Source organism: Actinomyces acetigenes (assembly GCF_031296635.1).
GTDB lineage: Bacteria > Actinomycetota > Actinomycetes > Actinomycetales > Actinomycetaceae > Actinomyces > Actinomyces acetigenes.
Genome location: NZ_JASPFC010000021.1, coordinates 1 through 53,542, shown reverse-complemented (window position 1 = coordinate 53,542; position 53,542 = coordinate 1). Strand labels below are relative to the sequence as shown.

Sequence of the window (53,542 nt, the reverse complement as noted above, 5' to 3'; positions counted from 1 at the left end):
CCGCGCTCCCTCGGGAGCTGCAGCCCGACGCGCCCTCGGGGCCGTCCACCGCCTCACTGGCCGAGGCCCTGTCACAGGCCGCCGGCGCCCAGCCGGCACCGCCCCGGGAGATCTCGGCACGTGAGGGCCAGTCCCAGCAGTCCCCGGCGGGCCCGACGAGTCACCGGGCCCCCCAGGCGAGCAGGGGAGTCTTCGAGGATCCGACCCCCAGCCGCATCTCCCGGCGTCGACGCGCCCAGGCCGCCCTGACCGGTTCATCCATGCAGGCGGCCGCGGCTCCCGATGCGGTGACGGTCTCGGGGACAGTGACGACATCGCCTCTGTCCGCCTCCATGGTTCCGACCTCGGGTGCATCGACGGCCTCGGCCAACACCGTGGAGACCGAACCGGTCCTCGCCTCGATCCCCTCCGAGACGCCGGCCGGGCGCCACGCCACCGAGGCGCCCGCGTCACTGGTCGCAGCGGCTGCGTCCACCAGCGCTGCACCGGCCAGGCCCCAGCCGACCCAGCCGCACCCCGAGCACACCCTCGCCCAGGCGGGCCCGCCGCCCGCACGCCAGGACGTGTCACCTGGGAGGGCCGCGGCGGTGTCCGTGCAGACCGTCGCGGTGGCCACAGGCCCCCAGCCGTCCCCGGTGGTGCCCGCCACTGCGGGCCCGGCCACAGCCGCAGGCCCGACGGGGGCGTCCGGCTACGGACTCCTCCCGCCTCAGGGCGCGCCCCAGGCACCCGCGGAAGCGCCGGGAGGCGCCGGCCGCCCCGTACCCGACCCGTCCGGCCCGCCCATCCTCACTGCGTCCCAGCATGCTGACCAGTCCTCCGCAGTGGCTGCCGCCGAAGCCGTGCCCGCCGACGCCGTCGGAGCTCACCGGGCGGCAGCGGTCATGGCTAGCAGCACTGACAGCGCTGCCGGCACTGCCGGCACTGCCGGCACTGCCGGCACTGTCAGCACTGCGGGCACAGCCGCCCCGGCCGACTCTGATCAAGAGGTCGATCCGGCCATGCAGGAGACCATGACCATTCCCACCAACCCCTCTGCTGCGACGGCCATCCCGACGGCGACGTCCTGGTCCTCGACTGCGCCGTCCCTGCAGGACTCCGGTCGGCTGCCGCAAGCCCGCGGCGCCTGAGTCCAACCGGATTGTTCTTCCCACCCAAACACGGCTTCACCTCCCGGCCCGCGTGGCAGAATCCAGGTGTCGCAGGCCGAGGGGCCTGCGCGGAAGGGAGCTGGTGTGGGCATCTTCGCCTGGTGCGCGATCATCGGCTGCACCGTCCTGGTGTCCGGCATCCTGTTCGACGGACTGCTGGACGCCTTCCTCCCCGACGGGCTCGTGCCGATCCTCGCGCTGCCGGTGGCCGTGTTCGGCGCCATCGGCATGGGGGTGACGGCGGCGACGGGCTCGACCGCCACACAGGTGCCGGCGGCGGTGCTGTGGGGCGTTCCCGCCGCGGCGGCCGTCGCGTCCGGCGCGCTCATGCGCTGGCTGTGGAACCGGCTCCGGCGCTCCATGCCGTTGGACACGGCTCCGCCCACCGCCGCGGAGCTGGTCGGCGAGAAGGTCACCGTCCTGTGGTGGAAGGACGGCAGCGGCGAGGTTCGTGCCATCACGCGCGGCAACCAGCTCACCTTGCCGGCGCGCTCCGAGCAGCCGCTGCACTCAGGGCAGAGCGCCTGGGTGCTCGACGCCGTCGACTCCACCCTGGACATCGCCCCCTGGGAGCAGATCAGCAGCTGAGCCCACCAGGGGCCGCTGACGGACCGTACGCCCCGCCCGTTGCTCGTGCCGCCTGCCCGCCGTCCTCCTTCATCCCATCTCCCCGCACAGAAAGGAACCCCGCATGGACGTATCAGTCATCGGCCTGATCGTCGTCGCCGTCATCATCGTACTGGCGGCGGTCGCCTACCTGTTCAGCCGCATCGTCGTCGTCCCCTCCAACCTCACCGGCCTGATCTCCGGGTCGAACCGGGGCACGGTCAAGATCATTCACCCCGGTGGGCGCGACTTCGTCCTGCCGGTCATCCAGTCCATCCAGTACCTGCCCTTCACCCAGACCACGATCGGTTTCAAGGTCACCGCCGAGGACGAGAACAAGATCAACGTCAACGTCGCCGCCGTGGCCGCCGTCAAGGTGGGCGACTCCGACGAGCAGGTGCGCGCCGCGGCCAAGCGCTTCCTGGGCAAGCCCAACACGGACCAGGCCATCGCCGACTCCGCCCGCGAGGCGCTCATCGGCTCCCTGCGCTCGATCATCGGCCACATGACGGTCACCGACCTCATCTCCGACCGCGACGCCCTTCAGCGCAACGTCTTCGACGACGCCAAGAGCATCATGGCCAACATGGGACTGGAGATCGACATGCTCCAGGTCTCCGAGATCACCGACGCCGGCGGCTACATCGAGTCCCTGGGCGTGCCCGAGCAGCAGCGCGTCGAGAAGGACGCCCGCATCGCGCGGGCCAACGCCGAGCGCGAGGCCCGCGACGCCGAGGTCACCTCCCGCCAGCAGATCGCCGAGCGCGAGCGCGACCTGTCGCTGCGTCAGGCCCAGCTCAAGGCCGAGACGGACAAGGCCCAGGCCGACGCCGACTCCGCCGGCCCGATCGCCCGCGCCGCCAAGGAACGCGAGATCGCCATCATCGGGCAGGAGGCCGCAGAGGCCAAGGCCGCCCTGACCGAGCGCGAGCTGGACTCCACGGTGCGCAAGCCCGCCGACGCCGCCCGCTACCAGCGCGAGCAGGAGGCTCAGGCCTCCAAGACCGAGGCGCTGCTGCGGGCCCAGGCCGAGGCCGAGCGCACCCGTCTGGACGCCGAGGCCCAGGCCCAGGCCACCGTGGCCCGGGCCGAGGCCGAGGCCAAGGCGACCGCCGCCCGGGCCCGCGCCGAGGCCGAGGCCATCGCGTCCCGGGGTCAGGCCGAGGCCGACACGATCCGCGCCGCCGGTGAGGCCGAGGCCAAGGCCATGAGCGACAAGGCGGACGCCCTGGCCAAGTACGGCGAGGCCGCCACCCGCCAGATGCTGCTGGACAAGGCCCCCGAGATCGCCAGGGCCCTGAGCGAGCCGCTGGCCAGCGTGCGAGACCTGTCGATCATCTCCACCGAGGGCGCCTCCGCCCTGCCCAAGGCGGTGGCCAACAACGTCGAACAGCTCGACCTCATCCTGCGCAGCCTCGTGGGCACCGGACTGACCGACATGGTAGGCGGCCACCTGCCGGGCTCGGACGCCCCCGCCGACGACACCGACCACGCCGAGCACGACAGCCGTGACGGCGGTACCCCGGTCGACGTCGTCGAGCAGCCGGCGCACTGACGCTGAAGCGCCACAGACCGAGAAGGCATCCACGTGGCCAGGTGCGGGACGTCTCCACCGCCCGCACCCGGCCACGTAGCACGCCCCCGTTGCTCCGAGTCGGCAGCGGACAGGTCACCAGCACCGGCACGTGCGGCGGCGGGCTCGCCCGCCTCGGCCCGCGGCCGCTGATGGCCTTGAAGCGCCGGGGCGCTCAGATGTCCTCGAGGGTCTCCCCCTTGGTCTCACGGGCCAGCAGGTAGACCAGGCCGCCCAGGACCAGCATGGCCGCGAAGAAGAGAAAGGCCGGGAAGACGGCCGCCAACGGATGCGCCAGCCCCTGGAGGCTGCCGGAGCCGATCATCGCCCCCATGAGCAGGGGCCCGAGGATCTTGGCGCTCGCACCGATGCCGTAGCCAAGGCCCAGGCCGGTCCCCCGGGCGTCGTTGGGGAACTGCTCGCCGCCGAAGGCGTTGAGGATCCCGAAGGCACCGTCGCCGAAGCCCATCGTGATGCAGATGCCGGTGAAGAAGACGACCCACGAGGTCTCCCAGTGGGCGGAGAAGGCCACGATGACCGCCCCGAGCGCCCCGAGGATCCCGAAGGAGAACAACGTCCAGCGCCGCCCGATCCGGTCGGCGAGCCAGGCCGAGGCCAGGCGCCCGAGCAGATCCACCAGGGAGACCCCCATGAAGAGCGTCCCCACGGCGTCGGCGCCGATGTCGGTGAAGCCGACCTCCAGGAGCGTCTGCCCCCAGGACTGCACGGTGAAGGAGCCCAGGATGAAGCAGAAGGAGCCGGCCGAGACGATGAGCAGGGCCCGCAGGTGCTCGCGCAGCAGCTCTCGGTAGGCGACGCGCGGCCCGGTCCGCACCGGCGGCAGGGCTCCGACGGCGTCGGGACTCAGCTCCAGGGCCCAGGCGATGGACTCGCGGGCCTCGCGCTCGCGGCCCTGGGAGATCAGGAAGCGGGGCGACTCCGGGACGAGCCGGATCCAGGCCAGCAGGAGAATCGGGACGACCCCCAGCGCGATGAGGCCGCGCCAGCTGTCATGCAGGACCCGCTGCGCCAGGGAACCCAGGAAGAGCCCCAGCGGGATGAACACCGAGCCCAGCCCGGCCAGCAGGCCCCGCTGCCTGGTGGGCACGAACTCCTGGACGTAGGGGATGGAGACGATGTTGAGGCCCCCGACGCCCACACCGACCAGCACCCGCAGGAGGGCCAGCATCATCCACCAGCCGGTGGGGGTGAACACCGAGGCCAGGGTGAAGACGGTGAACAGCAGGACGCACCAGAAGAAGGTGCGTCGTCGGCCCATCCGGTCGGCGGCCCGGCCCCACAGGACCGAGCCGAGCACCGTCCCGAGCCCGGAGCACGCCAGGATGACACCGGTCTCGAATCCGCCCAGGCTCCACTCCTTCTGGAGCTGGACGACGGCGAAGCCGATGAGGAACATGTCGAAGAACTCAGAGACGTTGGCGACAATCGCCAGAGCGATGATGCTTCGCTGATGGCCCGTCAGGGGCCGGGAGTCGATCTGCTCCAAAGCGCTGCCGTGCTCCACCGACGGCGCCACGCGTCCTCTTGCTGTGCCCATATGCGACCCAATCTACGGGCAAGGACGGCCGCGTCCGGGGACAGGCCCCGAGTGTGAGAGACACACGCGCTCACGCCTGTACTTGCCCGCCCCCACGGAAGCGGGAAGGATCACCCTTGATGCCCGCCCATGGTTGCACCGTGATGCACCACCGTCACGGCGCCCGTGGCCACGGGCAAGACGCACCCTCATGCACAAGGAGTCCTCCGTTATGAGCGCTGAGCCGCTGCTCACCGACCTCGACCGTCAGACCATCGCGGTGTCCAAGGCCCTGGCCGCCGACGCCGTGGAGAAGGCCGGGTCCGGGCACCCCGGTACGCCGATCTCCCTGGCGGGAGTGGCGTGGCTGCTCTACCAGCGTGAGATGGTCCACGACCCGCTCGACCCGGGCTGGCTGGGACGCGACCGGTTCGTCCTGTCCATCGGGCACGCCTCGCTGATGCAGTACATCCAGCTGTTCCTGGCCGGCTACGACATCGACCTGGAGGGCTTCACGGCCTTCCGCACCCCGGCCGGCCTGCCGGGTCACCCCGAGTTCGGTGAGATTGCCGGGGTGGAGACCACCACGGGCCCGCTGGGGGCGGGTTTCGCCAACGCGGTGGGCCTGGCGATGGCGGCGCGCCGCGAGCACGGGCTGCTCGACGCCGGCACCGCGCTGGGCGAGTCGGTCTTCGACCACTTCGTCTACACGGTCCTGGGCGACGGCTGCATGCAGGAGGGCGTGACCTCGGAGGCCGCCTCCCTGGCCGGCACCCAGCAGCTGGGCAACCTCATCGCCATCTACGACGACAACGACATCTCCATCGAGGGCAACACGGACATCGCCTTCACCGAGGACGTCTCGGCCCGCTTCGAGGCCTACGGCTGGCAGGTGCTCGACGTCGACTGGCGCACCGGCCCCGACGGCTACGCGGAGGACCTCCAGGCGCTGCACGAGGCCATCGTGGCGGCCCGCGCCGAGAGCACGCGCCCGTCGCTGATCCGCCTGCACACGCTCATCGCCTGGCCCGCCCCGACCAAGCAGGGCCAGGCCTCCTCCCACGGCTCCAAGCTCGGGGCCGAGGAGATCGCCGGGCTCAAGCGGGCCCTGGGCCTGGACCCCGAGCAGAGCTTCATCCTTCCCGAGGACGTCGTCTCCCACGCCCGCACGCGGGCCGCCGACAACGCCCGGGCCGCCCGAGCGGGCTGGGAGGAGCGCTTCGCGGCCTGGCAGCGGGCCAACCCCGCCGGTGCCGCGCTGCTGGAGCGTCTTGAGGCCCACCGCCTGCCCGAGGGCCTTGAGGCGGCTCTGCCGACCTGGGAGGTGGGTGAGTCCCTGGCGACCCGTGCGGCGTCGGGCAAGGTGCTCTCCGCCCTGGCCGGCGTGGTGCCCGAGCTGTGGGGCGGGTCGGCGGACCTGGCCGGCTCGAACAACACGACCATGTCCGGCGAGCCCTCCTTCCTGCCCGCCGCTCTGGCGCAGTCCGAGGGCGATGGGCCCTTCGGGCGCACCCTCCACTTCGGTGTGCGCGAGCACGCCATGGGCTCGATCCTCAACGGGATCGCCCTGGACGGACTCACCCGCCCCTACGGGGGCACCTTCATGGTGTTCTCCGACTACATGCGCCCGGCCGTGCGCCTAGCGGCGCTCATGGGGATCGGTCCGGTCTTCGTGTGGTCCCACGACTCCATCGGGGTCGGTGAGGACGGCCCCACCCACCAGCCGATCGAGCACCTGGCGGCGCTGCGAGCGATCCCCGGCCTGGCCGTGGTGCGCCCCGGGGACGCCAACGAGACCGCCGCGGCCTGGGCGGAGATCCTGCGCCGTCACGATGAGCCGGCCGGCATCGCCCTGTCGCGTCAGAACCTCACCGTGAGCGCCTCCGCTGCCGCTGCCGCCGAGGGCGTGCGCCGCGGCGCCTACGTCCTGGCCGAGGCCACCGACGCCGATGGGCGCCAGACGGCCCCCGAGGTCGTCCTGATCGCCACCGGCTCCGAGGTCGGGGTGGCCGTGGCCGCCCGGGACATCCTTCAGGAGGAGGGCACCCCCACCCGGGTGGTCTCCGCCCCCTGCCTGGAGTGGTTCGCCCAGCAGGACGCCGCCTACCGGAAGCAGGTGCTGCCGGCCGGCACCGCCAGGGTCGCCATCGAGGCGGGCATCGCCCTGGGCTGGCGCGAGATCGTTGGCGACGCCGGTGAGATCGTCTCCATCGACCACTACGGTTCCTCCGCCCCCGGCACCGCCCTGTTCGAGGAGCACGGCTTCACCGGACGCGACGTCGCCCAGCGGGCCCGCCAGGCGCTGGCCCGCACCCGCGGCTGACGCCCAGCCCGCCCGCCGCCCCACCAGCACCGAGCCGGGCATTTTTCGCGTAGCCCTACAGAAAAACCGTAGGGCTACGCGAAAAATGCCCGGCTCGACGTGTGGGGAATAGATGTCGGTGGACCCCGATACTCTCCGGTCATGCCCGCATCGAAGAGTCCCAAGGCCCCCAAGGTCTCCTACTGCTGCACCGAGTGCGGCTGGTCCAGCCCCAAGTGGATGGGCCAGTGCCGCGAGTGCCGCGAGTGGGGAACCCTGGAGGAGACTCAGGTCTCCGGCTCCCCGAGCGGGGGTACCGGTGGCGCCCTGAGCGCCGGCGCCGTGCGGCCGACGGTGGCCGCCCGCCCCATCGGGGAGGTCAGCGCCACGGAGGCCCGGGCCCGCCCCACCGGGGTGGGCGAGCTGGACCGGGTTCTGGGCGGCGGGATCGTGCCGGGCGCCGTCGTGCTGCTGGCCGGCGAGCCCGGGGTCGGCAAGTCCACACTGCTGCTCGACGTCGCCGCGAAGGCCGCCGCCGTGGCGCGCAAGCGCGGGGACGGGCCGGTCCTCTACGTCACCGGGGAGGAGTCAGCCTCGCAGGTGCGGCTGCGGGCCGAGCGCATCGACGCCCTGGATCCCGGGCTGCTCCTGGCCGCGGAGACCGAGCTGGGGGCCCTGCTGGGGCACGTGGAGGCGACCGGTCCCTCCCTGCTGGTGGTGGACTCGGTCCAGACCATCGCCTCGGCCCAGGTCGAGGGCAGTGCCGGGGGCGTCACCCAGGTGCGGGCCGTGGCCGGCGCACTCATCGCGGTGGCCAAGGAGCGCAACATCCCGGTGCTGCTCGTGGGTCACGTCACCAAGGACGGCGGGATCGCCGGGCCCCGGGTCCTGGAGCACCTGGTCGACGTCGTCACCCAGTTCGAGGGGGACCGCCACGCCCGCCTGCGGCTGCTGCGGGCCGTCAAGAACCGCTACGGCCCCACCGATGAGGTCGGCTGCTTTGACCTGGGTGAGCGGGGCATCGTGGGGCTGGCGGACCCCTCGGGCCTGTTCCTGTCCGCCGCCCGCTCCGAGGTGCCGGGCACCTGCGCCACCGTGACCCTGGAGGGGCGCCGCCCCATGCCGGTGGAGATCCAAGCGCTCGTGGCCCCCACCAACGCCGGCTCCCCGCGGCGCACCACCTCCGGGGTGGACCACTCGCGCACGGCCATGGCGCTGGCCGTCCTCAGCGCCCGACTGCGGGTGGACACCTCCAGCGCGGACGTCTACGTCTCCACCGTGGGCGGGGCGCGCGCCGTCGAGCCGGCCACGGACCTGGCCGTGGCCATCTCCGTGGTCTCGGCCGCGCGCAACCTGCCCACGCCCGCCGGCCTGGTGGCCTTCGGCGAGGTGGGGCTCACCGGTGAGGTGCGGGCCACGGTCGGCATCCAGCGGCGCCTGGCGGAGGCCTCGCGTCTCGGCTTCGATCGGGCGATCGTGCCGCTGGCGGGCTCGGCCGAGCTGCGCGAGGTCGCCGGGATGCAGGTGCTGCCGGTGGCGCACGTGGGTGAGGCCATGGGGGCGGCGCTCCCGCGCGGCTGACAGGACAGCACGCCAACATGGGCAGCACGGCCAACGCAGGCAATGCAGGCAACGCAGGCAATGCAGGCAAACCCCGGGGTGAGGGGCGGACAGGGTGCCGAGCAGCCGACGTGTCCGCCATGGACTCGCCGGGCGGCGTCAACAGACCGACTGGTCCAGTGTGGGAAGGCCCTCTCCGAAGGTCGGCCCGCCTGCCGATACCATGGGGGCGTGAGCACCGGGGTGTGCGCTCACCTGGATGCTGTGAGACCCGAAGGCCTCAGCACGGTCCGCGCCCCGGCAGGCTCACTGTGCGATCCCTCCCCCAGGACACCGCGAGATCAGGAGAGATGATGATCGAGGCCGCTGGCCAGCTGCACGAGACGCTTGCGCTCGTCGCTCCCGGCACCGTCCTTCGTGACGGCCTGGAGCGGATCCTGCGCGGACGTACCGGGGCGATCATCGTGCTGGGCTTCGACCCGGTGGTGGAGGCCATCTCCTCGGGCGGCTTCCACCTCGACGTCGAGCTCTCCGCGGCCCGCCTGCGTGAGCTGGCCAAGATGGACGGCGGCGTCGTCGTTGACATGGACACCGCCCGAATCCGGCGTGCCAACGTCCAGCTGCTGCCCAACGCCTCGATCCAGACCTCGGAGACGGGCATGCGTCACCGCACCGCCGAGCGCGTGGCCCGCCAGACCGGGTACCCGGTCATCTCCGTGAGCCAGTCCATGCGGATCATCTCCCTGTACGTCGACGGCAAGCGCCATGTCCTGGAGCCCAGCGAGTCGATCCTGGCCAGCGCCAACCAGGCCCTGTCCGCCCTGGAGCGATACAAGGCCCGCCTCGACCAGACCTCCGCCGGCCTGGACTCCCTGGAGATCGAGGACCTCGTCACCGTCCGTGACGTCACCTCGGTGCTTCAGCTCATGGAGATGGTTCGCCGCATCTCCGCCGACATCGACTCCTACGTCCTGGAGCTGGGCACCGACGGGCGCCTCCTGGCCCTCCAGGTCGAGGAGCTCACCCGGGGCCTGCTCGCCGAGCACGGCTTCCTCTTGGAGGACTACCTGCCCGAGGGGCTGGACACGGCCACCGTCGATGCGCGCCTGAAGTGGGTGGGCTCCCCCGCCCTCCTGGACCTGGCGATGGTGGCGCGCTCCATGGGCCTGGGCGGCATCGACGGCCAGGACCTGGACGCTCAGGTCTCCCCGCGCGGCCTGCGGATCCTCTCCAAGATCCCGCGTCTGCCCGTGGTGACGGCGCGCGCCGTCGTCGAGCAGTGGGGGTCCCTGCAGGGGGTCCTTGGCGCCACCATCGAGGAGCTCGAGGCCGTCGATGGCGTGGGCGCGCAGCGGGCCCGGACCCTGCGCGACGGGCTGTCACGGCTGGCGGAGATCTCCGTCGTCGAGCGCTACTCCTGAGCTGCCCGGTCGCGAGGCCTTGACGCCCCGCCCGGTTCCACCCGGCCGCAGAAGACCCTCAACTGACGACGAAGACCCGGTCCTCAGTGAGGTCCTTGCCCCCCATGACGAAGCGGAAACGGTAGGTCCCTGCCCCCGCGGCGCTGCCCGGGGCGGTCTGCGCCTGGCCCGCTGAAGGGCTCGCAGGGGAGGAGGCAGTGGCACTCGGACTCGACGTCGGGGAGGCCGATGCACCGGCCGAAGCAGCCGGGGAGGCCGGTGCAGCGGTGGCCGCCGCGCAGTCGGAGGTGGCCGCGTTGCCGTTCCAGGTCACGGTGACCTCGGCGCCCTTGCCCACCGGCAGGAGGAGGGCCCGCTCGGTCTGGCCCACGGGACACGTCAGGGAGTCCCACACCTGCTGAGAGCCCGAGGAGACCCTCACCCCCAGGGTCTGGCTGCCGACGTCGATCAGGCAGGGCGCCTGGCCGCTGTTGACCAGGGAGATGGAGAAGGTCGCCCCGGCGCCGACACCGACGGACTCGGGCCCCTGCACCGTGCTCGACAGGGCCGAGGGGTCACACTTACCCGGCGTGGGGTAGACGGTGTGCACCTGAGCTGCGGCGCGCTCCTCATCCTGGGTGCGGATGGTGTTGCGGGCCCAGAGGTAGCCGACAACGATGGTCACGATGAGCAGCAGGAGGATCAGCAGGACTCCGCCCAGTACCAGGGCACGGCGCAGACCGTAGCGGGGCTGTGGCGGGACCGGCTTGCGCAGGCGCCCGCTGCGGGGCTGGTCCGGCCTCTGCGGGATCGAGTCGGGAGCGCCGGTGAGTCGCCCGCCGCCGATGCGGGCCCACTGGAGGCCCGCACCCCAGCCGTTTTTTCGGCGACGATCGGAGCGGGCGGCCTGAGTCGAGCTCGTCCGGGCGGAGCGGGCGGTTCCCGGAGCGGCCTGCCGTGAGCGGGATGTCGAGGTTCCCTGGCCGCCCTGGGGGGACCTGCGGTTCTTGCCGGCCTGGGCCGGCGTGCCCGAGTGCCCGCCGGTGGGTCTGCCCGTCTGCCCCGAGTGCAGGGGGTGTCCGGTGGACTTGGCGCCTGAAGCGCGGCCGCCCCGTCCCTTGGCCTGGGAGGATCTGGGCGCCCCGCCGGAGCGGGCTGAGGCCGGCTGCCCGGCGCCCGACCGCGGCCCGCCGCCGGAACCACCCTGCCGGTGGGGCCGGGACTGGGAGCCCGAGGACGAACGCCCCGATGAGGAGCCTGCGCCACGACGGGCTGAGCCTCGTCGTCCTGCGCTTTCCCCATGGTTGCGTCCGCGTCCTTTGGCCATGGTCACGACTCTACCGGCGCCACGACTCCAGGCCCGTGAGCGCCCCGCCCCGGCGATGCGCAGGCCCGTGAGACCTTCGTCGTTGTCCGCGCGGGGCCGACGCCGGCTGCCCGGCGCCGCACGGGTTCCGAGGGCCGGTCCCCCACCGCCCTGTGCGTCCCCGGCCGTCCGGCGGGGCGGTACGCGGATCGGTGGGCGGTTAGGGGAGGCGGTAGGTGGCGCCGTCGTCGTCGGTGGCGATGAGCCCGTCGGTCAGGAGGGTGGCCAGGGCGCGCACCGGCTGCTGGGGATCGGGGGCTCCGCCGGAGGCTCGCGCCCCCGCCCTGGCGGCGCAGGCCATGAGCTCACCGGCCTCGACGCACCGCCCGTCGGGGGCCTTGCGCAGGCGGGCCATGACCAGCCCGCGGGCCTGGCGGTCGGTGCCGTGCCAGGCCTGAGTGCGACGTCGGCCCGCGTGGATGTCCGCGGGACGGCCGGCAGCCAGCCAGGCACAGCTCGCCCGCCACGGGCAGGCCCCGCAGTCCGGCTCGCGGGCGGTGCACACCAGGGCGCCGAGCTCCATGACGGCCACCGACCAGTGAGCGGCGGTGGCGTCGTCGTCGGGCAGCAGGCTCAGTGCCCGCTCACGCTCGGCCCGGTTGAGGCTGGGGGCAGGAAGGGCCTGACCTGCGACAGCGCGGGCCAGGACCCGCCTGACATTCGTGTCCAGCACGAGGGCGCGCCGGCCGTGGGCGAAGGCCAGGACCGCGCCGGCCGTGTACTCCCCCACCCCGGGCAGAGCCAGAAGGGCGTCCAGGTCATCGGGTAGGACGCCGCCGTGCTGCTCGACGACGCTGCGGGCGCACTCGATGAGCCGCAGGGCCCGGCGCGGGTAGCCCAGGCGCCCCCAGACCCGCAGCACCTCAGCGGTGGGGGCCTGGGCGAGCTCGGTGGGGCCGGGCCAGCGCCGCATCCACTCCTGCCAGGCGGGGACGACACGGGTCACCGGGGTCTGCTGGCTCATGACCTCCGAGACGAGGACCTCCCACGGGGTCGTACCAGAACGGCGCCACGGCAGATCACGGGCGTGGGCGTCATACCAGGCCATGACGTCCTGCGCCGAGGGCTCGGCCGGATCGGCAGGCGGCGCCGGCTTGGCCGAGGTCGCAGCAGTGAGCGTGTCGTCAAGGGCGGGGCGGGCGGGCACGGGGGACACCGTAGCGGCAAGACCTTGGGCGGGGCCGGATACCTTCGTCACCAGCCGGCGAGAATCGTCGCACTCCCGCGCGTTCGTACGGTAGGCCTCCGGTTCGTACCCTTACCCTACGAACCCGAGGCTTAACCTACGAACGCACGGGCGTCCCCGGTGATGAGCATGGTGAAGCCGAGCGTGGAATCGTTCCCGCTGCCAACGATCGTCTTGAGCCCGGACGCCAGGAGCAGCAGCCCGACGGCGCCACACAGGACGAGCACGATCCAGCCGGACCCGGTTGTGGCGGTACGGCGGACCAACCTGTCGGTCACCGGCACAGCGGGTGCTCGCCCGGGACGACGCACCGGAGGCATGGACGTCTGAGCCTCGGGGACTCCCTGGAGCGCAGCGACGGGAACGGGGACCGGAGGGGCCGATGGCTGCTGGCTGCTCGGTCGGCCGTCGTTCGATCGACCGCCGCCACCCCGGCCGTACCCGGCCGAGTCGTACTGACCGGGTGCCCTCTGAGGAGTGGCCCCACCGTAGGGGGCGGGCCGGCTCCCGGGTTGGCGACAGGGAGCGGGCCGGCCGTAGGAAGAGCCTGTCGGTGGTTGCGTCATGGGAACCTCTTCATCAAGGTGGTCCGCACCAGATCGCGGGCGGTGGGGTGCCGTGAGCGTATTCCACACCGACCGCGACCGCACCGCCTCCAAGGGGCCAGTCCTCCCCATGGACCGAGAATGCTGGAGGAGGCTGCGCGTCCTCGACGTCCACCGTGTGCGCCCCGACTCAGGGGCGGTTCAGGCCCTGACGGCGCTCCTGCCTCGCTCGCAGTCCCTGCTGCACACCGAGCACGCCGTTGAGCTCGACGTACTCGCCCGTCTCCTGGGTGTATCCGCGCGCGACCGCCCACTCCCAGATGCGGTCCAGCTCGGCGGTGCCCTTTGCCTCCAGCGCCTGGCTGCTGACACCGGACCAGGTTAGACCGGCCAGCACGAATGCCTTGCCGTCGGGGTCGACGACGTGACCCTCGGCGTGACGGATCTGAACCCTGCCTGCGGCGGCGCTCAGGGCCGCCGGTGCGCCGGAGACCTTGACGAACAGCCCCGTGCGCGACCGGGGCCAGGGGACGTCGCGGCCCCTGCCGCCGGCCCCGATGTGGATGCCGGTGGCGTCGAACACCGTACGCACCGACATGAGGAACAGGATGCCGAGCAGCAGGAACAACCCGAGGAGCAGCAGGACGACAAAGCCGACCGTCGCCCCGTTGGCAAGGAGCTCCTTGACCGCCGCAACCAGGCACACCAGCCCAAAACCGCCGCCCACGAGGAACTGGATACGGCTGGCGGTCGTCGCCGTGGACTTGAGAACCAGCCTGTCCTGATCCACGGGGATGGGGCCGAGCTGGGAGGGCTGGTAACCGGATTGTGGGGCCGAGGAGAACTGCGGGCCAACCGGAACGTCATAGGGAGCCGGCTGACCCGCTCCGGGCCGGACGTACTGACCGTACTGGCCGGCAGCGGCCTGACTCGTCTGGCCGTACTGAGCCTGAGGTCCGGGGACACCGGCTTGACCGTACTGGTTCTGCTGGGCGGGATCGCCGTACTGACCATACTGGCCGTACTGACCGGGCTGACTGTAGGGGCCGTTGACCGGTGGCTGGCTCATGAGCACTTTCCTCACAGGTTCTTGGATGTACGGGAATACGACAAGACCTCGTCAGGCTACCGCGACGCCCCCGATGCAGCCCCGGTAGAACTCCCCATCGTCTCCTGGCCGCCCTCGGCGGCTATCTGCCACCGGTGAGACGGCGCAGCACCCTCACCCGCGGGGACCACGTCGCGGGACGGACGACCGTGCCCGTGGTCTCACGTTCGGCGTTGTCAAAGAGGTCCTCGACGACGGCATCGTGCAGGGGCTCAACCACGGCCGAGAACATGAGCCGCATGGCGCCACGGGTACGGCCGATGAGGACGTGGCGGATGCGGGTGCGCTTCTCGTCCAGGGCGTCGAGACTCAGCTCGTGGGCACCGATGATCCCTGTTCGCGGACGGAAGGTGAACCGCACTCGCCGGCCGGGCTCGTACTCGCTGACGTAGTAGCAGATGGCTCCGTGGCCGCCGTCGGCTCCCAGCGCCAGTGGCCGGTCCAGGACCATCGGCGGCCAGTACCGCGAGGGCCAGAGTCGATCGTCCTTCTGCCCGAGCCCGTTGAGCAGGGCGCCCAGGGGCTCGAGCGAAGCGTTGATGACACGTTCGTGAACGTTGCGGATCATGGGTGCTCCTCCACGGTTATCGCATGGCTGTCGCACAGTTGTCGGCTGCTTGTCCAAAAGGATCGCACCCAACCATGAGATCACACGGGACCGCGGCCCGCCGCAGCGAAGCGCACCCGGCCCACCCAGGGTGGTCAGCTCACAGGTGCAGGAGCATGCGGGCGTTGCCCAGGGTGTTGGGCTTGACCCGGGCCAGGTCGAGGAACTCAGCCAGGCCGTCGTCGTGGGAGCGCAGCATCTCGGCGAAGACGTCCATACCCACCGGGGTACCCTCGATGGGCACGAAGCCGTGGGCCCCGAAGAAGGGCTCCTCGAAGGTCAGGCAGAACACCCGCTTGAGCCCCATCTCCCGGGCCTGCGCGATGAGCTCACGCAGGATGGCCGACCCCAGTCCGGTCCCCACGGCGTCGGGGTGGACGGCCAGGGTACGCACCTCGGCGAGGTCATCCCACATGACGTGCAACGCCCCACAGCCCACGATCCTGGGCTCGGCCGGCACCTCTCCGCCGTCTGCCCCACCGGGCCCGGCGTCGCCGGGGATCTCCTCGGCGACGATGAACTCCTGGATGTCCTCGAAGTAGGAGATGAGGTCCTTGGAGACCAGGACGCGCCGCTCGGCGTAGGGACGCACCAGCTCAGCGATGGGGCGCACGTCCGCCGGGCGCGCCGGGCGCAGGATGCGGCGGGAGTCGTCGACCCCGTAGACCTCGGCCCGACGTGTCGTCCGGCCGGCGAGCAGGTGTTCATGTGTCATGACAGCAGTGCTGTTCATCGTTGTCCGCATTCAGTTAGGGCTCAGTTCTGGTCTTGGGCCCCGTGAGCCGGCGTTCCACCGGCGACGCCGGAGCCGCGAGCAGACCGCAGCGCGATCCGGGCCCACATCCTGCCACGTTCGCGGTTCATCGAGAACCGCCTCCCTTCTGGCCGCGGGCCTCGGCGAGCTCCAGGACGGCGCGGGCGGTGGCGTCGTCGACGATGAGATCGGTGGCGGTCCGGGCGCGCAGCGCGGCCAGCAGGGCGCGGGCCTTGCCGGTTCCCGCAGCCACGCACAGGCGGCGCGGAATGCGGGCGAGCTGGGCGGGAGTCGGGCCGGTGGCCCGGGCGTTGAGGGTGACGTCGCGCCAGGAGCCGTCGGCACGCAGCAGGACGGTGCACACGTCCCCCACCACGTTCTGGCGGCGCAGGACGGCCTGGTCCCGGGCCGTGAGGTGGCCACCCTCATAGACCTGGGAGGGCAGGGCCCCGTTGAGGGCGTCGAGGGCGCCGACGCCGAAGACGGCCAGGCTCGCGCGCCGCGCCACCGACAGGACCCGCTTGACCGAGCGCTCCGACCACATGGCCTCGCGGGTGGCCACATGGTCGAAGAAGGCCGGCACCGGGAAGGAGATCGTGCGCGCCCCCAGCGACATGCGCATCTGGGAGAGCACCTCACCGGCGCTGGGCCCCTCACGCATGGGATCCGAGGCGCCGTTGAGCTGGACGACGGTCAGCCCCGGAACGGGCCGCGAGGGCAGGGCGGCGCTGACCTCCGACATGGTGGTGCCCCAGGCGACGCCGACGACGACGCCTCCTGCGCCGACGTCCCGGCCCGCCCCGCCGGCCGCGCCGCGGTTCTCGCCCTCGGGGCCACCCGACTCAGGCGCACCGGCGCCTTCGGCCCCGCCCTGCTCGGCCAGGGCCCCGATGAGGTCGACCATGTGCGCGGCGGCGACGGAGGCGACCTGCTGGAGGCGGTGGATCTCCGTGGTGCCCTCGCGCACCGGGACGATATGCGTGCGGACCCCGAAGACCTGCGCCATCCGCCCCTCCAGGGAGCCGGCGCCACCGGGCTGGACCAGGCTGACCCGCACGACGCCCTCCTGGCGGGCACGCGCCAGGAGCCGGGAGACGGTGGAGCGGGACACCCCCAGGTGGTGGGCGATCACCTCCATCGTCTCGCCCTGGACGTAGTACATGGAGGCCGCCTCGTAGGCGCGCAGGAGGCCACCGGGGTCGGCGGTACTCGCCGCGCCCCCGACGGCGTCAGAAGCGGTTCTGCCAGTCACGTCATCCTCCTTCTTCTCCTCTTATCGACTTCTCCTCTTATCGACGACGGTGCCGTTCCACACAGCCGTCCCGTGCGGCGGGAGGGCGAGCCTCCCGGACACGACATCAGACGTCCCGGCGAGGAGGGCTGTACGCACAGATCAGCGGACATTCTTGTGGATACCTCAAAAGCCGTCTGCACATTAGTGCACGCACCTTGCGCATTCTCCCACACGCGGCGGACAGTGGTGTCCGACACCACAGACGGGCCGTGCGAGCGCGACGGAACACGTCGAGCCCCGGCGCCGGAAGCCGGGCTCTGACCTGCATCCGACCCGGCACCCCGGTCAACGCCGACCGGCCCCGCACAGCCTCACCAGTTTCGACCTCACGACACGTAGGAGCCCAGGAGCCATGACCTCCACCCGCAAGCCCTCCTCCAAGAAGACCCCCTCCCGCAGCTCCGGCCCGGCTGGCCCCGCCGCCCCCTCCTACCCCGCACCCATCCAGGACACCGCGCTCAACGCCGCCCAGCGCGAGCGCGCTCTGGAGGAGATGACCTCGGCCGAGGGCCTGGACGTCCTCGTCGTCGGCGGAGGCGTCACCGGCGCCGGCATCGCCCTGGACGCGGCAGCCCGCGGCCTGCGCACCGGCATCGTGGAGATGGGCGACTGGGCCTCGGGCACCTCCTCGTGGTCCTCCAAGCTCGTCCACGGCGGCCTGCGCTACCTCTACCAGCTCAACTTCGCCCTCGTGCACGAGGCCCTTACCGAGCGCGGCCGCCTGCTGAGCACCACCGCACCGCACCTGGTCAAGGCCCAGCCCTTCCTGTGGCCGCTCAAGCACCACTACGAGCGCTCCTACTCCGCCGTCGGCGTAGGCATGTACGACGCCCTGGCCCTGGCCGGCGCCCGCGGCCGCAAGACCGTGCCGATCCAGCGTCACCTGGGCCGCAAGGGCACCTCCGCCCTGGCCCCCTCCCTGGACACCAGCGGCCTGGCCGGCTCCATCCGCTTCTTCGACGCCCGGGTCGACGACGCCCGCCTGGTCATCGACCTGGTGCGCACCGCCGTCGGCCTGGGGGCGCTGGCCGCCAACCGCACGAAGGTCACCGGCTTCCTCACCGACGAGCGCGGCCACGTCCACGGCGCCCGCGTCACCGACCTGGCCACCGGCACCGCCCACGAGATCCGGGCCAAGCGCACCATCAACGCCGCCGGCGTGTGGACCGAGGACGTCCAGGACCTGGCCACCGACGCGGGCGGTCTGAAGGTCCTGGCCTCCAAGGGCATCCACATCGTGGTCCCCAAGGAGGCCATCGACGCCGAGACTGGCGTCTTCCTGCGCACCGAGAAGTCCGTCCTGTTCATCATCCCCTGGCCCGAGTACTGGGTCATCGGCACCACCGACACCCCCTGGGACCTGGACGTCTCCAAGCCCGTGGCCACCGCCACCGACGTCGACTACATCCTCGAGCACGCCAACTCCGTGCTGTCGCGGCCCATCACCCGCGATGACATCATCGGCGTCTACGCGGGCCTGCGCCCCCTGCTCCAGCCCAAGCTCAAGCCGGGCGCTCAGGCCGCCTCCACGAAGGTCTCCCGCGAGCACACGGTCACCCGCATCGCCCCGGGGCTGACCGCCATCGCCGGCGGCAAGCTGACCACCTACCGGGTCATGGCCTCCGACGCCGTCGACCACGCCCTGGGCGAGGCCCTGTCCCACGCCCACCCCTGCGCCACGCAGGAGCTGCCCCTGGTGGGTGCGGCCGGCTACCACGCCCTGGCAAAGCGGGCCGGACGGATCGCCGGTGAGCGCGGCTGGACCCTGGAGAGGGTCACCCACCTGCTGGACCGCTACGGCGACGAGACCCCGGTCCTGCTTCAGGCCATCGACGCCGCCGACCCCGAGGAGCGTCTGGGCGAGCCGCTGGCGGAGGCCCCCACCTACCTGCGCGCCGAGGTCGTCTGGGCCGTCACCCACGAGGGCGCCGAGAGCCTCGACGACGTCCTGCTGCGCCGCGTGCGCCTGGACCTCTCGCACCGCGACCGGGGCCTGGCCGCCGCCGACGAGATCCTGGCGATCATGGCACCGCTGCTGAACTGGTCGGACAAGGACGTCGCCGCCCAGAAGGAGGCCTACGCTCAGCGCGTGGCCCAGATCGCCGCGGCCGAGGCCGAGCTGACCGACGCTGCCGCGGTGGCGCACATCACTGAGCCGATCTAGTCTCCTGTGGGCCGAGCGGACCGCACCCGGTGCCGCTCGGTCCACAGGCTCCCCGTGGTGCCCGCAGATTCCGGCGGAGGCGGGCACCACGACCACCCAACCACCGCCGACGAACCGGACCTCGCAGTCCCGATTGAACCCGCACACCGTCGTGCAGAAAGAGAGCCGCACATGTCTGCGAGCCTGACCCAGATCTTCGCCTCGGAGGCCCTGGGGACATTCCTTCTCATCCTTCTGGGCTGCGGCGTCGTCGCCGGTGTCGCGCTGCCCGGCTCCAAGGCCAAGGACGGCGGCTGGATCGTCATCACCATGGCCTGGGGTCTGGCGGTCTTCGTGGGCGTCTACGCCGCCTACAAGACCGGCGCACACCTCAACCCGGCCGTCACCATCGGTCTGGCGGTCGCCGGACGGGACCTGGCCGAGGGGATCCCCGCCTCGGCGACCACCATCCTGGTTTACTTCGCTGCCCAGATGGTGGGCGCCATCCTGGGCGCCACCGCCGTGTGGCTGTCCTACAAGAAGCAGTTCGACCAGAAGGCCGACGCCGCCGCCAAGCTCGGCGTGTTCGCCACCGGCCCGGCGGTGCGCTCCTACGGATGGAACGTCGTGACCGAGGCCGTGGGCACCTTCGTGCTGCTGGCCTGGATCATCGCCTCGGGCAAGACCCCCTCGGGCCTGGGCCCGCTGGCCGTGGCCCTGGTCATCGTCGTCATCGGTCTGAGCCTGGGCGGCCCCACCGGCTACGCCATCAACCCGGCCCGTGACCTGGGCCCGCGCATCGCACACGCCCTCCTGCCGATCCCCGGCAAGGGCGACTCGGACTGGGCCTACTCCTGGGTCCCGGTCGTCGGTCCGATCATCGGCGCCGTCGCCGCCGGGCTCATCGTCCCCCACATCGCCGGACTGTTCTGAGCCCGGCTCCTCCCCTCATACACAGTCACAGCCCCTCACAACGCAGTGAAAGGACATTTCCTTGACCCCCAACAGCACAGCTGACAGCGACGAGAAGAAGTACGTCCTGGCCATCGACCAGGGCACGACCTCCTCACGCGCCATCCTGTTCAACCACGACGGCGAGATCGTCGCCGTCGACCAGAAGGAGCACGAGCAGATCTTCCCGCGTGCCGGCTGGGTCGAGCACGACGCGAACGAGATCTGGGACAACATCCGCTCCGTCGTCGGCGAGGTGCTCGCCAAGGCACAGATCAACCGCCACGAGATCGCCTCGGTGGGTATCACCAACCAGCGTGAGAGCGCCGTCGTGTGGGACAAGAACACCGGCGAGCCCGTCTACAACGTCATCGTCTGGCAGGACACCCGCACCCAGAAGATCTGCGACCGCCTGGCCGGCGAGGACGGCCCGGACAAGTACAAGGACCGCGTCGGCCTGGGGCTGGCCACCTACTTCGCCGGCCCCAAGGTCGCCTGGATCCTGGAGAACGTCGCGGGCGCCCGCGAGCGTGCCGAGGCCGGCGACCTCCTCATGGGCACCATGGACACCTGGACGCTGTGGAACCTCACTGGCGGGGTCAACGGCGGGGTGCACGCCACGGACGTCACCAACGCCTCGCGCACGATGCTCATGAACATCGACACCCTGGACTGGAACCCCGAGATCTGCGCGGACATGGGCATCCCCGTCTCCATGCTCCCCGAGATCCGTCCCTCCTCGGGCGTCTTCGGATACGGCCGCAAGAACGGTCTGCTGGTGGACACCCCCATCAGCGGCATCCTCGGCGACCAGCAGGCGGCCACCTTCGGGCAGGCCTGCTTCGAGAAGGGCCAGGCCAAGAACACCTACGGCACCGGCTGCTTCATGCTCATGAACACGGGCACCACCCCGGTGCGCAGTGAGAACGGGCTGCTGACCACCGTGTGCTACCAGATCGGGGACGAGCCGGCCGTCTACGCCCTGGAGGGCTCGATCGCCGTGGCCGGCTCGCTGGTGCAGTGGCTGCGCGACAACCTGGGCATCATCGCCGACTCCAAGGACATCGAGGCCCTGGCCTCCAGCGTCGAGGACAACGGCGGGGCCTACTTCGTGCCGGCCTTCTCCGGACTGTTCGCCCCGCACTGGCGCCCTGACGCCCGCGGCGCCCTGGTGGGTCTGACCCGTTACGTCAACAAGGCGCACATCGCCCGGGCCGTGGAGGAGTCCACCGCCTACCAGACCCGCGAGGTCCTCGAGGCCATGAACGCCGACTCAGGACAAGCCCTGACCGAGCTCAAGGTCGACGGCGGCATGACCCGCGACGAGCTGCTCATGCAGTTCCAGGCCGACCAGGTGGGTGTGCCCGTGGTGCGCCCGAAGGTCGCCGAGACCACGGCGCTGGGGGCCGCCTACGCCTCCGGTATCGCGGTGGGCTTCTGGTCGGGCACCCAGGACGTCATCGACAACTGGGCCGAGGACAAGCGCTGGGAGCCGACCATGGAGGAGGCCGAGCGCGAGCGGCTCTTCCGCAACTGGAACAAGGCCGTCCAGCGCACCCTGGACTGGGTCGACGAGGACGTGATCGAGTAGGGACCGCGTTCGGCAGAGCTCATGCGGTGGTCGCCGGCTTAGCGGCCGCCTGAGCTCCCAGTATCCCGGACGCCGCCGACGGGCCCGCCTCCCCACGGGCCCGTCGGCGGCGTCCTTGCGCGTCACTAGTCCTCTCATACACTGTCGAGCCGCTTGAATGGCCGGTAGATTCCTGGGTGGCGCTCCCCGGCCCGCCCCGGGGAGTCCTTCCCGTCCCCTGCGAGGAGTCCCTGTATGACGGCTCACCCACCCGCTGCCCACGTGTCCCCACCCGCCTCGGCACCATCGGCCTCGACGCCGGCACTGCCCGTCGATGCCTCCGACGAGCTCTCCGGCACTGGCGCCTCGGCCGGCGCCCCCACGGGCGCACGGATTCTCGAGCAGATCGAGTGGGCCGACGTCGTGCGCATCGCAGCAGTGGGCCTGGCGGCGCTGGGTGCCTGGATCGCGGAAGCGGCGGGCACGCCCGGCTGGGTGGTGGGCGCCGTCGGGACGGTGGTGCTGGCGGTGGGCTGCTGGCCGCTCCTGATCGAGGCGGTGGGCGACTTGCGCGAGCGGCGCATGAGCATGGAGCTCTCAATGCTGCTGGCCATCGTGGCGGCCGCCGCCATCGGCGAGTGGGTGACCGCCCTGGCCGTGACCGTCTTCGCGCTGTGCGCCGAGATCCTGGAGGAGCTGTCCATGGATCGGGGGCGCGATGCCCTGACCGACCTCATGTCCTTCCTGCCACAGACCGCGCGGGTGGTGGGAGCCCCCAAGGCCGCTGATTCCGCCGAGTCCTCGCAGTCCTCCGGGGTCACTGAGGTCCCCCTGGACGAGGTGCGCCCGGGGCAGGTCATCGCCCTGAGTCCCGGGGGCCGGGTACCGGCCGACGGCGTCGTGCGCAGCGGCCGGGCCGACGTCGACCAGTCCCGGATCACCGGGGAGGCGCTGCCCGTGCAGGTCGGGCCGGGTGACCGGGTCCCGGCCGGCTCCATCACCCGCGGCGCCCTGGAGCTCGAGGTGGAGCGGGTCGGCGAGGAGTCCTCCTACGGGCGGATCGTGGCAGCGGTGCGTCACGCCCAGTCATCGCGCGCGCCGGTCCAGCGCCTGGCCGACCGGCTGGCGGCCCGCATCGTCTACCTGGCGCTGGCGGCGGCCCTGGTCACCTTCCTGGTCACCCGGGACGTGCGGGCCACGATCTCGGTCATCATCGTGGCCGGGGCCTGCGGGGTGGCCGCGGGCACTCCCCTGGCGGTCCTGGCGGCCATCGCCCGCGCCGCCCGCTGCGGGGCCTTCGTCAAGGACGGCACCCACCTGGAACAGCTCTCCGCAGTGGACACGGTGGTGGTGGACAAGACCGGGACCCTCACCGTGGGCGCGCCGCGGGTCGTGAGCGTCCGCCCCACCGAGGCCGCCGCCGGGGAGGACGAGGTGCTGGCCCTGGCGGCCGCGGCGGAGTGGAACTCCGAGCACCCCATCGGCCGGGCCATCTACGCCGAGGCCGCCGTGCGCGACCTGACGGTGCCGGTGCCCGGCGACGTCGCCTACTCCCCCGGAGCCGGCGTGAGCACCCACGTCGAAGGGCGCCGGATCACCGTGGGGCGCTGCCGGGGGCAGGGGCACCAACCGGGGCGGGACACTGACGGCTGCGGCGACGAGGCCGCCCTGAGCACCGAGTCCGACCCGGAGGCGCCGTCGGCCACCTCAGTGGTGGAGGTGCGGGCCGACGAACAGCTCCTGGGCACCATCGCCATGGCCGACAGGCTGCGCCAAGGCGCGGCCACCGCCGTGCGCGACCTGAGTGACATGGGCCTGGAGATCCTCATGCTCACCGGCGACTCGGCCGCCTCCGCGCGCCACGTGGCCGGCCTGCTCGGCCTGAGCGAGGAGCAGGTGCGCGCCGACCTGCTGCCCACCGACAAGGAGGAGGTCGTCGACTCGCTGCGCCGGGCGGGCAAGCGGGTGGCCATGGTGGGCGACGGCGTCAACGACGCCCCCGCCCTGGGCGCCGCCGACGTCGGCATCGCCATGGGCACCGGCACGGACGTGGCCCGCGAGGCCGGGGACGTGGTCCTCGTGGGCTCAGCCCCGGCCGACCTGGTCGAGACCGTGCGGGTGGCCCGCCGGGCCCGGCGCATCATCATGGTGAACTTCGTGGGCACAGTAGTGGTCGACGTCGTCGGCATGATCGCCGCCGGGCTGGGGCTGCTGGGGCCGGTGGCCGCGGCCCTCGTGCACGTCGTCTCCGAATCGGCCTTCATCCTCAACTCTGCCCGACTGGTGCCCCGCCGCACCCGCAGGCGCTGAGTCGGCCGACCACCGACGCGGTCCACGACGTCGGCTCCTCGTGCGCCCGTCCCGGAGCGCTGTGCTGTCTCCTCACTTGTGAGACATGTGAGTGTCATGACTTCTGAGACGCTCGCTCGGACGGGGAGCCGGGGCGGTTGACTGTCCTGGAGGCGACAATGAGCCGAGGGAAGAAGCCTGGCAGGTCTTGGCAGGTCGCTGGTGTCCATGGTGCTGACATCAAAGGCGCACCAGTGCCGCACGCCGAAGAAGAACCGCAGGATTCCAACGATCCCCGCGGAGCGCTTCGACGGCTGGATCGTTCATGTCAGCGTTGTGGACACCGGGCCGCGCAGGAGTGAGTCCGGGGTTCTTGCAGCAGAGCCCGGCGTCTCAATCACAGGTCCGGCCCAGGCCGGCCTACTGCACGAGGGCCGGGATCTACTGGCCAAGGGATGTGCGCACTGCACGAAGGCCCCACCTACCTGCAGTACCCCCGACCCTCCCCCAGTAGCACCCCACCCTCGTGCAGTGCATCTAGATGACGCCGGCAGCCACCCGAGCGACAGCGAGACACCGGGCCACCTCGGCCACCGCACCCCGTGCCTCCGCTTTCACCCGGAAGGCCGCGCGAAAACGGCACGTGGCCGCCTATATAGTGCACAACTCACCATCTCCATGGCATGATCGTTAGGCCTTAGTACCCAGGACGTAACAACGCGACTGCCAGCCCAGCCCTGTTCGCGACCTGGACGACCCCATCAGTACTCACAGTGGAGTAGCCATGACGCCAGCCGTCCTGTCAGCCCTGCCGATGCATCCGGCACCGCTCGCCCCAGCCTTAGCGGGGCTGCCCGCAACCTTCACGCCGTCGACCACCGCCGTGGGAGGCAACGTCTACCTCACCGCCGCCGTGGGCCTGCTGCCGCTGGTGGTGTTCTTCATCCTCATGGGCGTGTTCAAGGTGGCCACCCACTGGTGCGCCCTCATCTCCCTGGTGATCGCCGCCGTCACCGCGGTCGTCCTGTTCCACATGCCGGTGGGCATGACGGTCATGAGCGCCACCCTGGGCATGGCCATGGGATTCGTCCCGATCATCTACATCATCATCGCGGCCGTGTGGCTCTACAACCTCACTGACGTCTCGGGTCGCTCCAAGGATCTCAAGGCCGTGTTCAACGCGATCGGCAAGGGCGACATGCGCGCCCAGGCCCTCATCGTGGCCTTCTCCTTCTGCGGCCTGCTCGAGGGGCTGGCCGGCTTCGGCGCCCCGGTAGCGATCGCCGCCGCCATGGTGGCGACCCTGGGTCTGCCCAAGCTCAAGGCGGCCGTCGTCGTCATGGTCGGTAACGCCATCAACGTGGGCTTCGGCGCCATGGCCATTCCCATCACGACGGCCGGCAAGCTCGGCGGCCAGGACCCGGTGAGCGTCGCCACCGCCATGGGGCACCTGACCTGGGTGTTCTGCGCCTTCATCCCGCTCCTGCTGCTGTTCATCCTCGACGGCGCGCGCGGCGTCAAGCAGCTGTGGCCGCTGGCGATCGTGGCGGGGCTGGCCACCGGAGTGGGCCACTTCTTCACCCCCTCGATCTCCTACGAGCTCACCGCCGTGCTGGCCTCCCTGCTGGGCCTGGCCGCCTCCTACATCTTCCTGCTGGTGTGGACCCCCACAACCCCCGAGGAGTACCGCTCCCAGGTGTCCGCCGACGACGCCCCCGACCGCGAGCGCGTCATCCTGGCCCTGCTGCCCTACATCCTCGTGGTGGTCATCATCGCCACGACCAAGCTATGGACCCTGGGCGTCAATCTCAACGAAGTCTTCGCGGCCACTAACCAGGAGTTCAAGTGGCACGGCGTCTACGGCCAGCTCCTCAACGCCAAGGGCGAGGCCTCCGAAGGCGCTATCTACAGGCTTCAGACCCTGTCCAACCCGGGCACCTGGATCTTCCTGACCGCCATCATCGTCACCTTCATCTACGCGGCGCGCTCGGTGCCGGGCAAGTTCGAGATGAGCGTGAGCAAGGGCTTCGCCACGCTGGCCAAGACCTGCTACACGCTGCGCATGGCGATCCTGACGATCGCGGCCGTCATGGCCCTGGCCTACGTCATGAACTTCTCCGGCCAGACCTCCGCGATCGGTGCGGCCCTGGCCGCCACGGGCGCCGCCTACGCCTTCCTCTCCCCGGCCCTGGGCTGGGTGGGGACCGCCGTGGCCGGCTCGGCGACGAGCGCGGGCGCCCTGTTCGCCAACCTGCAAGCCACCGCCGCCCAGGGGGCCGGCCTCGACCCGAAGATCCTGCTGGCCGCCAACACCATCGGAGGCGGCCTGGGCAAGATCGTCTCCCCACAGAACCTAGCCATCGCCTCGACCGCGGTGGACGCCCCCGGTACGGACGCCGAGATCCTCAAGAAGGCGGCGCCCTACTCCATCGGGCTGCTGCTGGTGCTGGGCACCCTGGTGTTCCTGGCCTCCCAGGTGGGGCTGGGCGTCTGAGGCCGCCGGAGCCTGACTCCCACCTGCGGCGTCGGATCGGGGACGTACTTCCCACCCGAGAACTGCGATCCCCCACCGGCGACTGCGCCCCAGCACACGCATTCTGGCGGCAAACGCAGTCCTCGCCGCGAAAGTACGTCCTCGCGGTGAAGGTGCTCTCGACGACGTCGGCCACGCTCCCGCCGAGGCATCCCCGACCCCCACCACGGATAAGGGCAGTGATGCATGACGCAATCTACATCTAGGACTTACCTCCCACACGCCGAGGGCGTCCCCCGCCCAGCTCACCTTGACCCCACGCAGATCCGCACCACCTCAACGGAAAACCCACCTCCGAGAGCAGAACCAACCGACCGGGAGAGCGTCGTCGTCAGATGAGTGCCACCTCCGGGCCGTAGCCTGAGGCGCAGCCGAGGCCGCATCACGTCCTGCTACGACGCAGGTGAGTCAGGGCGGTCCTCGTGACAGTCTCAGCTACGACGTCGTGGAGGCATATCGTGCGAATCGCCCTTTTCGCCACCTGTCTTGCGGACACCATGTTCCCGCAGGCAGCGCAGGCAACCGTCACCATCCTGGAGAGGCTCGGCCACCAGGTCTGCTTCCCCGAGGGACAGGTCTGCTGCGGCCAGATGCACGCCAACACCGGCTACTTCAAGCAGGCCGCCAAGATCACCCGCAACCACGTGGAGACCTTCTCCCCCGTGCTCGACGGCGAGTGGGACGCCATCGTCATCCCCTCGGGATCGTGCACCGGCGCGGCCCGTCACGAGCAGGGCCTCGTGGCCGAGCACGTGGGCGACACGGCCCTGGCCAAGCGGGTCGAGCAGATCGCCGCGCACACCTACGACCTGACCGAGCTGCTCATCGACGTCCTGGGCACCGAGGACGTGGGCGCCTACTTCCCCCACACGGTCACCTACCACCCCACCTGCCACTCGCTGCGCATCGCCAAGGTCGCCGACCGCCCCTACCGCCTCCTCAAGGCCGTCGAGGCCCTCACCCTCATCGACCTGCCCGACGCCGAGGTCTGCTGCGGGTTCGGCGGCACCTTCTCCATGAAGAACTCCGAGACCTCCACCGCGATGCTCGCCGACAAGATGAGCAACGTGATGTCCACGCGCGCCGAGGTCCTGTGCGCCGGCGACTACTCCTGCCTCATGCACATCGGTGGCGGCCTGTCCCGCGTCAACTCCGGGGTGCGCATCATGCACCTGGCCGAGATCCTGGCCTCCACCAAGGACGCGCCCTTCGAGGGCAACATCTCCTTCGCCCCCAAGCACGTCCAGCACACCGGTAACTCTCAGCACACACAGGCGGTGGCACGATGACACAGGTATTTCTCGGCATGCCCCACACGGGCGGGTGGCGCACCGAGGTCGAGCAGCCCGAGGACACGCTGCGCTGGGGGCCCACCTTCCCCGAGGGCGCGCACAAGACGCTGGCCAACACCCAGATGCGCCGCAACCTGGGTCACGCCACGCGCACCATCCGCTCCAAGCGCGCCCAGCGTGTGGCCGAGATGCCCGACTGGGAGGACCTGCGCAACGCCGCTGAGGCCGTCAAGTTCGAGGTGGCCTCGCGTCTGCCCGAGCTGCTGGAGCAGTTCGAGGCCAACGTGACCGCCCGCGGCGGAATCGTCCACTGGGCGCGTGACGCCGCCGAGGCCAACCGGATCATCACCGACATCATCGCCTCCAAGGGCGTCGACGACATCGTCAAGGTCAAGTCGATGGCCACCCAGGAGACGAACCTCAACGAGTACCTGGCCGACCGGGGCATCACCGCCCACGAGACGGACCTGGCCGAGATGATCGTCCAGCTGGCCGATGACATGCCCTCGCACATTGTGGTCCCGGCCATCCACCGCAACCGCTCCGAGGTGCGCGGCATCTTCCTGGACCGCATGGAGGACGCCCCCGCGGACCTGTCCGACGACCCCAAGGAGCTCACGGCCGCGGCCCGCTCGCACCTGCGCAACAAGTTCCTGCACGCCTCGGTGGCCGTCTCCGGCACGAACATGGGCGTGGCAGAGACCGGCACGGTCTCCATCTTCGAGTCCGAGGGCAACGGGCGCATGTGCCTGACCCTGCCGGACACGCTCATCACCCTCATGGGGATCGAGAAGCTGGTGCCCCGGTTCCAGGACGTGGAGATCTTCTCCCAGCTCCTGCCGCGCTCGGCCACCGGTGAGCGCATGAACCCCTACACCTCCATGTGGACGGGCGTCACCGAGGGCGACGGCCCCCAGGAGTTCCACCTGGTGCTCATGGACAACGGGCGCACCAAGACCCTGGCCGACCCGGTGGGCCGCCAGGCCCTGGCCTGCATCCGCTGCGGGTCGTGCATGAACATCTGCCCCGTCTACCAGCACACCGGCGGGCACGCCTACGGCTCGGTCTACCCCGGCCCGATCGGCTCGATCATCACGCCCCAGCTCACTCAGGGGCTGGCCGACGACGACCCGGTCCACACCCTGCCCTTCGCCTCCTCCCTGTGCGGGGCCTGCGGTGAGGTGTGCCCGGTCAAGATCGACATCCCCACGATCCTGGTCCACCTGCGGGCCCGCTCCGTGGACGTCAAGCGCCGCATGGTGCCGGACGTGTGGGACGTGGCCATGAACGTCTCGGCCCCGGTGATGTCGAAGAGCTCGCTGTGGGAGGCCGCCTCGCAGACGGTCAAGGCCTCGGCGCTGCTGGGCGGCAAGGACGGCAAGATCGGCGCCCTGCCCTTCCCGGCCTCCCTGTGGACCGGGGCGCGAGACCTTCCGGTGGCCCCCTCGGAGACCTTCCGCCAGTGGTGGAGGCGCACCCACCCCGAGGGCGAGACCCCTTTGAGCCAGGTCGCCGCCGCCCAGACCGGCCGCGGTCACGCGGACGGCTTCCCGGCCGATCCGCCGCCGTCTCCCGGAAAGCCAGTGTCCGGCAGCGCGAGCGCCGACGGCGAGCCCACCCCGGCCGCGCTGGACGCACGCTCGGCCATCAACAACCCTGAGCCGATCGCCCCAGAGGCATCTGCCCCCCAGGCCCCGGCCGGCTCGACCAGCGAGGAGGAGCTGTGATGGATGCGAAGTCCGCGATCCTGGCCCGCGCCCGCGACGCGATCTCGCGGTCCCAGACCCGACCGGTGGGGCCGATCCCGCGCAACTACATCCGCTCCGGAGAGAATCCCCCCGGCTCCAAGCCCGTGGTTGACGAGATGATCGAGAAGCTCGAGGACTACTCGGCCGAGGTCATCGTCGCCCCCAAGGACGCGGCGATCCTGGATGCCATCGATGAGCTGCTCGGTGAGGCGCGCTCCGTCGTCGTCCCCGCCGGACTGCCTGAGTCCTACAAGGAGGCGGCGGCCCGCAACGGCCGCACCGTGGTGGAGGACTCCCGTCAGGAGGCCATCGCCACCCTCGACCTCAATGAGATCGACGCCGTGCTGACCTGCTCGCGTGTGGGCATCTCGATCTCGGGGACGATCATCCTCGACGGCGAGCCGGACCAGGGCCGCCGGGCCATCTCGCTGGTTCCGGACAAGCACGTCGTGGTTCTGGAGCGCGAGTCGATCATGCCGACGGTGCCGCAGGCCGTTGACGTCCTGGGCAAGCACCCCACGCGCCCGATGACGTGGATCGCCGGCGGCTCGGCCACCAGCGACATCGAGCTGGTGCGTGTCAACGGCGTGCACGGCCCGCGCAACCTGCGCGTCGTCATCGCCCACTGAGGTTCATCAAGCCCGCCCGCGCTCCGCGTCGCCCGATTGCTCACTGCTCGGGCGGCGCGGAGCCTTGTCGGCTCTTCCCTGCTCCCGCAAGAGTTTCACGGGGATCAGGGCGAGGGGCGGACCGTTCCGCTGAGGCCTCCCGGAGTGGACGCCCACCGGATTTCCAAGGAGGCCGGGTTGACTGAAGGCCACCGGTGAAAGCGCGGAAAGGACCTCTTCTTGACCATCTCACTGACTGAGTCACCCCTGGCCCCCGACTACGACCGCTCCGCCATGACCACCGGGATCGTCCACATCGGTGTGGGCGGCTTTCACCGCGCCCACGAGGCCGCCTACCTCGACAGGCTCATGCGCCGACGCGCCGGGTCCGGCCCCCGTGGCGGCGGGCGGGCCACCGCACCGGGCGGCTCCTGCCTGGAGTGGGGGATCTGCGGCGTCGGCCTGTTGCCCGGTGACGCCCGGATGCGCGACGTGCTGGCGGCTCAGGACCACCTCTACACCCTCATCCGCAAGCACCCCGGTGGGCTGCGCGATCCGACGGTCATCGGCTCGATCCACACCTACCTCTTCGCCCCCGACGACCCCGAGGCCGTCCTGGCCCTCCTGAGCGCGTCGACCACCCGGATCGTCTCACTGACGGTCACCGAGGGCGGCTACAACGTCGACGACGCCACCGGCGCGTTCCGCACCGAGGCACCCGGAGCCGCCCACGACGCCGAGCACCCGGGCGAGCCGACAACCGCCTTCGGCTACATCGTTGAGGCGCTGCGGCGTCGTCGGGAGGCAGGGATCCCGCCGCTGACGGTCATGAGCTGCGACAACCTGCCCGGTAACGGGAAGGTGGCCCGCACGGCGGTGGTCTGCCAGGCCGCGATGAGCGACCCCGAGCTGGCGGAATGGATCGACGGGAACGTCGCCTTCCCCAACTGCATGGTGGACCGCATCACCCCGCGCACCACGCAGGCCGACATCGCCGAACTGCGGCAGGCACTCGGTGTTGAGGACGCCTGGCCGGTGGTCTGCGAGCCCTTCACCCAGTGGGTGCTCGAGGACGACTTCCCCACCGGGCGGCCCCCGTGGGAGGAGGTCGGGGTGCACATGGTCGACGACGTCGTCCCCTACGAGCTCATGAAGCTGCGTCTGCTCAACGCCTCCCACCAGGGACTGGCCCACTGGGGGCGGCTGCTAGGGCTCGAGTACGCGCACGAGGCCGCGGCCGATGCGGATATCGCCGCCTGGGTGAGGGGCTATCTTGAGCGGGAGGCGCGCGCGACACTGCGCTCGGTGCCGGGAATCGACCTGGACGACTACATCAGCACGCTCTTCAAGCGCTTCACCAACGAGGCGATCGCAGACACACTTTCCCGCCTGGCACAGGACGCCTCCAGCCGGATGCCGAAGTTCGTCCTAGGCACCGTGCGCGACAACCTCACCGCCGGTGGGCCGATCCGCCTGGGGACCGCGATGGTGGCGGCCTGGGCGCTGGGCGATGAGGGCGTCGACGAGAACGGCGGCGAGATCGTCGTCGACGATCCCCTGGCCGACGAGCTGCTGCTCCTGGCTGCCGCGCAGAAGTCCGGCCACGAGACGGCCTTCATCTCCCACGAGGGCGTCTTCGGGGACCTGGCGACCAACGAGCGCTTCCGGCGCGCCTTCGTCGAGGAGCTGGATGCCCTGCGGCGTGAAGGTGCGCGGGCGCGTCTGCGCGCCCTGGCCGGCCGTACCCGGGCGGCCTAGCCCGAGCTGGCGTCCCCGGCCGTCGTCCTGCAGTCGGAGCCACGCGCACCCCATCGCGTGGATTGTCCCCCGCCGTCGAACCGACGCCGCTGCACCGGAGACTAGCGCTCCGCAGAGATTACGCCCACCACCAAGGTTGCTTAGGCTAACCTTGTTTCAGTGACCTTTGTCCCATAGCATGAGGTGGTTCGTGGACCTCAGGGCCGGCCACGGGTGCCGGTCGCGTCCCACGAGCACTCCGCGCTGCGCGGAGCGTCCAGAATCCGACTCACCGATGAGGTTCCTATGGTCAAGCGCCAGCTGCCCAACCCGAGCGAGATCTTCGAGCTGCTCCACTTCAAGACGCCCGAGCTCAACCCCAAGCGTCGACGTCTCGACGCCGCACTGACCACCTGGGACCTGCGCAAGATCGCCAAGCGCCGCACTCCGGCCGCGGCCTTCGACTACACCGACGGCGCCGCAGAGGGCGAGATCTCCCTGCGTCGCGCCCGCCAGGCCTTCCGCGACATCGAGTTCCACCCCGACATCCTGCACCCGGCCATCGACGTCGACACCTCCTGCGAGATCCTGGGCGGACGCTCGGCCATGCCCTTCGGCATCGCGCCCACCGGCTTCACCCGCCTCATGCAGACCGAGGGCGAGGTCGCCGGGGCCGGGGCCGCCGGCGCCGCCGGGATCCCCTTCACCCTGTCCACGCTGGGCACCGCCTCCATCGAGGACGTCAAGGCCGCCAACCCCCACGGGCGCAACTGGTTCCAGCTCTACGTCATGCGCCGGCGCGAGATCTCCTACGGGCTGGTCGAGCGTGCCGCGGCCGCCGGCTTCGACACCCTCATGTTCACCGTGGACACCCCCGTGGCCGGGGCCCGCCTGCGCGACAAGCGCAACGGCTTCTCCATCCCGCCCCAGATCACGGCCGGCACCGTACTCAACGCGATCCCCCGCCCGTGGTGGTGGTTCGACTTCCTGACCACGCCCAAGCTGGAGTTCGCCTCCCTGAAGTCCACCGGCGGCACCGTGGGCGAGCTGCTCGACAACGCCATGGACCCCACCATCAGCGACGAGGACCTCAAGGTCATCCGCTCCATGTGGCCGGGCAAGATCGTCATCAAGGGCGTGCAGACGCTTGAGGACTCCAAGCGCCTCATCGACCTGGGCGTCGACGGCGTCCTGCTGTCCAACCACGGCGGGCGCCAGCTCGACCGCGCCCCCGTCCCCTTCCGTCTCCTGCCCGAGGTGGTCCGTGAGGTCGGCAAGGATGCCACGATCATGGTGGACACCGGCATCATGAACGGCGCCGACGTCGTGGCCGCCGTCGCCCTGGGCGCGAAGTTCGGGCTCGTGGGCCGCGCCTACCTCTACGGTCTCATGGCCGGCGGGCGCGAGGGCGTGGACCGCATGATCGAGATCCTCTCCGATGAGGTCGTCCGCACCATGAAGCTCCTGGGGGTCTCCAGCCTGGCCGAGCTCGAGCCGCGCCACGTCACCCAGCTGACCCGTCTGACCCCGGTGCGCCCGAGCGTCAAGGCCGCATCCGACGCCCTGGCCCGCTGAACCCCGCTCCGCGCAGACCCTACCGGCCCGATCCCTGCGCCCGGTGTCGGAGGTCTCCCCGTCATCCGCCCGGCGCGGCGGTGCCCGGTGGCCCCGGAGAAGAGACCCCAGCGGTCGCCTTCCGGGGCCGCCGCCGTCTGGCCGAGAGCCGGAAGCATGCCGGAAACAGGCCGGGCACTATGGTCGTGGCACCACCATTTCTGTCCTCGGCGACAGGTCTGTGCCTCCTCACATCAGACGAAGCACCCGGCGCCCTGGATCACCCCTGCGGCCGGCCCCGAGCGGCCACCGCCCTGAGGAAGGGACAGCGCCATGACACAGTCCGAGTCCAGCCCAACGCCCGGCTCGACGTCCGGCCCGATGTCAGGCACCGCGACGGCGGCCGACGACCGCGAGGGCGAGCTCGCCGAGCCCGGCCGCCTCATCTCCAGCCGGTGGCGGCCCCGCAGCCTGCGCACGACGCCGTCGAGGCAGGACCGGGGGCTGTTCGACCAGCCCCGGGGGCTTCCCTGGATGCTCAACGTGGAGATGTGGGAACGCTTCTCCTACTACGGCATGCGCGCCATCCTGCTCTACTTCATCACCGACACCGTGGCCGGAGGCGGCCTGGGCCTGAGCGAGACCAGCGGGCAGGTCGTCATCGCGCTCTACGGGATGGCCGTCTACTTCCTGGCCATCCCCGGGGGCATCTTCGCCGATCGCATCATCGGGCCGTGGCTGTCCACCCTCTACGGCGGCGTCGTCATCATGGCCGGGCATATCTGCCTAACCATCCCCAGCACCGTGACGTCCTGGACGGGCATCGTGCTGGTAGCCGTGGGCACCGGCTTCATCAAGCCCAACCTGACGACCATCGTCGGCGGCCTCTACGACGACGATGACATCCGGCGCGACGCCGGATTCCAGCTGTTCTACATGTCCATCAACGTCGGCGCCTTCGCCTCCCCCCTGCTGACCGGCTGGCTGCGCGAGCACTACGGCTACCACGCCGGCTTCTCCTCGGCCGCCGTCGGCATGGCCTTCGCCCTGGGCGCCTTCGTCTACGGCCGCCACAAGCTCTCCGCCTTCGCCTTCACCGTCCCGAACCCCATCCGCCCTGAGGAGCTCCGGCGGCTGCTGCTGGGCACCCTCGGCGTCCTGGTCGCCGTCGGCGCCGTCGTGGCCGCCCTCCAGGCAGTCACCGGCAACCTGGTGACCACTGTCGCCACGGCGGGACTGCTCGTGCCGGTCGGTGCGGCCGTGGCCTACTTCGTGGTCATGTTCCGCTCCCCGAAGGTCACCACCCCCGAGCGCACCCACCTGCGCGCCTACATCCCCCTGTGGATCGGCGCGGTCCTGTTCTTCATGATCACCGAGCAGGCGGCCGGCAAGATGGCCACCTTCGCCGACTCCAACACGGATCTGCGGCTGCCCCTCTTCGGCTGGTCGATCACCGCGGAGGCCTATCAGTCGGTCAACCCCGCGGCGATCGTGATCCTGGCCCCGCTGATCGGCATGCTCTTCACCCGACGGGCGGGCAGGTTCCCCTCCACCATCATGAAGTTCGGCATCGCGGTGCTCATCGTGGGGCTCTCGGCGCTCATGCTGGGCTACGGGTTCCAGATCTGGCCGAGAGGCCAGCACCTGTCCCCCTGGTGGTTCCTGGCGCTGGTCTACGTCATCCAGACCGTCGCCGAGCTCTTCCTGACCCCGGTCGGGCTGGCCACGACGACCGCCCTGGCCCCCAAGAGCTTCGCCTCCCAGGCGATGGGGCTGTGGTGGCTCAGCGTCGCCACCGGGCAGGGCGTGGCCGGGTTCGTCATCGCCCAGACCGAGGACGCCTCCGACGCCACCTACTACTACGGCCTGGGCGTGGCCACACTGCTCATGGCCCTAGTGCTGTTCGCCGTCGCCCCGTGGACCCAACGGCAGATGGCCGACGTCGAGGTCACGGTGCAGGACTAGGCGCGGCTGGGGCACCGTGCGTTCGTAGGTTAAGTCTTGGGTTCGTAGGGTAAAGGTACGAACGCGAGGGCTAACCTACGAACTCGCGACTCGACACAGCCTCACGAACACGGCTCGGTTTCTCCTCCTCGCGGAGTATATCGTCGGTGTATACACTCAGCGTATAGTCGCTGGCATGGAATCCAGACTCACTCTTCTTGGGCTGCTCAGCGCTGGCCCGGGGCACGGCTACGACCTCAAACGCTCCTGGGACCACTGGTTCGCCGCCTCCAAACCGCTGGCCTACGGCCAGGTCTACGCCACGCTCGCCCGCCTGGTGCGCGACGGGCTCATCACGCAGGTCGAAACCGAGCCCGGCGCCGGCCCGGAGCGCAAGTGCTACGAGGTCACCGACGCCGGGCGCCAGAGCGTCGAGCAGTGGCTGCTGACCCCGGTCACCCCGGCCGGTGACGTCCAGGCCGACATCTTCGCCAAGACCGTCATCGCCCTCATGCTCGACGACGACGCCGGGCACCTCCTCGACCTCCAGCGCGCCGAGCACATGGCGCGCATGCGCGAGCTGACCCGCCTCAAGCAGGACGGCGACCTGCGCACGGTGCTGCTGGCTGACCACGCCCTGTTCCACATCGAGGCCGACCTGCGCTGGATGGAGACCACCGCGGCCCGCCTGAGCGAGCTGCGCGAGGAGGTGCGCTCATGAACACCACCGCCGTCACCACCGGCGTCACCCCCGCACCCAGTCGGGGCGAGACTGACCCGCCGGGCGAGGTCATCATGCGCGCCCGCGGCCTGGAGATGAGCTTCGGGCAGACCCACGCGCTGCGCGGCGTCGACCTGGACATCCTGGCCGGTGAGGTCCTGGCCGTCACCGGCCCGTCTGGCTCGGGCAAGTCCACGCTCCTGCACGTCATGGCCGGGGTCCTCGTGCCCGACGCCGGGCGCGTCGACTACCACGGAAGCGACACGACGCAGGACATCGCAGCCCTCGACGAGGCGGCCCGCAGCCGCCTGCGCCTGAAGGAGTTCGGCTTCATCTTCCAGTTCGGCCAGCTCCTGCCGGACCTCTCCGCCCTGGACAACGTCACCATCCCCCTGCTCCTGGCGGGCACCCCGCGCCGGCGGGCACTGGCCCAGGCCCGCGAGACGCTGGGCGAGCTGGGGCTCAGCGAGCACCTGGACAAGCGCCCCACCCAGCTCTCGGGCGGGCAGGCGCAGCGGGCCGCCGTCGCGCGGGCACTGGTGACCAACCCGCGACTCCTCTTCGCCGACGAGCCCACCGGCTCCCTGGACTCCCTGGCCGCCGAGCGGACCATGGAGGTGCTCCTGAACTCGGTGCGCTCCCGAGGCGCTGGCCTGGTCATCATCACCCATGACGCGCGCGTCGCCGCCTACGCCGACCGGGAGGTCACCGTGCGCGACGGACGCATCGGTCCCGGGGCCACGCAGGCCGCAGCCGGCCCGAGCCGGCCGGGGCACGCCGAGCCGGGACGCCCAGGAAATCCGGGCAGTCAGAGGGGCCGGTCATGAGCCGCATCGCCCTGACCCGGCTGCTCGTCGCCAACGACCGCTCCGCCCGGCGTCGCCTGGCCGGGATCGTCGCCGGCGTCATGATGGGGGTGGCCCTGTTCCTCATGCTGCTGGCCGCCGCCCAGGCCTTCCCCGAGCGCAGCATGCGCTCCAGTTGGGCGTCCACCGCCCTCATGCCCGGCCTCTCCGAGCAGTCGAACCACGCCGACCTCCAGCCCGACCATGCCCTGACCGACAGCGAGCTGGCCGTCGCCAGCAACTTCGACGTCGTCGGCAACCAGCCGATCACCATCCTGAGGGTGGCCCTGCCGCAGTCGGGCACCACCTCGGTGAGGATCCCGGGGGCCGACGTCGTCCCCAAGCGCGGCGAGTACCTGGCCTCACCGGCCCTGGCCAAGCGCATCGCCTCCCTTCCCGCCGACCAGCTCGGTGACCGCTACGGCAAGCAGGTAGGGGTCCTGTCACCCGACGCCGTTGAGGGCCCGGACTCGCTGGTGGCCGTCGTCGGGACGGACCTGGGGACCGTGGCCGCCTCCGAGTTCTACATCCCGCCCCAGGTGGTCACCTCCTTCCAGGGCATCCCCTACGAGAACGAGGCGTATCGGATCGCCACGCTCATCGGCGCCATCGCGGTGCTCGTGCCCGCGCTGCTGCTCGTCGGGATCGTCACCGACCTGGGGGCGGCGCAGCGGGCCGAGCGTTTCGCCACGCTGCGCCTCATCGGGGCCACGCCCCAGCAGGTCGCCCGCACCGCGGCCCTGGAGATCGGGGCCACCACCTTCGTCGGCGCCCTGGCGGGCGTGGCCCTCTACCTGGCCCTGATCCCGCTGGCCGCGCAGATCACGCTGAGAACCAGCCGCTTCTACTACTCCGACCTGCTGCGCTCCCCGGTTAACGCGGTCCTCGCCGTCGTCGTGACCACGGCGGGGGCGGCGGCCGTGGCCTGGTGGCGCACGCGACGGGCCGACCTCGGCCCGCTGGGCGGGTCCCGTGAGCGCACCGAGCGCCGTCCCCGCCTTATCTCGCTGGCACCCGTGATCCTGGGGACGGCGGGGCTGATCAGCACCCCGTCGGTGGCCCGTCAGGACTCCGACCTGACCATCTACCTGCTGCCCGCCTCCTTCCTGTGCGCGATGCTGGGGCTGGTGTGGGCCGGACCGGTCCTAACCTGGTGGGTGGCACGAGGCGGCAGGGCCCTGGCCCGTTCCGCGGCGCAGGTCATCGGCTTCAACCGGATCACTCAGCACCCCCGGGCGGTCTTCCGGGCGGTGGCTGGCGTCGTCATCGCCGTCTACGCCATGACGGTGTTCGCCGTCGCCATCACGGCCGCCGCGGGAACCCGCGACGTCACACAGGGCGGTGGGCACCTGAGCCCCACGACGCTCGCGGCGACGCCGGCGGTCAGCGACGAGGGCACCCTGAACAGCGCCGTCGACCGGCTCGCCGCCGTGCCCGGGGTGACGACGGTCGCCGTGGGGAGGATCAGCGGGGACAGCATGCAGGACAGCCGGGTCATCCTCGAGGCGGGCAAAGCCGAGGCCCTCGGGGCACCGCACGTGGCGGCCCCAGATGGAGCGGTGGCCATCAGCGCCCAGTGGCTGTATGAGAACGCGGCCGCCTCGCCGTCGCCGGTCAGCGCCGAGGAGCTGGCGAGCGCCCGTGAGCACGGCGCGCCCATCATCCTGGTGGCCACCGACCCGGCCAGCCCCGGGGCCATCGATCGGGCCCGCACCGCCCTGGCCACCTCCGACCTGACCCTGGGGACCGCCCCGACCTCACCCAGCTCGATCCAGGCCCTCCAGGGCAGCGCCATGGAGAACCAGTTCGCCCAGCTGGGTTACATCGGCATCCTCATCGCCGCGGGCATCTCCGCGGTCTCGCTCGGGGTCTCGACGGTGGCGGCGCTGTTGGGGCGTCGGCGGGTCCTCGGTCTGCTGAGGCTGGTCGGCATGCCGGCGGCGACGCTGCGCTCCATGGTCGCCTACGAGGCGGCGCTGCCGACGGCTACTGCCCTGGTCATGAGCATCGGCCTGGGCTGGCTGACCGCATGGTCGCTGATCGGTGGGGTCTCGGGGCGCCGCATCGGCTGGCCCGGAGGCGGCTACTGGCTGGTGCTGGGGGCGTGCCTGGCGCTGGTGGTGGTGGCGACCCTGGCCAGTGCCCGCTACGGCCGGCGCATGCTGGCCGGCACCACCGTCCGATTCGAGTAGAAACGGCCCACAGTGTCCAAATCTGTGACAAAGGCCTTGACCGGGCTCGGTCGCAGAAAAGAAAACCGCATGATTCCGCGGTTCTTCTCGACGGAGTGACGGCCTCGCAGCCCCTTTGTCTCAGATTTGGACACCTATCCCTCCTACGCACCCGGGCACCGGGGACAACAACCCCCGGTGCCCGGAGCCGATCTGCGATAGAACAGGACCATGACCGCAGGACGGACCGACACGGCCGCAGGCTCCTCCACTACGGCCTCCCTGAGGCCGCCGGTCCTCACGGAACCGGACCTGGGTCGCCTTCGCGACGGCGAGGCCGATGAGCTCGCCGCCGGTGAGATGGTCGAGGACCTGGAGCTGGTCGAAGCGGACCTCAGCGGCGGCAACCTGTCTGCGATCAGTCTGCTCAGCTGCCGGTTCTCGGAGGTCTTCGCCAATGACACCGACCTGGCCGCGGCGCGGCTGGTCGACTGCCGCCTGGAACGGCTGAGCGCCACCTACCTTCACAGTCCACGCTCCACCTGGCGCACGGTGGAGCTGGTCGACTCCCGTATCGGGGCCTGGGAGCTCTACGACGCCGACGTCGAATCCGTCCTCATTGAGGACTGCCGCCTGGGTTTCGCCAACCTCGCCGGGACCGCTGTGCGCGACGTCCTCATCCGGGCCACCCGGATCGACGAGCTGGACCTGAGCGGCATCGACGCCCAGCGGGTTCGCTTCGAGGACTGCCGCGTGGGCACGCTGCGCCTGCACGGCGGGAGCCTGAGCGACGTCGACCTGCGCGAACTGGAGATGACAGTGGTCAGCGGCGTCGGTTCCCTGGCCGGGGCGACCATCAGCAGTGGGCAGCTCAGCGAGCTCGCGCCGCTCCTGGCGCAACACCTGGGGCTGCGGGTCGAGGACCAGGACCACGAACAGAAACCGATAACAGGAAGTGGACGAACATGACGCTACTGACATCCGACGACGTCCTCAATGTGAAGTTCCAGGGCACAAGGCTCCGGGAGGGATACGTTCAGGACGAGGTCGACGAGTTCCTCGACGAGGTGACCACCACGCTGCGGGGACTCGAGGCGCGCCTTGGTGCGGGACCGGGAGCGACTACCGGTTCTCACCAGGAGACGGAGATACTTCTGACCTCCCAGGACGTCAAGAACATTCGGTTCACGACGTCCAAGTTCCGGGAGGGGTACGAGCAGCCGAATGTTGACGCCTTTCTGCACACGGTCATCGCCACCATGGAGACCATGGAGGCGCGGCTTAACGGAAGTGTCTACGGGGCGGATACGGGCACGTACGGATCAGCCGCTGGGGCGTACGGCGGCGAAGCCTATGGCACGAGCCCGGCCCAGACCGGGTACGCCCCGGGCGGCGCCGACGGAGCCGGTGGTTCCCAGTACGCCGAGGCGATCGCCCAGCGCGACCAGTACATCGCCCAGCTCCAGCAGGAGAACGCCTACCTGCGCGCCGAGCTCGAGGCCGCCCAGCGCCGCCTGGGGACCACCGGGTACTAGCTTGTTATGTAAGTCGTTTGAGCCAGTGGCCGATGCTGGCGATGTGGATGGTTGCTCGGTAGCGTACGGCGAGCTTGTCGTAGCGGGTGGCCAGGGCCCGGTTAGAGCGGTCGAAGCCCACAGGACTGCTATGACGAAGCGCCGGCCGGTCACCGTCGGCCCGAAGGCGGCGATGACCGGCCGGAGCGGGAGGCTGCGGGAGGCCGAGTAGGGTCAGTTCCGCTTGACCAGGGGGAAGGTGATGGTCTCGCGGATGCCCTGACCGGTGAGCACCATGAGGAGGCGGTCGATGCCCATGCCCATGCCGCCGCTGGGCGGGAAGCCCTGCTCCATGGCCACCAGGAAGTCCTCGTCCAGGACCATGGCCTCGGGGTCGCCCTTGGCGGCCGCGAGCGCCTGGGCCTCGAAGCGCTCGCGCTGGACCACGGGGTCGGCGAGCTCGGAGTAGGCGGTGGCGGTCTCGAAGCCGCGCACGTAGAGGTCCCACTTCTCGGTCAGGCCCGGCTTGCTGCGGTGGTAACGGGTCAGCGGCGAGGTGTCCTCGGGGAAGTCATAGACGAATGTGGGGGCCCACAGCTTGTTGCCGACGAGCTCCTCGAAGATGTCCTCCACGACCTTGCCGGCCACGGCGTAATCGTCGATCTCCAGGCCGATCCTCTCGGCGTGGGCGACCAGCTGCTCGCGCGGGGTCTCCACGGTGATCTCCTCACCGAGGGCCTCGGAGACGGAGGTGTAGAGGTCGATCTTGTCCCACTCGCCTGAAAGGTCGTACTCGGTGCCGTCGGCCAGCGTGACGACCTCCCCGCCCTCGGGCAGGTCGAAGGCGTCGCGGGCCGCCTGCTGAATGAGGTTGCGGGTCAGCTCGGCCATGCCGTCGTAGTCGGAGTAGGCCTCGTAGGCCTCCAGGGCCGTGAACTCCGGGGAGTGGGAGGAGTCGGCGCCCTCGTTGCGGAAGTTGCGGTTGATCTCGAAGACGCGGTCGACACCGCCGACCACGGCGCGCTTGAGGTAGATCTCCGTGGCGATGCGCAGGTAGAGATCCATGTCGAAGGCGTTCATGTGGGTAATGAACGGGCGCGCAGCCGCCCCGCCGTGAATGACCTGCAGCATGGGGGTCTCCAGCTCCAGGTAGTCGCGGCGGAAGAAGTTCTCGCGGATGGAGCGCACGACGGCGGCGCGGGTGCGCACCATGTCGCGGGCGGCGGGCCGGGTGAGCAGGTCGAGCTCACGACGGCGCACGCGCTGCTCCTCCGAGAGCGTCACCGCCTCGCCGGACTCGTTGGTCCAGGTCTTGGGCAGGGGGCGCAGCGCCTTGGAGGCGATCCGCCAGGCGGGAACCTCGACGTCGTCGTCCCCGGCGGAGGCGGCCTCGGCGCCCTCGCTCAGGACCGGCTCGGCCATGACGGACAGCTCGCCGCGGCGCGAGGAGATGACGCGGCCGTGGACGAAGAGGTGGTCGCCCAGGTCGACGTCGGCCTTGAAGGCCGCGAGCGCGGTGTGGCCCTCGGCGGGCAGGGCCTTGGCCGAGAGCATGGCCTGCAGGGTGGTGCCGGCCCCGTCCTGGAGGGTGACGAAGCACAGGCGGCCGGTGTTGCGCAGGAAGACGACGCGGCCGGCCACGCCGACGACGTCGTCGGTCTCCTGCCCGGCCTCGAGGTGGGCGTAGCCCTCACGCACGGCGGCGATGGTGGTGGTGACGGGCACGGAGACCGGGTAGGGATCCCAGCCCTCGCTGCGCAGGCGCTCGCGCTTGCCGGCGCGGACCTCGAACTGCTCGCCCGGGCCCGGGTCGGCCTTGGGCTGCTTGGGCTGGGCCGACTTCTGCGGCTGGGTGCCGGCGTCGGTGGCGGTCGGGTCGGGGCTGGGGGTGCTCTCGTCTGTCACATGAAGGAGTCTAACGGCGCCCGCCCTCCCCGGACGCTCCCCGGGGCCCGACGACGCCCGATCCGCCTCCGATCCTGGTCACACCGGGCGGCGGTTCCTCCGGTCAGCCCCAGGTGGGCACGACGGCGGCCCCGGGCCCCATTCCCTCTCCCTTCCTGCCGCGGCGCACAGACACGCAGTACTCGGCCAGGAACCAGGTGGGGCCCAGGGCCTCGCCCTAGACCGGAACCCGGCTCAGGCGCGGGCGTCGGCCAGGGGGATGCCGGTGGGCCGCAGGCCTTGGAGGCGGGCGACGTCGGAGTCGGCCGGGATCTGGCCGGGGTCGGTGCCCCGCTCCACGATCCGGTTGGCCGCGTCGACGAAGACGACCCGGGGCAGGTAGGTGCGGGCCTCGGCGTCGGACATCTGGGAGTAGGCGATGAGGATGACCACGTCGCCGGGGCTGACCAGGTGGGCGGCGGCGCCGTTGACGCAGATCTCGCCGGCGCCGCGCTCGCCGGGGATGACGTAGGTGGACAGGCGGTTGCCGTTGGTGCAGTTGCAGATGTCGACGCGCTCGCCGGGCAGCAGGTCGGCGGCCTCGAGCAGGGCGATGTCCACCGTGATGGAGCCGACGTAGTCGAGGTCGGCCTGGGTCACGGTGGCGCGGTGGATCTTGGACGTCATCATCGTCCGGGTGCGGGAGCTCATCGCCGCACAGCGTAGACGGCGCCGGGCACGGTGCACTGTACGGTGCGGCACAGGGTGAGCGACCTGACAGGCTGGGCTAATCGGCGCGCTCAGGGGCGAGCTTGCGCGGGGCGCTCAGGACCCTGCGGAGCCATGCCGGCCCACCGGTCCCCGAGAACGCACCGACGGGCGCCGGGTCTGTCGCTTGAGGATGCGTCCTCGGGGCCTCGTGTACGTCCTTGCGCCGGGCCGGAACGGCTTGCGGCGCCAGGGCTCGCGCAAGTGCCCGGACGGGCCGGGCGCCCAGGGCGAGCCTGAGTAGGACCGTTCAGGGGCGCAGGTCGATGAGGGTGTTGTCGATGAGGCGGGTGGTACCCACGCGGGCGGCGACAGCCAGCAGGCCCACGGCGGGCAGTTCCTCCTCCTCGTCCTCCCCCGCGGGCTCGCTGCGCGGCAGGCCGAGGCCAGCGCCCGTCAGGTCCTCGAAGCTGTCCGGGGCGACGAGGGCCACGTAGTCGATCTCAACGCCGTCGGCCGCCTCCAGGGAGGCCAGGGCAGCCTGGCGGATGGCGGCGGGGTCGGGCCGGGAGCCGGTGGCCTGCGCGGCGGCGTCTCGGCCGGCCTGGAGCGCGCGGGACAGGGCCAGGGCCTGGCGGCGCTGCTCGGGGCTGAGGTAGGAGTTGCGCGAGCTCATGGCCAGGCCGTCGCTCTCGCGGCGGATGTCGACCGGCACGATCTCCAAGGGGACGGCGAGGTCACGCACCATGGACTCGATGATCGCCAGCTGCTGGGCGTCCTTACGGCCGAACAGCGCCCAGCGCGGGGCGGTCAGGTGCATAAGGGTGAGCACCACCTGGCACACGCCGGCGAAGTGGGTGGGGCGGGTGCGGCCCTCCAGGACGGTGGCGATGGGGCCGGGGTCGATGCGCACCGCCGGCTGCCCGCAGGGGTAGATGACCTCCGGGGTGGGAGCGAAGACGATGAGCCGCCCTACACCGAGGGTGCCGTCGGCGCCGGTGAGGGTGCGGGCGAGTCCGGCCAGGTCGCCCTCGAGGTCACGCGGGTAGGCGTCGAGGTCCTCGGTGGGGGCGAACTGCAGGGGGTTGACGAAGATGGTGACCACGACGGTGCCGGCCGGCCCGACGCGACGGGAGGCCTCGCGCACGAGGTCGAAGTGGCCCTCGTGAAGGGCGCCCATCGTCATGACGACCGCCCGCGGGTCGGGGGACTTTTCCAGGGCGGCGGCAAGGTCGGCGCGGCTGCGGGCGAGGACGGTTGCGGCGCTGGCGGGTCGGGCAGGCGTCGGTGCGGGTTCAGTGCTCACGCGCCCCACGCTAGTCGCCCCACTGGGCGGTACCGAATCCGCCGGTCGCAAGCTGGCACGGGAAGGTGAAAGTGTCCACGGTGGCGACTTTTCCGAGCCAAATTCGAGAACCGAAGCCGTCTAGATTCGCGTTTCCGCAGGTCAAAGAGGCCGGCCTGAAGGAGGGCCTGCCTGCGGCCGGGGGAAAAGTCGCCAAAATTGACAGATTCGCCTTGATGGCTCCCTCAAGGCCGGAGACGGCGAACGGCACAGCCGCACGGGAACGTACTTGTCTTTCGAGGACTGCGTCATCCCACAGACGACTGGAGTCCGAACCCCGCCGCCTGTAGGAGAAGTACGTGGAGGGAGAACGCAGTCACCGACCCCCCATCGCCCTGCACCACTACCAGAGCCGGCGAGGATTGTCGCTCCACTGACCGGATCCCGGCTGCCCGCGGCGCCGCCAGGGGCGCGAGCATGAGAGCATCGGGGCATGAGCGACATCGATGGCACGGGCCCAGGTGCGGGCGGAGACGAGCACGCGGGCCGAGTCCCGGCCGCCCCTGCCACTGCGAGCAGGCCGGGTCGGCTGGGCGTCGGCATTATCTCCGCCGGGCGTGTCGGGGCGGTCCTGGGCTGCGCGCTGCGGGCGGTGGAGCACCAGGTCGTCGGCGTCCACGCGGTCTCGGAGGAGTCGCGCGAACGCGCCGAGCTGCTGCTGCCCGGTGTGCCAGTCCTGGAGGTCGAGGAGATCGTCGAGCGCGCCGAGCTGGTGCTGCTGGCCGTCCCCGATGACGCGCTCGAGCCGCTCGTCCAGGGCCTGGCGGACCTGGGGCGCTGGCAGCCGGGCCAGCTGGTCGCCCACACCTCGGGGCGCTACGGCGCCGCCGTGCTCGCGCCGGCTCAGCGCTGCGGGGCGATCCCGCTGGCGATCCACCCGGCGATGACCTTCTCCGGTTTCTCCACAGATGTGGCCCGGCTCGTCGGCTGCCCGATGGCCGTGACCGCGCCGGCCGCGGTGCTACCGATCGCGCAGGCGCTGGTGGTCGAGCTCGGAGGGGAGCCCTTCGTCCTGGAGGAGTCGGCGCGCCCGGCCTACCACGCGGCCCTCGCCCACGGCGCCAACCACCTGCTGACCGTGGTGACGCAGGCCGTGCGGGTGCTGGCAGCCGCCGGGGTCGAGGACGGTGCGGCCACGCTCGGCCCCCTGCTCACGGCGGCCCTGGACCGGGCCCTGCACGAGGGCGAGGCGGGCCTGACCGGGCCGGTCTCCCGGGGCGACGCCGGGACGGTGGCCGCCCACCTGGAGGCACTCTCCGCGCTACGCGACAGCCAGGGGCGGGGTCTCGACGACGTGGTCGCCTCCTACCGGCAGCTGGCCACCGCTACCACTGAGCGTTGCGAGGCCACCGGGCGCCTGACCGCCGAGCAGGCCCTGCGCCTGCGCGAGCTCCTGGACCCGGAGCGGGCCGAGGGCTGACTATGAGGGTTCCCCGGCCTGGGTGGCGGCGACGGCGCGCGCGAGCCACCGGTCGAGCTGCTCGGCACGGGCGCGGCGCAGCGCGCGCTCACTGATCCGCGCCGCCAGGGCCTTGGCGTCGGCGGCATCGAGGTTGGTGATCGAGGCGGGAACCTCACGGGCGACCATGTCGAAGCCGAGGGCGGCCAGGCTGCGCCGGCGCGCCAGCGGCCCCTGACGCACCCGCAGGGACTGGATGCGCTCGTAGGGGAAGACGGCCACTCGCCGCCGCCAGCGGCCGTGGCGGATGATGACGCAGGTGTCAGTGAGGATGACGGCCGCGCGCCGCCAGGTCAGGGGACGGAAGATCCGCCCGCGGCGGCTGATGCGCACGAAGCCGCGCTCCGCCGAGCCCGCCGGGGCCTGCGGGTCGCCGACGCCGTCATCGTCGCGGCCGGTGAGGGCCTGGGCGAGCAGCCTGTCCGGGTCGGGCACGCCCAGGTCGGGAACCACGAGCCACAGCGCGCGCAGGGCGGTGTCGCGCGTCCCCACAGGCAGCAACAGGTTGCTGGTCTGCCGGTTCTGCCCATCCTGGGACCGGTCCTCGCGGCCGGCCACGGTGACATTCACCTTCCACCAGTCCTTGCCGCGCCACAGGATCGGCTGAGCGATCCCGACACCGTGGACCCGCCCGGGCGGGAGCGTGCGGGAGGTGTCGGAGGTGAGCCCGTAACGCATGCGGATACCGCTGGGAGTGGCGGCGGCCTGGAAGTTCCAGGCGTTGTTGAATCGGGACCATGCCAGGGACACCACACCAGCGACCGTGCTGATGAAGGTGGTCGCGATCGCGAGCACCCCGCCCCTGGGCGGGTCACCGATGGCGTAGGCGACGATGCCGACCACGATCAGGGTGATAGGCGGGATGAGAGACATGTAAAGGAGGACGCTGCGCAGCAGGGACCCCAGGAGGGTGGCACCGTCAACACTGTAGAGCGGGTGCTCCTGGAAGTGGGAGGCCCGCAGGCCCGGGGAGCGCGGCGCGGGGGCGGCCTTTGAGTCGGCGGCTCCTTCGGGCGTGAGGCCCTCGGGTCGGGAAGCGGACACGGCGTCGCCGATGCTGCCGGTGTCGCGGCCTGCTGCACTCGCCCCGACGGCGCCCTCCTTCGAAGCGGGACCGGGCAGGTCGATGTGCCCAGCGGCCAGGTCGAGGATGCGGTCACGCAGGGCCTGGAGCTCGCGGGTGGTGAGGAACCCGATGACGACCCGCGAGTCCCGGCCACCGGCGACCTCGACGGTCAGCCTCCCGACGCCGAAGACGCGTCCGAGCAGGGGGTGGACGACGTCGACCGACTGGATGCGCGGCAGACGGGCCGTGCGCAGCCTGCGGCTGAGGATGCCCGAACGCAGGTAGACGCCGTCGGCGTCCACGGCGTAGGCACGCCACCACCAGCTGAGTAGCCCGAGCCCCACCCACAAGGCGATGAGCGCCACCAGGCCGAGCAGGTAGTAGCCGACCTGGCCGGCCAAGGAGAAGCCTTGCTCCCGGATGAAGCGGTAGGCGCGTTCCAGGTCGTCGAGGTTCTGAGCCATGACGAAGGCCAGGACGCCGGTGACGATCTTCCAACCCTCCAGCAGCGGCGTGATGAGCCTGACCCGGTGCCAGGTGAGGTTCTCGGGAAGGGGGAGGTCTCGGGAGGCGGCAGGCCCGTTGTCCCCCGGCACGTCCGTCCTCGCCTTGCGGGCGGTCTCCGTCCCGCTGCCCCAGCCGGGGCTCACAGCCCGGCCAGCCTCTCCTCGCCGCGCTGGGACAGGACCTGACGCAGGCGCTCCGCCTCGGCCACCGGCAGCCCGTTGATCGTGGCGTCGGTGCTGGCCGAGGCCGTGTGGAGCCTGACCTCGGCGATGCCCAGCCAGCGGGCCAGCGGCCCCTGGGAGGTGTCCACGAACTGCATGCGCCCGTAGGGGGTGACGGTGATAGAGCGGAACATGACGCCGTGGCGCCACAGGAGGTGGTTGTCCGCCAGGGCATAGCCCATGGCCCGCACCTGGCGCGGAATGAGCCAGAGCTGCCAGACGAACAGCGCCGCGAAAATCCCCGCCGGGATGAAGTATCCGGAGGAGACGAGCACCCCGGGGACGGCGAAACCGATGATGACGACGGCGCAGAAGAGACCGACTCCCAGGATACGGGCGGTGATGAGGCGGTGGGAGACCGGGTGGAAGACGACGCTGTCAGGGGCGAAGGGGTCGGCGCCGGCGGTTCGCGCAGCCGGCTCACCGGCGCGGACGGGTGCAGCAGGTGCAGCCGGGACGACGCCGGGGCGAGGGCCGGAACTGGTCATGCGGGGGCTCCTGGTCCTTCGGGTGCCCGCCCGGAGGGGCTGGCCGAACCGTCGTCGTCGCCGTCGCTGGAGATGGAGCACCACTGCTCGACGACGAAGCCGACGACGCACCACAGGAGGCAGGCCAGGAGGCACCCGGTCGAGGTCCAGGCCAGGTGAGTCATGGCCGGCGAGCGCGGCGTCACCAGCGCCAGGATGATCCCGCCGCCGTAGACACCGCCCAGGACCGCCCCCACGATGGCTGAGGCCTGGGCGGCGGCCGCCGTGGTGGCGGCGCCGGTCGGGGTGATCCAGGTGCGCTCGCGCGCCCGCAGGCGCCTGACCGCCAGACCTGCCACCAGGACGATGCCGGCGATGACCAGCGCGGTCACCGCCCCCCAGGGGGAGAGGACCGGGACCCAGCCGACGTGGCGCAGCAGGAGGTCACCGACCACCCAGGAGGTCACCGCGGCGGCCATGAACCAGGTGACGGCACTGGTCCAGCGGGTGCGCCGCATCAGGCGTCCTGGCGGGGACCTGTCCCCTGGGCGCCACCACCGATGACGTCGTTCCACTGGAGCGGGGACTTCCAGGCGTTCCCAGCGGCGTCATCCTGCTGGCCGTGGGAGCCCCCATCCGGCCCCGCCGTGCGACCGGGGGCGTAGGCGCTCTGCGGCCCGGCCGCCTCGGGGGCCGAGGCCGCCTGGTAGGGCGAGTCGATCTGCGGGGCCTGCTCGGCCCAGGGGCTCGCCTCGTTAGAGGTGTCGAAGGGCGACTGCCCGAAGGGGGAGGACTCGGCCGGCGCCTGGTCACCGAGCGGCTGCGCGGGGGCGGCCGGCTGCGGGGCGGGAGATGAGGCCTCGGAGATGCTGCCGGCGTAGTCGGCGGACAGGGAGGCATCGGCCACGGAGGACTCGTCTCGGGTGGCGTCGTAGACCAGCCCGGGCTCGGAGCCTGCGGCGTCCTGCGCCACCGGGGGCTCCACGTAGGGGCCGGTGGGCTTGTCCGGCAGGGCCTCGGAGTCCAGCCAGTCGAAGGCCAGCCAGCGCAGGCCTCCGCGGTCGGGGGCGTTCTCGGCGAGCTCAGACACGGAGTGCCCGGCCAGCTCGGCGAAGGGATCGGCCTGGCTCCACGGTACCAGGACGAAGGCGCGCTCGGCGGCGCGCGGGTGCGGCAGGGTCAGGGCCGGGTCGGAGGAGGTGACGCCCTCGACGTCGATCAGGTCGACGTCCAGGGTGCGCACGTTCCACGGCTCGGTGCGCACGCGCCCGGCCGCGACCTCCAGGGACTGGCAGACCTCGAGGAGCTCTCGCGGGGAGAGGGTCGTCATGGCCGTGACCACCGTGTTGAGGTAGTCGGGCTGGGGTTCGGCGCCCTCGGCGACGACGGCGAGCGTGCGGGCCAGCGGCGCCACCTGCGTGACCTCGATGCCCTCAGTGGCCTTGAGGCTCTGGACTGCCGTGCGCAGGGAGTCCACGACTCCGCCGACGTTGGCGCCCAGGCCGAAGACGACGCCCACGGGGCGGGTGGGCCGCTCGGCGAGCGGGTCGACCGGAGCGGTGGGCGCCGCCGGGGCCTCAGGCGCGGCGGGAGCCGGTGCGGTGAGGGAGCGCTCAGCGGGCTGGGAGAAGTCCTCGGAGACGGAGGGCTGGGAGTAGGAGGGCTCGGAGTATGAGGACTCAGAGTAGGCCGGTGCCGCTGCCTCCTGGCTCACGGCCCCGGGGACCTCACCGGGGCCGGCGAAGGGGCTGGGCCCGGGCTCACCCTGGGGCTGGGAGACTGGGACGGAGGAGGCGTCAATGAAACCGTCGGCGGCGCTCCCGGGGCCGGAGGCGTCGGCGCCCAGCGGGGGGAAGGGGAAGCCGGGCGCGTCGGCGCCCGCCGTCTCGGGGGCGGCGTCACCGGCGTCACCGGCCTGGCTGGAGGCGGCCCCCCTGTAGGAGCCGGACTCGTCGAAGGCGGCCGGCCCGTTCAGCAGGTCCGCGGAGTCCTCGACGGCGGGGGCGGACTGGTCCTCGCCCTCCTCGGAGGAGGCCACGTGGCGCCCTTCGCGGGGCAGCTGAACAGCGAGGCCACCGGCGGCGGGAGCCGGCTCGGACGAGGCCGCTGCCGAGGCGTCGGCGGCCACCTCCTCGGCGTAGCTGAGGGCACTGGGCTCCGGCTCACTGGGGGCGGGCGCCGCGCCCAGGGCGTCGGCCGCCAGGCTCACGAACCCGTCGGCGCCAGCGGTCCTGCCTGCGGAGGCCGCGGTGGGGGCGCTGGTCGAGGGGGCGTCCAGCGCGCTCGACGCGGCATAGGAACCGGCCGCCTCGTTGGAGGGCAGGCTGGAGGCCTCCGGGGCCTGGGGAGCCTCCGGAGCCCAGGCGGGGGCCGATGAGACGGAGGAGTCCGCGCTCTCAGTGGCCCAGTCCGGAGCCCACGGCTGGGTCGACTCGGCGCCCCCACCGACAGAGCCGGGCTCGGTCGGCATCGGCGTGGGCACCGAGGGCGCGGCGGCCGCGAAGGGCGAACGGGCCGGAGCCTCCATCGGCGAGACCGGCGAGGGCGTCGGGGTGATGGGAGGCTCGGGGGTCGACGCCACCGGAGCGGCGTCACCACCCGCGAAGGAGGCGCCCGAGACGTCCGGAACCTCCTTCACGAGGGGGGCCGCGGGAGCGGCGGGGGGCTCGTAGACGGGCGCTGCCGGTGAAGCGGCGGCCACCGGGGAGGCCGAGGAGGAGGGGGAGGCGTAGGGCTGGGCGGACACGGCCACCGGCGCCTCGGCCTGCGCGGCCCAGGCGGCCTGGCTGGTGGCAGGGGCCCCGCCGTGGCCCGCTGCGGCGTCGGCCACCCGGTGGATGGTCACCGAGACGTCCTCGAAGGCGACGTCGAGGGGGGCCTCGGGCTTGTGCACGGTGACCTCGGCGGCCACGACGCGGGGGAAGGACAGGACCCGCTCGGCGATCCGGTCCGCCAGGGACTCGATGAGGTTGACCGGTTCCCCCTCGATGATGCTCACGATGCCGTTGGCCACGCGGGAGTAGTCGACGGCGTCGGTCACTGAGTCGGTGACGGCGGCCACGGCGGTGCCGCGCTGCCCCAGGTCGAGGATGACGTCGACCGTGAAAAGCTGGCCCTCCTCGCGTTCGAAGGGCAGGACGCCGTGGTGGCCGCGGGCGGACAGGCCGATGAGGCTGATCCGGTCGGTGGTCGCGGAGACGGTGGTGCTCACTGGTGTTCCTTCCAGAGGGAGGCGGTGCGGACGGCGGCCCGGTTGGCCGGGACCTCGTGGACTCTGACGGCCCAGGCGCCTGCAGCGGCAGCCAGGGCGGTGGTGGCGGCGGTGACGGCGTCGCGCTGGACGGGGGTGGCCTCGGCCTCGGCGGCCTGGGCCAGGAAGCGCTTGCGGGAGGAGCCGACCAAAAGGGGCTGGCCCAGGTCCGCGATGAGGCGGGAGGTGGCGGCCAGCAGCTCCCAGGACTGGGTGTGGGTCTTGGCGAAGCCGAGGCCGGGGTCCAGGACCACCTGGGCGCGGTCCACCCCGGCGGCGTCCAGCTCGGCCAGGCGCTCGCGCAGCTCGGCCTCGACCCCGGCGACGACGCCGCCGGGGTAGTCGGTGAGCCGGTCCATGGTCTCGGGGTCGCCGCGCCAGTGCTGGCAGACGTAGACGACGCCGGTGCGGGCGATGAGGCCGTGCATGGCGGGGTCGGCCAGGCCCCCGGAGACGTCGTTGATGATGTGGGCGCCGGCGTCGATGACGGCCTCGGCGGTGGCGGCGTGGATGGTGTCCACCGAGATGATGGCGCTGGCGGCGGGGCTTGTCCCGCCGCCAGCGCCGGCCCCGTCGGCGAGGAGGGCACGCACCACGGGCAGGACCCGGGAGATCTCGGTGTCGACGTCGACCCGCTGGGCGCCGGGGCGGGTGGACTCCCCGCCGACGTCGATGACGTCGGCGCCCTGGGCGATGAGCTCGCGGGCGTGGGCGACGGCCGCCTCGGGGTCGGCCCAGCGGCCGCCGTCGGAGAAGGAGTCAGGGGTGACGTTGAGGACGCCCATGAGGAGCGTCCGGTCGCGGGGCACCCACCCCGGCAGGGGGGCCGGGGCGGCGGCGGGAAGAATCGTCACGGGGCCAGGCTAACGGTTGGCCCGCCGCAGTGGGAGGACCGAAACATCTTCAACCCGCCTCACATTGAGAGCCGGGACACGATCCGCCGGGGTCAGGGCGCCCCACTTCGACCAAAACTTCATAGAAGACGCGGAGCCGTGTCGTTTATGAAGTTTTGGTCGAAGTGATGGGGCCACACCACTGTCGGCGGCAGCGGGCCTCCCTCGAAAGGTGGAGACACTGGCCCTAGTCCGTCCCTTCGACGCATTCCGGCGCGATGGCGCCATTTCTAGGCTTCTTCACGTCACCAGGGCGGTGCGGGACGCAGCGCGATGCCAGTGGTCGGCTCCGCCCGCCACCCGAGTCAGTCACCGAGAAGGGTCATGAGATGACACACCCGCCCCAGCCACCAGCCTTCAACCACCCCGCCCGTCCTACGCCGCTCCCCCAGGCGGCTCCGGCCACGCCGGGAGTGCCGACGGCGCTCATCACTCCTGCCGCCTCCGCACCGATGCGGGTGGTTGAGGCCCGTGGTCTGACTAAGGTCTACGGCGAGGGCGAGGCCCGGGTCGTCGCCCTGGACTCGGCGAGCCTGGTAGTGGGACGCGGCGAGTTCGTGGCCATCATGGGCCCTTCCGGATCGGGCAAGTCCACCCTCCTGCACTGCCTGGCCGGCCTGGACACCCCCACCTCCGGCAGCGTCTTCATCGCCGGCCAGGACCTGTCGGGCATGAAGGACAAGCAGCTCACCGCCATGCGCCGCGACCGCCTCGGCTTCATCTTCCAGTCCTTCAACCTGCTGCCCACCCTGACCGCTGAGGAGAACATCCTCCTGCCCCAGCGCCTGGCCCACCGCAAGCCGGACCGGGACTGGTACGACGCCGTCATCTCCACCCTGGGCATCGGCGACCGCCTCACCCACCGCCCCAACGAGCTCTCCGGCGGACAGCAGCAACGCGTAGCCGTGGCCCGCGCCCTCATAGGCCGCCCCAAAGTCATCTTCGCCGACGAGCCCACCGGCGCCCTGGACACCGCCTCGGCCGTCGCCCTGCTGGAGGCCCTGGCCGGCATGTGCGAGCGCCTGGGTCAGACGGTGGTCATGGTCACCCACGACGAGTAGGCGGCCGCCACTACCAACCGCATCATCCGCCTGCGCGACGGGCGCATCACCGGGGTCGAGGCCGTGCGCCGC

39 protein-coding genes and 1 pseudogene are annotated in these 53,542 nt (G+C 71.4%); 24 read left to right on the top strand and 16 right to left on the bottom strand.

Translation table 11 applies throughout. The features are described from left to right. The 3 genes from RIV14_RS09310 to RIV14_RS09300 form a co-directional block, all read left to right on the top strand. Window positions 1-1,130 (top strand): hypothetical protein (locus tag RIV14_RS09310; protein WP_309325158.1); only part of this gene is annotated, 1,130 nt, incomplete at its 5' end. Window positions 1,131-1,235: 105 nt separating this feature from the next. Continuing rightward, window positions 1,236-1,739 (top strand): nodulation protein NfeD, encoded by a 504-nt coding sequence (locus RIV14_RS09305; RefSeq protein ID WP_075371509.1) that lies wholly within the window; start codon window positions 1,236-1,238, stop codon window positions 1,737-1,739. Between the two features lie 103 nt (window positions 1,740-1,842). Then, on the top strand, window positions 1,843-3,312 hold the full coding sequence (locus tag RIV14_RS09300; RefSeq protein WP_075371508.1) for a flotillin family protein: 1,470 nt from the start codon (window positions 1,843-1,845) through the stop codon (window positions 3,310-3,312). A gap of 193 nt (window positions 3,313-3,505) precedes the next feature. Here the strand turns inward: RIV14_RS09300 and RIV14_RS09295 are convergent, their stop codons facing one another. Beyond that, on the bottom strand, window positions 3,506-4,888 hold the full coding sequence (locus RIV14_RS09295) for an MFS transporter (protein ID WP_075371507.1): 1,383 nt from the start codon (window positions 4,886-4,888) through the stop codon (window positions 3,506-3,508). Between the two features lie 211 nt (window positions 4,889-5,099). On the opposite strand from RIV14_RS09295, the gene tkt reads away from it, so the two are divergent. From tkt to disA, 3 genes are all read left to right on the top strand, one after another. Continuing rightward, window positions 5,100-7,190, top strand: coding sequence for a transketolase (gene tkt, locus RIV14_RS09290; protein ID WP_178387799.1), 2,091 nt, complete (start codon window positions 5,100-5,102; stop codon window positions 7,188-7,190). 141 nt (window positions 7,191-7,331) lie between these two features. Beyond that, a complete protein-coding gene (gene radA / locus RIV14_RS09285) occupies window positions 7,332-8,750 on the top strand; it encodes a DNA repair protein RadA (RefSeq protein ID WP_075371505.1) in 1,419 nt (472 codons plus the stop codon). 329 nt (window positions 8,751-9,079) lie between these two features. Further along, window positions 9,080-10,150 carry a DNA integrity scanning diadenylate cyclase DisA gene (gene disA / locus RIV14_RS09280; protein ID WP_141759123.1) on the top strand — a complete coding sequence of 357 codons (1,071 nt, stop codon included), beginning with the start codon at window positions 9,080-9,082 and terminating at the stop codon, window positions 10,148-10,150. A 58-nt stretch (window positions 10,151-10,208) separates the two neighbouring features. On the opposite strand, the gene RIV14_RS09275 is transcribed toward disA, so the two are convergent. The 7 genes from RIV14_RS09275 to RIV14_RS09245 form a co-directional block, all read right to left on the bottom strand. Then, window positions 10,209-11,456 carry a hypothetical protein gene (locus RIV14_RS09275; protein WP_256698880.1) on the bottom strand — a complete coding sequence of 416 codons (1,248 nt, stop codon included), beginning with the start codon at window positions 11,454-11,456 and terminating at the stop codon, window positions 10,209-10,211. A 199-nt stretch (window positions 11,457-11,655) separates the two neighbouring features. Beyond that, complete coding sequence (locus tag RIV14_RS09270; RefSeq protein ID WP_075371504.1) at window positions 11,656-12,642, bottom strand: HhH-GPD family protein; 987 nt, start codon at window positions 12,640-12,642, stop codon at window positions 11,656-11,658. Window positions 12,643-12,773: 131 nt separating this feature from the next. Then, window positions 12,774-12,959 carry a hypothetical protein gene (locus tag RIV14_RS09265; RefSeq protein WP_256698877.1) on the bottom strand — a complete coding sequence of 62 codons (186 nt, stop codon included), beginning with the start codon at window positions 12,957-12,959 and terminating at the stop codon, window positions 12,774-12,776. Between the two features lie 457 nt (window positions 12,960-13,416). Then, on the bottom strand, window positions 13,417-14,295 hold the full coding sequence (locus RIV14_RS09260) for a hypothetical protein (protein WP_081381768.1): 879 nt from the start codon (window positions 14,293-14,295) through the stop codon (window positions 13,417-13,419). 121 nt (window positions 14,296-14,416) lie between these two features. Further along, window positions 14,417-14,902 (bottom strand): hypothetical protein, encoded by a 486-nt coding sequence (locus RIV14_RS09255; RefSeq protein WP_075371502.1) that lies wholly within the window; start codon window positions 14,900-14,902, stop codon window positions 14,417-14,419. Between the two features lie 139 nt (window positions 14,903-15,041). Beyond that, window positions 15,042-15,674, bottom strand: coding sequence for an amino-acid N-acetyltransferase (locus RIV14_RS09250; RefSeq protein WP_075371501.1), 633 nt, complete (start codon window positions 15,672-15,674; stop codon window positions 15,042-15,044). Between the two features lie 127 nt (window positions 15,675-15,801). After that, window positions 15,802-16,947 carry a sugar-binding transcriptional regulator gene (locus RIV14_RS09245; protein ID WP_075371500.1) on the bottom strand — a complete coding sequence of 382 codons (1,146 nt, stop codon included), beginning with the start codon at window positions 16,945-16,947 and terminating at the stop codon, window positions 15,802-15,804. A 394-nt stretch (window positions 16,948-17,341) separates the two neighbouring features. Between RIV14_RS09245 and RIV14_RS09240 the strand changes: the two genes are divergently transcribed. The 16 genes from RIV14_RS09240 to RIV14_RS09165 all read left to right on the top strand — a co-directional run bounded on the left by RIV14_RS09240 (window position 17,342) and on the right by RIV14_RS09165 (window position 40,630). Next, window positions 17,342-19,153 carry a glycerol-3-phosphate dehydrogenase/oxidase gene (locus RIV14_RS09240; RefSeq protein ID WP_075371499.1) on the top strand — a complete coding sequence of 604 codons (1,812 nt, stop codon included), beginning with the start codon at window positions 17,342-17,344 and terminating at the stop codon, window positions 19,151-19,153. Between the two features lie 171 nt (window positions 19,154-19,324). After that, the gene (locus RIV14_RS09235; RefSeq protein ID WP_070662921.1) at window positions 19,325-20,065 is read left to right on the top strand and encodes an MIP/aquaporin family protein; all 741 of its coding nucleotides are present in this window, start codon (window positions 19,325-19,327) and stop codon (window positions 20,063-20,065) included. A 61-nt stretch (window positions 20,066-20,126) separates the two neighbouring features. Next, complete coding sequence (gene glpK, locus RIV14_RS09230; protein WP_075371498.1) at window positions 20,127-21,674, top strand: glycerol kinase GlpK; 1,548 nt, start codon at window positions 20,127-20,129, stop codon at window positions 21,672-21,674. Between the two features lie 234 nt (window positions 21,675-21,908). Next, the gene (locus RIV14_RS09225) at window positions 21,909-23,963 is read left to right on the top strand and encodes a heavy metal translocating P-type ATPase (protein WP_081381767.1); all 2,055 of its coding nucleotides are present in this window, start codon (window positions 21,909-21,911) and stop codon (window positions 23,961-23,963) included. Window positions 23,964-24,726: 763 nt separating this feature from the next. Further along, a complete protein-coding gene (locus RIV14_RS09220) occupies window positions 24,727-26,436 on the top strand; it encodes an L-lactate permease (RefSeq protein ID WP_075371497.1) in 1,710 nt (569 codons plus the stop codon). Window positions 26,437-26,933: 497 nt separating this feature from the next. Then, on the top strand, window positions 26,934-27,764 hold the full coding sequence (locus RIV14_RS09215) for a (Fe-S)-binding protein (RefSeq protein WP_075371496.1): 831 nt from the start codon (window positions 26,934-26,936) through the stop codon (window positions 27,762-27,764). Next, window positions 27,761-29,494 (top strand): LutB/LldF family L-lactate oxidation iron-sulfur protein, encoded by a 1,734-nt coding sequence (locus tag RIV14_RS09210; RefSeq protein ID WP_075371495.1) that lies wholly within the window; start codon window positions 27,761-27,763, stop codon window positions 29,492-29,494. The genes RIV14_RS09215 and RIV14_RS09210 overlap by 4 nt, the downstream gene beginning before the upstream one ends. After that, window positions 29,494-30,144, top strand: coding sequence for a LutC/YkgG family protein (locus RIV14_RS09205; RefSeq protein ID WP_075371494.1), 651 nt, complete (start codon window positions 29,494-29,496; stop codon window positions 30,142-30,144). Before RIV14_RS09210 ends, RIV14_RS09205 begins: the two co-directional genes overlap by 1 nt. A 273-nt stretch (window positions 30,145-30,417) precedes the next feature. After that, on the top strand, window positions 30,418-31,881 hold the full coding sequence (locus RIV14_RS09200; RefSeq protein WP_256698887.1) for a mannitol dehydrogenase family protein: 1,464 nt from the start codon (window positions 30,418-30,420) through the stop codon (window positions 31,879-31,881). Window positions 31,882-32,166: 285 nt separating this feature from the next. Continuing rightward, window positions 32,167-33,435, top strand: a complete 1,269-nt coding sequence (locus RIV14_RS09195) for an alpha-hydroxy acid oxidase (RefSeq protein ID WP_075371492.1) — start codon at window positions 32,167-32,169, stop codon at window positions 33,433-33,435. Between the two features lie 360 nt (window positions 33,436-33,795). Continuing rightward, window positions 33,796-35,379 carry a peptide MFS transporter gene (locus tag RIV14_RS09190; protein WP_178387800.1) on the top strand — a complete coding sequence of 528 codons (1,584 nt, stop codon included), beginning with the start codon at window positions 33,796-33,798 and terminating at the stop codon, window positions 35,377-35,379. Window positions 35,380-35,554: 175 nt separating this feature from the next. Continuing rightward, a complete protein-coding gene (locus tag RIV14_RS09185; RefSeq protein ID WP_075371490.1) occupies window positions 35,555-36,079 on the top strand; it encodes a PadR family transcriptional regulator in 525 nt (174 codons plus the stop codon). Further along, complete coding sequence (locus tag RIV14_RS09180; RefSeq protein ID WP_075371489.1) at window positions 36,076-36,906, top strand: ABC transporter ATP-binding protein; 831 nt, start codon at window positions 36,076-36,078, stop codon at window positions 36,904-36,906. Before RIV14_RS09185 ends, RIV14_RS09180 begins: the two co-directional genes overlap by 4 nt. Beyond that, on the top strand, window positions 36,903-39,116 hold the full coding sequence (locus tag RIV14_RS09175) for an FtsX-like permease family protein (protein ID WP_075371488.1): 2,214 nt from the start codon (window positions 36,903-36,905) through the stop codon (window positions 39,114-39,116). The genes RIV14_RS09180 and RIV14_RS09175 overlap by 4 nt, the downstream gene beginning before the upstream one ends. A gap of 210 nt (window positions 39,117-39,326) precedes the next feature. Continuing rightward, the gene (locus RIV14_RS09170; protein ID WP_075371487.1) at window positions 39,327-40,064 is read left to right on the top strand and encodes a pentapeptide repeat-containing protein; all 738 of its coding nucleotides are present in this window, start codon (window positions 39,327-39,329) and stop codon (window positions 40,062-40,064) included. Beyond that, window positions 40,061-40,630, top strand: coding sequence for a DivIVA domain-containing protein (locus tag RIV14_RS09165; RefSeq protein WP_075371486.1), 570 nt, complete (start codon window positions 40,061-40,063; stop codon window positions 40,628-40,630). Before RIV14_RS09170 ends, RIV14_RS09165 begins: the two co-directional genes overlap by 4 nt. Before the next feature lie 213 nt (window positions 40,631-40,843). On the opposite strand, the gene lysS is transcribed toward RIV14_RS09165, so the two are convergent. From lysS to panC, 3 genes are all read right to left on the bottom strand, one after another. Further along, a complete protein-coding gene (gene lysS / locus RIV14_RS09160; RefSeq protein WP_075371485.1) occupies window positions 40,844-42,514 on the bottom strand; it encodes a lysine--tRNA ligase in 1,671 nt (556 codons plus the stop codon). A 234-nt stretch (window positions 42,515-42,748) separates the two neighbouring features. Then, window positions 42,749-43,204, bottom strand: coding sequence for an aspartate 1-decarboxylase (gene panD / locus RIV14_RS09155; RefSeq protein WP_075371484.1), 456 nt, complete (start codon window positions 43,202-43,204; stop codon window positions 42,749-42,751). A 307-nt stretch (window positions 43,205-43,511) separates the two neighbouring features. Next, complete coding sequence (gene panC, locus RIV14_RS09150) at window positions 43,512-44,516, bottom strand: pantoate--beta-alanine ligase (protein ID WP_075371483.1); 1,005 nt, start codon at window positions 44,514-44,516, stop codon at window positions 43,512-43,514. Between the two features lie 463 nt (window positions 44,517-44,979). Between panC and RIV14_RS09145 the strand changes: the two genes are divergently transcribed. Beyond that, window positions 44,980-45,966, top strand: coding sequence for a Rossmann-like and DUF2520 domain-containing protein (locus RIV14_RS09145; RefSeq protein ID WP_075371482.1), 987 nt, complete (start codon window positions 44,980-44,982; stop codon window positions 45,964-45,966). Here RIV14_RS09145 and RIV14_RS09140 read toward each other — a convergent pair whose 3' ends face one another. The 5 genes from RIV14_RS09140 to folP are packed head-to-tail and all read right to left on the bottom strand — an operon-like array spanning window position 45,967 to window position 52,370. Further along, window positions 45,967-47,721, bottom strand: a complete 1,755-nt coding sequence (locus tag RIV14_RS09140; RefSeq protein WP_075371481.1) for a PH domain-containing protein — start codon at window positions 47,719-47,721, stop codon at window positions 45,967-45,969. Further along, the gene (locus RIV14_RS09135; protein ID WP_075371480.1) at window positions 47,718-48,287 is read right to left on the bottom strand and encodes a PH domain-containing protein; all 570 of its coding nucleotides are present in this window, start codon (window positions 48,285-48,287) and stop codon (window positions 47,718-47,720) included. Before RIV14_RS09135 ends, RIV14_RS09140 begins: the two co-directional genes overlap by 4 nt. Further along, window positions 48,284-48,784 (bottom strand): DUF3180 domain-containing protein, encoded by a 501-nt coding sequence (locus tag RIV14_RS09130; protein ID WP_075371479.1) that lies wholly within the window; start codon window positions 48,782-48,784, stop codon window positions 48,284-48,286. Before RIV14_RS09130 ends, RIV14_RS09135 begins: the two co-directional genes overlap by 4 nt. Continuing rightward, a complete protein-coding gene (gene folK / locus RIV14_RS09125) occupies window positions 48,784-51,477 on the bottom strand; it encodes a 2-amino-4-hydroxy-6-hydroxymethyldihydropteridine diphosphokinase (protein WP_075371478.1) in 2,694 nt (897 codons plus the stop codon). Before folK ends, RIV14_RS09130 begins: the two co-directional genes overlap by 1 nt. Continuing rightward, window positions 51,474-52,370, bottom strand: coding sequence for a dihydropteroate synthase (folP, locus tag RIV14_RS09120; RefSeq protein WP_075371477.1), 897 nt, complete (start codon window positions 52,368-52,370; stop codon window positions 51,474-51,476). The genes folK and folP overlap by 4 nt, the downstream gene beginning before the upstream one ends. 491 nt (window positions 52,371-52,861) lie before the next feature. Between folP and RIV14_RS09115 the strand changes: the two are divergent. Beyond that, window positions 52,862-53,542 (top strand): annotated as a pseudogene (locus RIV14_RS09115) (ABC transporter ATP-binding protein); the annotation flags it as partial.

Coding starts and splice junctions, on each gene's coding strand:
- RIV14_RS09260 (WP_081381768.1), bottom strand. CDS start 14,295: ATGAGCCAGCCACCGGTCAACGGCCCCTACAGTCAGCCCGGTCAGTAC.
- RIV14_RS09235 (WP_070662921.1), top strand. CDS start 19,325: ATGTCTGCGAGCCTGACCCAGATCTTCGCCTCGGAGGCCCTGGGGACA.
- RIV14_RS09275 (WP_256698880.1), bottom strand. CDS start 11,456: ATGGCCAAAGGACGCGGACGCAACCATGGGGAAAGCGCAGGACGACGA.
- RIV14_RS09210 (WP_075371495.1), top strand. CDS start 27,761: ATGACACAGGTATTTCTCGGCATGCCCCACACGGGCGGGTGGCGCACC.
- disA (WP_141759123.1), top strand. CDS start 9,080: ATGATGATCGAGGCCGCTGGCCAGCTGCACGAGACGCTTGCGCTCGTC.
- RIV14_RS09205 (WP_075371494.1), top strand. CDS start 29,494: ATGGATGCGAAGTCCGCGATCCTGGCCCGCGCCCGCGACGCGATCTCG.
- RIV14_RS09175 (WP_075371488.1), top strand. CDS start 36,903: ATGAGCCGCATCGCCCTGACCCGGCTGCTCGTCGCCAACGACCGCTCC.
- panD (WP_075371484.1), bottom strand. CDS start 43,204: ATGAGCTCCCGCACCCGGACGATGATGACGTCCAAGATCCACCGCGCC.
- RIV14_RS09300 (WP_075371508.1), top strand. CDS start 1,843: ATGGACGTATCAGTCATCGGCCTGATCGTCGTCGCCGTCATCATCGTA.
- RIV14_RS09200 (WP_256698887.1), top strand. CDS start 30,418: ATGACCACCGGGATCGTCCACATCGGTGTGGGCGGCTTTCACCGCGCC.
- RIV14_RS09225 (WP_081381767.1), top strand. CDS start 21,909: ATGACGGCTCACCCACCCGCTGCCCACGTGTCCCCACCCGCCTCGGCA.
- RIV14_RS09130 (WP_075371479.1), bottom strand. CDS start 48,784: ATGCGGCGCACCCGCTGGACCAGTGCCGTCACCTGGTTCATGGCCGCC.
- tkt (WP_178387799.1), top strand. CDS start 5,100: ATGAGCGCTGAGCCGCTGCTCACCGACCTCGACCGTCAGACCATCGCG.
- RIV14_RS09295 (WP_075371507.1), bottom strand. CDS start 4,888: ATGGGCACAGCAAGAGGACGCGTGGCGCCGTCGGTGGAGCACGGCAGC.
- RIV14_RS09240 (WP_075371499.1), top strand. CDS start 17,342: ATGACCTCCACCCGCAAGCCCTCCTCCAAGAAGACCCCCTCCCGCAGC.
- RIV14_RS09190 (WP_178387800.1), top strand. CDS start 33,796: ATGTCAGGCACCGCGACGGCGGCCGACGACCGCGAGGGCGAGCTCGCC.
- RIV14_RS09180 (WP_075371489.1), top strand. CDS start 36,076: ATGAACACCACCGCCGTCACCACCGGCGTCACCCCCGCACCCAGTCGG.
- RIV14_RS09170 (WP_075371487.1), top strand. CDS start 39,327: ATGACCGCAGGACGGACCGACACGGCCGCAGGCTCCTCCACTACGGCC.
- RIV14_RS09185 (WP_075371490.1), top strand. CDS start 35,555: ATGGAATCCAGACTCACTCTTCTTGGGCTGCTCAGCGCTGGCCCGGGG.
- RIV14_RS09165 (WP_075371486.1), top strand. CDS start 40,061: ATGACGCTACTGACATCCGACGACGTCCTCAATGTGAAGTTCCAGGGC.
- RIV14_RS09145 (WP_075371482.1), top strand. CDS start 44,980: ATGAGCGACATCGATGGCACGGGCCCAGGTGCGGGCGGAGACGAGCAC.
- radA (WP_075371505.1), top strand. CDS start 7,332: ATGCCCGCATCGAAGAGTCCCAAGGCCCCCAAGGTCTCCTACTGCTGC.
- RIV14_RS09255 (WP_075371502.1), bottom strand. CDS start 14,902: ATGATCCGCAACGTTCACGAACGTGTCATCAACGCTTCGCTCGAGCCC.
- RIV14_RS09195 (WP_075371492.1), top strand. CDS start 32,167: ATGGTCAAGCGCCAGCTGCCCAACCCGAGCGAGATCTTCGAGCTGCTC.
- RIV14_RS09135 (WP_075371480.1), bottom strand. CDS start 48,287: ATGACCAGTTCCGGCCCTCGCCCCGGCGTCGTCCCGGCTGCACCTGCT.
- RIV14_RS09220 (WP_075371497.1), top strand. CDS start 24,727: ATGACGCCAGCCGTCCTGTCAGCCCTGCCGATGCATCCGGCACCGCTC.
- RIV14_RS09250 (WP_075371501.1), bottom strand. CDS start 15,674: ATGAACAGCACTGCTGTCATGACACATGAACACCTGCTCGCCGGCCGG.